At 72.9% G+C, this 51,858-nt stretch carries 50 protein-coding genes and 3 pseudogenes; 30 read left to right on the top strand and 23 right to left on the bottom strand.

Annotated features, from left to right (window positions below):
* Positions 1-624 precede the first annotated feature (624 nt).
* Together Ade02nite_RS07905 and Ade02nite_RS50700 are read right to left on the bottom strand one after the other, a co-directional pair.
* On the bottom strand, positions 625-1,212 hold the full coding sequence (locus tag Ade02nite_RS07905; RefSeq protein ID WP_203760876.1) for a nuclear transport factor 2 family protein: 588 nt from the start codon (positions 1,210-1,212) through the stop codon (positions 625-627).
* 490 nt (positions 1,213-1,702) lie between these two features.
* A pseudogene (locus Ade02nite_RS50700) lies at positions 1,703-2,161 on the bottom strand (alpha/beta fold hydrolase); the annotation flags it as partial.
* 156 nt (positions 2,162-2,317) lie between these two features.
* On the opposite strand from Ade02nite_RS50700, the gene Ade02nite_RS07890 reads away from it, so the two are divergent.
* The 3 genes from Ade02nite_RS07890 (at position 2,318) to Ade02nite_RS07880 (ending at position 4,641) form a co-directional block, all read left to right on the top strand.
* Positions 2,318-3,280: an endonuclease/exonuclease/phosphatase family protein gene (locus Ade02nite_RS07890; RefSeq protein ID WP_203760884.1), complete on the top strand. Its 963-nt coding sequence runs from the start codon at positions 2,318-2,320 to the stop codon at positions 3,278-3,280.
* A gap of 88 nt (positions 3,281-3,368) precedes the next feature.
* Positions 3,369-4,028 (top strand): lytic polysaccharide monooxygenase auxiliary activity family 9 protein, encoded by a 660-nt coding sequence (locus Ade02nite_RS07885; RefSeq protein ID WP_203760874.1) that lies wholly within the window; start codon positions 3,369-3,371, stop codon positions 4,026-4,028.
* Positions 4,029-4,095: 67 nt separating this feature from the next.
* The gene (locus Ade02nite_RS07880) at positions 4,096-4,641 is read left to right on the top strand and encodes a hypothetical protein (protein WP_203760873.1); all 546 of its coding nucleotides are present in this window, start codon (positions 4,096-4,098) and stop codon (positions 4,639-4,641) included.
* A gap of 333 nt (positions 4,642-4,974) precedes the next feature.
* Here the strand turns inward: Ade02nite_RS07880 and Ade02nite_RS49140 are convergent, their stop codons facing one another.
* The gene (locus Ade02nite_RS49140; RefSeq protein WP_239168610.1) at positions 4,975-5,823 is read right to left on the bottom strand and encodes a hypothetical protein; all 849 of its coding nucleotides are present in this window, start codon (positions 5,821-5,823) and stop codon (positions 4,975-4,977) included.
* 68 nt (positions 5,824-5,891) lie between these two features.
* On the bottom strand, positions 5,892-6,737 hold the full coding sequence (locus tag Ade02nite_RS07870; RefSeq protein WP_203760872.1) for a helix-turn-helix transcriptional regulator: 846 nt from the start codon (positions 6,735-6,737) through the stop codon (positions 5,892-5,894).
* Between the two features lie 95 nt (positions 6,738-6,832).
* Here Ade02nite_RS07870 and Ade02nite_RS07865 point away from each other — a divergent pair, with 95 nt between their 5' ends.
* Together Ade02nite_RS07865 and Ade02nite_RS07860 are read left to right on the top strand one after the other, a co-directional pair.
* Positions 6,833-7,867, top strand: coding sequence for an FAD-dependent oxidoreductase (locus tag Ade02nite_RS07865; RefSeq protein WP_203760871.1), 1,035 nt, complete (start codon positions 6,833-6,835; stop codon positions 7,865-7,867).
* Positions 7,860-8,285, top strand: a complete 426-nt coding sequence (locus Ade02nite_RS07860; RefSeq protein WP_203760870.1) for a PPOX class F420-dependent oxidoreductase — start codon at positions 7,860-7,862, stop codon at positions 8,283-8,285. Before Ade02nite_RS07865 ends, Ade02nite_RS07860 begins: the two co-directional genes overlap by 8 nt.
* Here Ade02nite_RS07860 and Ade02nite_RS07855 read toward each other — a convergent pair whose 3' ends face one another.
* Positions 8,286-8,489, bottom strand: a complete 204-nt coding sequence (locus tag Ade02nite_RS07855) for a L,D-transpeptidase (protein WP_438870974.1) — start codon at positions 8,487-8,489, stop codon at positions 8,286-8,288. It lies immediately after the preceding gene.
* Between the two features lie 184 nt (positions 8,490-8,673).
* Positions 8,674-9,840 (bottom strand): PucR family transcriptional regulator, encoded by a 1,167-nt coding sequence (locus Ade02nite_RS07850; protein WP_203760869.1) that lies wholly within the window; start codon positions 9,838-9,840, stop codon positions 8,674-8,676.
* Positions 9,841-9,957: 117 nt separating this feature from the next.
* Here Ade02nite_RS07850 and Ade02nite_RS07845 point away from each other — a divergent pair, with 117 nt between their 5' ends.
* Both Ade02nite_RS07845 and Ade02nite_RS07840 read left to right on the top strand, forming a co-directional pair.
* Positions 9,958-11,010 (top strand): ferredoxin reductase, encoded by a 1,053-nt coding sequence (locus Ade02nite_RS07845; protein ID WP_239168609.1) that lies wholly within the window; start codon positions 9,958-9,960, stop codon positions 11,008-11,010.
* 21 nt (positions 11,011-11,031) lie between these two features.
* On the top strand, positions 11,032-12,225 hold the full coding sequence (locus Ade02nite_RS07840; RefSeq protein ID WP_203760868.1) for a fatty acid desaturase family protein: 1,194 nt from the start codon (positions 11,032-11,034) through the stop codon (positions 12,223-12,225).
* On the opposite strand, the gene Ade02nite_RS07835 is transcribed toward Ade02nite_RS07840, so the two are convergent.
* Together Ade02nite_RS07835 and Ade02nite_RS07830 are read right to left on the bottom strand one after the other, a co-directional pair.
* The gene (locus tag Ade02nite_RS07835) at positions 12,212-12,943 is read right to left on the bottom strand and encodes an enoyl-CoA hydratase/isomerase family protein (protein ID WP_203760867.1); all 732 of its coding nucleotides are present in this window, start codon (positions 12,941-12,943) and stop codon (positions 12,212-12,214) included. The genes Ade02nite_RS07840 and Ade02nite_RS07835 overlap by 14 nt on opposite strands.
* A gap of 55 nt (positions 12,944-12,998) precedes the next feature.
* Complete coding sequence (locus Ade02nite_RS07830; RefSeq protein WP_203760866.1) at positions 12,999-13,292, bottom strand: DUF4287 domain-containing protein; 294 nt, start codon at positions 13,290-13,292, stop codon at positions 12,999-13,001.
* A 66-nt stretch (positions 13,293-13,358) separates the two neighbouring features.
* Here Ade02nite_RS07830 and Ade02nite_RS07825 point away from each other — a divergent pair, with 66 nt between their 5' ends.
* A complete protein-coding gene (locus tag Ade02nite_RS07825) occupies positions 13,359-13,871 on the top strand; it encodes an ArsR/SmtB family transcription factor (protein WP_203760865.1) in 513 nt (170 codons plus the stop codon).
* Positions 13,872-13,875: 4 nt separating this feature from the next.
* Here the strand turns inward: Ade02nite_RS07825 and Ade02nite_RS07820 are convergent, their stop codons facing one another.
* Both Ade02nite_RS07820 and Ade02nite_RS07815 read right to left on the bottom strand, forming a co-directional pair.
* Complete coding sequence (locus Ade02nite_RS07820) at positions 13,876-14,334, bottom strand: peptidoglycan-binding domain-containing protein (RefSeq protein ID WP_239168608.1); 459 nt, start codon at positions 14,332-14,334, stop codon at positions 13,876-13,878.
* Positions 14,335-14,409: 75 nt separating this feature from the next.
* Complete coding sequence (locus Ade02nite_RS07815) at positions 14,410-15,018, bottom strand: TetR/AcrR family transcriptional regulator (protein ID WP_203760864.1); 609 nt, start codon at positions 15,016-15,018, stop codon at positions 14,410-14,412.
* Between the two features lie 92 nt (positions 15,019-15,110).
* Here Ade02nite_RS07815 and Ade02nite_RS07810 point away from each other — a divergent pair, with 92 nt between their 5' ends.
* The 3 genes and pseudogenes from Ade02nite_RS07810 to Ade02nite_RS49135 form a co-directional block, all read left to right on the top strand.
* Entirely contained in the window at positions 15,111-16,181 is a 1,071-nt protein-coding gene (locus Ade02nite_RS07810; protein ID WP_203760863.1) for an alkene reductase, read from the top strand.
* A gap of 17 nt (positions 16,182-16,198) precedes the next feature.
* A complete protein-coding gene (locus Ade02nite_RS07805; protein WP_203760862.1) occupies positions 16,199-17,167 on the top strand; it encodes a quinone oxidoreductase family protein in 969 nt (322 codons plus the stop codon).
* A gap of 68 nt (positions 17,168-17,235) precedes the next feature.
* Positions 17,236-17,730: pseudogene (locus Ade02nite_RS49135) on the top strand (MEDS domain-containing protein); the annotation flags it as partial.
* A gap of 132 nt (positions 17,731-17,862) precedes the next feature.
* Here Ade02nite_RS49135 and Ade02nite_RS07800 read toward each other — a convergent pair.
* A complete protein-coding gene (locus tag Ade02nite_RS07800; protein ID WP_275409889.1) occupies positions 17,863-18,831 on the bottom strand; it encodes a LysR family transcriptional regulator in 969 nt (322 codons plus the stop codon).
* An 83-nt stretch (positions 18,832-18,914) separates the two neighbouring features.
* On the opposite strand from Ade02nite_RS07800, the gene Ade02nite_RS07795 reads away from it, so the two are divergent.
* Positions 18,915-19,616: an SDR family oxidoreductase gene (locus Ade02nite_RS07795; RefSeq protein WP_203760861.1), complete on the top strand. Its 702-nt coding sequence runs from the start codon at positions 18,915-18,917 to the stop codon at positions 19,614-19,616.
* 39 nt (positions 19,617-19,655) lie between these two features.
* On the opposite strand, the pseudogene Ade02nite_RS07790 reads toward Ade02nite_RS07795, so the two are convergent.
* Positions 19,656-20,444, bottom strand: a pseudogene (locus Ade02nite_RS07790) (helix-turn-helix domain-containing protein); the annotation flags it as partial.
* Positions 20,445-20,546: 102 nt separating this feature from the next.
* Between Ade02nite_RS07790 and Ade02nite_RS07785 the strand changes: the two are divergent.
* Positions 20,547-21,146, top strand: a complete 600-nt coding sequence (locus Ade02nite_RS07785; protein ID WP_203760860.1) for an NADPH-dependent FMN reductase — start codon at positions 20,547-20,549, stop codon at positions 21,144-21,146.
* A 96-nt stretch (positions 21,147-21,242) separates the two neighbouring features.
* On the opposite strand, the gene Ade02nite_RS07780 is transcribed toward Ade02nite_RS07785, so the two are convergent.
* Complete coding sequence (locus tag Ade02nite_RS07780) at positions 21,243-22,469, bottom strand: serine hydrolase domain-containing protein (protein WP_203760859.1); 1,227 nt, start codon at positions 22,467-22,469, stop codon at positions 21,243-21,245.
* Positions 22,470-22,551: 82 nt separating this feature from the next.
* Here Ade02nite_RS07780 and Ade02nite_RS07775 point away from each other — a divergent pair, with 82 nt between their 5' ends.
* A complete protein-coding gene (locus Ade02nite_RS07775) occupies positions 22,552-22,845 on the top strand; it encodes a DUF1330 domain-containing protein (RefSeq protein ID WP_239168606.1) in 294 nt (97 codons plus the stop codon).
* A gap of 9 nt (positions 22,846-22,854) precedes the next feature.
* On the opposite strand, the gene yjfF is transcribed toward Ade02nite_RS07775, so the two are convergent.
* The 4 genes from yjfF to Ade02nite_RS07755 all read right to left on the bottom strand — a co-directional run bounded on the left by yjfF (position 22,855) and on the right by Ade02nite_RS07755 (position 27,460).
* Entirely contained in the window at positions 22,855-23,871 is a 1,017-nt protein-coding gene (yjfF, locus tag Ade02nite_RS07770) for a galactofuranose ABC transporter, permease protein YjfF (protein ID WP_203760857.1), read from the bottom strand.
* The gene (locus Ade02nite_RS07765; protein ID WP_203760856.1) at positions 23,868-24,893 is read right to left on the bottom strand and encodes an ABC transporter permease; all 1,026 of its coding nucleotides are present in this window, start codon (positions 24,891-24,893) and stop codon (positions 23,868-23,870) included. Before Ade02nite_RS07765 ends, yjfF begins: the two co-directional genes overlap by 4 nt.
* Positions 24,890-26,416, bottom strand: a complete 1,527-nt coding sequence (locus Ade02nite_RS07760; protein WP_203760855.1) for a sugar ABC transporter ATP-binding protein — start codon at positions 26,414-26,416, stop codon at positions 24,890-24,892. The genes Ade02nite_RS07765 and Ade02nite_RS07760 overlap by 4 nt, the downstream gene beginning before the upstream one ends.
* Before the next feature lie 63 nt (positions 26,417-26,479).
* Positions 26,480-27,460: an ABC transporter substrate-binding protein gene (locus Ade02nite_RS07755; RefSeq protein WP_203760854.1), complete on the bottom strand. Its 981-nt coding sequence runs from the start codon at positions 27,458-27,460 to the stop codon at positions 26,480-26,482.
* A 328-nt stretch (positions 27,461-27,788) separates the two neighbouring features.
* Between Ade02nite_RS07755 and Ade02nite_RS07750 the strand changes: the two genes are divergently transcribed.
* The 9 genes from Ade02nite_RS07750 to Ade02nite_RS07710 all read left to right on the top strand — a co-directional run bounded on the left by Ade02nite_RS07750 (position 27,789) and on the right by Ade02nite_RS07710 (position 34,653).
* Positions 27,789-28,781 (top strand): LacI family DNA-binding transcriptional regulator, encoded by a 993-nt coding sequence (locus Ade02nite_RS07750; protein ID WP_203760853.1) that lies wholly within the window; start codon positions 27,789-27,791, stop codon positions 28,779-28,781.
* A gap of 139 nt (positions 28,782-28,920) precedes the next feature.
* Positions 28,921-29,253, top strand: a complete 333-nt coding sequence (locus tag Ade02nite_RS07745; protein WP_203760852.1) for an ArsR/SmtB family transcription factor — start codon at positions 28,921-28,923, stop codon at positions 29,251-29,253.
* Positions 29,250-29,711 carry an SRPBCC domain-containing protein gene (locus Ade02nite_RS07740; protein WP_203760851.1) on the top strand — a complete coding sequence of 154 codons (462 nt, stop codon included), beginning with the start codon at positions 29,250-29,252 and terminating at the stop codon, positions 29,709-29,711. Before Ade02nite_RS07745 ends, Ade02nite_RS07740 begins: the two co-directional genes overlap by 4 nt.
* Positions 29,708-30,346 (top strand): dihydrofolate reductase family protein, encoded by a 639-nt coding sequence (locus Ade02nite_RS07735; protein WP_203760850.1) that lies wholly within the window; start codon positions 29,708-29,710, stop codon positions 30,344-30,346. Before Ade02nite_RS07740 ends, Ade02nite_RS07735 begins: the two co-directional genes overlap by 4 nt.
* Positions 30,347-30,382: 36 nt before the next feature.
* A complete protein-coding gene (locus tag Ade02nite_RS07730; protein ID WP_239168605.1) occupies positions 30,383-31,609 on the top strand; it encodes an EAL domain-containing protein in 1,227 nt (408 codons plus the stop codon).
* A gap of 36 nt (positions 31,610-31,645) precedes the next feature.
* A complete protein-coding gene (locus tag Ade02nite_RS07725) occupies positions 31,646-32,443 on the top strand; it encodes a CPBP family intramembrane glutamic endopeptidase (protein ID WP_203760849.1) in 798 nt (265 codons plus the stop codon).
* Complete coding sequence (locus Ade02nite_RS07720; RefSeq protein WP_239168604.1) at positions 32,440-33,549, top strand: sensor histidine kinase; 1,110 nt, start codon at positions 32,440-32,442, stop codon at positions 33,547-33,549. Before Ade02nite_RS07725 ends, Ade02nite_RS07720 begins: the two co-directional genes overlap by 4 nt.
* Positions 33,546-34,205, top strand: a complete 660-nt coding sequence (locus Ade02nite_RS07715; protein ID WP_203760847.1) for a response regulator — start codon at positions 33,546-33,548, stop codon at positions 34,203-34,205. Before Ade02nite_RS07720 ends, Ade02nite_RS07715 begins: the two co-directional genes overlap by 4 nt.
* A gap of 49 nt (positions 34,206-34,254) precedes the next feature.
* Positions 34,255-34,653, top strand: a complete 399-nt coding sequence (locus Ade02nite_RS07710) for a hypothetical protein (RefSeq protein ID WP_203760846.1) — start codon at positions 34,255-34,257, stop codon at positions 34,651-34,653.
* 9 nt (positions 34,654-34,662) lie between these two features.
* Here the strand turns inward: Ade02nite_RS07710 and Ade02nite_RS07705 are convergent, their stop codons facing one another.
* Positions 34,663-35,394 carry an ElyC/SanA/YdcF family protein gene (locus Ade02nite_RS07705; protein WP_239168603.1) on the bottom strand — a complete coding sequence of 244 codons (732 nt, stop codon included), beginning with the start codon at positions 35,392-35,394 and terminating at the stop codon, positions 34,663-34,665.
* 57 nt (positions 35,395-35,451) lie between these two features.
* On the opposite strand from Ade02nite_RS07705, the gene Ade02nite_RS07700 reads away from it, so the two are divergent.
* Positions 35,452-36,834 carry an APC family permease gene (locus Ade02nite_RS07700; protein ID WP_203760845.1) on the top strand — a complete coding sequence of 461 codons (1,383 nt, stop codon included), beginning with the start codon at positions 35,452-35,454 and terminating at the stop codon, positions 36,832-36,834.
* Entirely contained in the window at positions 36,831-37,835 is a 1,005-nt protein-coding gene (locus Ade02nite_RS07695) for an acetamidase/formamidase family protein (RefSeq protein WP_203760844.1), read from the top strand. The genes Ade02nite_RS07700 and Ade02nite_RS07695 overlap by 4 nt, the downstream gene beginning before the upstream one ends.
* 10 nt (positions 37,836-37,845) lie before the next feature.
* On the opposite strand, the gene Ade02nite_RS07690 is transcribed toward Ade02nite_RS07695, so the two are convergent.
* Positions 37,846-38,436 carry an HdeD family acid-resistance protein gene (locus Ade02nite_RS07690; protein ID WP_203760843.1) on the bottom strand — a complete coding sequence of 197 codons (591 nt, stop codon included), beginning with the start codon at positions 38,434-38,436 and terminating at the stop codon, positions 37,846-37,848.
* 262 nt (positions 38,437-38,698) lie between these two features.
* Here Ade02nite_RS07690 and Ade02nite_RS07685 point away from each other — a divergent pair, with 262 nt between their 5' ends.
* Complete coding sequence (locus Ade02nite_RS07685) at positions 38,699-39,001, top strand: PadR family transcriptional regulator (protein ID WP_203760842.1); 303 nt, start codon at positions 38,699-38,701, stop codon at positions 38,999-39,001.
* On the top strand, positions 38,998-39,747 hold the full coding sequence (locus Ade02nite_RS07680; RefSeq protein ID WP_203760841.1) for a hypothetical protein: 750 nt from the start codon (positions 38,998-39,000) through the stop codon (positions 39,745-39,747). Before Ade02nite_RS07685 ends, Ade02nite_RS07680 begins: the two co-directional genes overlap by 4 nt.
* 1 nt (position 39,748) lies before the next feature.
* Here Ade02nite_RS07680 and Ade02nite_RS07675 read toward each other — a convergent pair whose 3' ends face one another.
* Positions 39,749-43,624: an NACHT and WD40 repeat domain-containing protein gene (locus Ade02nite_RS07675; protein ID WP_203760840.1), complete on the bottom strand. Its 3,876-nt coding sequence runs from the start codon at positions 43,622-43,624 to the stop codon at positions 39,749-39,751.
* A 93-nt stretch (positions 43,625-43,717) separates the two neighbouring features.
* Positions 43,718-45,121 (bottom strand): FAD-binding oxidoreductase, encoded by a 1,404-nt coding sequence (locus Ade02nite_RS07670; protein WP_203760839.1) that lies wholly within the window; start codon positions 45,119-45,121, stop codon positions 43,718-43,720.
* Positions 45,122-45,202: 81 nt separating this feature from the next.
* Here Ade02nite_RS07670 and Ade02nite_RS07665 point away from each other — a divergent pair, with 81 nt between their 5' ends.
* Entirely contained in the window at positions 45,203-46,138 is a 936-nt protein-coding gene (locus Ade02nite_RS07665) for a LysR family transcriptional regulator (protein ID WP_203760838.1), read from the top strand.
* Here the strand turns inward: Ade02nite_RS07665 and Ade02nite_RS07660 are convergent.
* Complete coding sequence (locus Ade02nite_RS07660; RefSeq protein WP_203760837.1) at positions 46,122-48,962, bottom strand: ATP-binding protein; 2,841 nt, start codon at positions 48,960-48,962, stop codon at positions 46,122-46,124. The two genes, Ade02nite_RS07665 and Ade02nite_RS07660, sit on opposite strands and share 17 nt — an antisense overlap.
* 124 nt (positions 48,963-49,086) lie before the next feature.
* On the opposite strand from Ade02nite_RS07660, the gene Ade02nite_RS07655 reads away from it, so the two are divergent.
* A complete protein-coding gene (locus Ade02nite_RS07655) occupies positions 49,087-49,677 on the top strand; it encodes a sigma-70 family RNA polymerase sigma factor (protein ID WP_203760836.1) in 591 nt (196 codons plus the stop codon).
* Positions 49,674-50,960 carry a maleylpyruvate isomerase family mycothiol-dependent enzyme gene (locus Ade02nite_RS07650; protein WP_203760877.1) on the top strand — a complete coding sequence of 429 codons (1,287 nt, stop codon included), beginning with the start codon at positions 49,674-49,676 and terminating at the stop codon, positions 50,958-50,960. The genes Ade02nite_RS07655 and Ade02nite_RS07650 overlap by 4 nt, the downstream gene beginning before the upstream one ends.
* 400 nt (positions 50,961-51,360) lie before the next feature.
* Here Ade02nite_RS07650 and Ade02nite_RS07645 read toward each other — a convergent pair whose 3' ends face one another.
* A complete protein-coding gene (locus Ade02nite_RS07645; RefSeq protein ID WP_203760835.1) occupies positions 51,361-51,720 on the bottom strand; it encodes an urease accessory protein UreH domain-containing protein in 360 nt (119 codons plus the stop codon).
* Between the last annotated feature and the right edge of the window lie 138 nt (positions 51,721-51,858).

The raw sequence follows: 51,858 nt of genomic DNA, 5'->3' as shown, positions 1-51,858 counted from the left end.
CGCGGCTTGGCGGTCGCACGGCCGGTGGCCCGCCTTGGCGGTCGCACGGCCGGTGGCGCGGCTTGGCGGTTGCGCGGCCGTGGTGCTCGGCCCGGAACGAGGCGCCGCCGCCCGATTGAGGGACGGGCGGCGGCGTCGGCCTGCCTGCGGCGTAGCGTCCCGGGCCGCCCGCGAGTCAGCGGCTGAGCAGGCGGCGCCACCAGCTGGCGCGGCGGTATCGGGGGCACTCGCAAAGTGCGCATTCGGTGCCGGAGCGGTGGTGCTCGTGGGCCTTGCGAGCGTGCCCGCACACGCAGAGTTCTTCGCCCGTGTTCACTGTGCGCTCATATGAGCGCCGACGGCCGCCACGGCCTCCATAGTAGGTCCCCCCGTTGATCAGATGCTGGGACAGAACATAGGAGCGACGCCGGGCGACCGTCAAGATCAACAATGCGGGGGGAAGTCGCTGACCGAAAGGCGGGCGCGCCCTGACCGTTCCGCGAGGCCGGGCCGGGCACGCGACCATCACGAGGCCGGGCCGGGCACGCGAGCGTCACGAGGCCGGGCCGGGCACGCGAGCATCACGAGGCCGGGCCGGGCACGCGAGCGTCACGAGGCCGGTGCCACGTGGCGGCGGACGGGCGGTCAGAAGAGGCCGTTGGCGTGCGGGAGCTCGGCGGGAATGGTGCGGAAGACCTGCCAATGGGCGACGACCTCGCCGCCGTCGACCTGGGAGAGGTCGTAGTAGGCGGTGCCGTCGTCCGCCGAGACGGTCAGGGCGAAGTCGCCCTCGGCCAGGACCTTGTGCACCGTGCCGTGGGCCCGCGAGGTGGCCAGCTTGCGGTTGGCCTCGGTGACGGCGGGGTCGGTGGCGGCGGGCTGGGTGGCGCCGGCGATCTGGCTGTCGGAGGTCTGCGGCATCAGGGCGTCCCAGTGCTCGACGAGCTTGCCGTCCGCGACGCGGAAGATGTCGAAGGCGACCAGCGGCACCGGGCCGAAGCCGTGGTAGGTGCCGTGCAGGGCGACCTCGTCGCCGTCGGTGAGGACGCGGTGCAGCTCGTACTTGAAGGTGGGCGGCAGCTGCTGGACGAGTCCGCGCAGGCCGGCGGGGCCGTCGGGGGCGAGGCTGCTGTGCTGCTTGTACGTGGGCGCGGCCCAGCGGTCGGCGGCCGACGGGTCCTTGTCCCCGAAGAGTTGGCCGACGGCGGCGAGAACGGTGTCCTTGGCATTCATGCCGCAGATCATTCGCGGATCGGGGCGCCGGCCGGACGTCCCCGCGGGAGCCGTTCCCCCAGGGGCACCGGGCGATGGCCGCAAGGGAACGCGAGGGCGCCGCGGAAGGTGGGGGCGCCGCGGAAGGTGGGGGCGCCGCGGAAGGTGGGGGCGCCGCGGAAGGTGGGGGCGCCGCGGAAGGTGGGGGCGCCGCGGAAGGTGGGGGCGCCGCGGAAGGCAGGGCCGCGCAAGACACCGCATAGGACAAGGCCAAGCCGCGGAGGGCAAGGCCGCGGAAGGGCAAAGCTAAGCCGCGAAACGCAAGGCGGCGGAGGGAGGCCCCGCCGCCGCGACAGACGAGGCGGGGGAAAGGCGGGGTCGCGGAAGACGGGGGTGGCAAAAACGCGGTGACCTCCGCCGCGAACGCGACCGGGGCCAGGCTGTGCACGCGGTGCCCCACCGGGATGGTGGCGAAGCGGGCGCCGGGGATCGCGGCGGCCACGGCGGCGAGGCGGCGTGGCGGGATCCAGCTGGACGGGCCGCCGGAGACCACCAGGGTCGGGTGGCGCACGTCGTGGAGTCGTTGCCACCAGCGCGGGTCGGCGCGCATCAGCTGGAGCACGATGGACGCCCGGACGCCCAGGCGCGGCACGTGCGGCAGCAGGGTCAGGCGGCGCGGCGGTGCGGCGAGGTCTTCCAGGATCAGGCGGGTGACGCGCTGCGGGGAGTGCAGGGCCGCGGCCAGGGACGCGTACGCCCCGACCGAGTGTCCGATGAGGACGGCTCCGCGCGGCGCCAGCGTGTCGAGCAGACCCAGCAGGTCGTCGCGCAGGGCCGTCAGCGAATAGTCGCCGGTGCGCGCGCTCGCCGCGTGGCCGCGCAGGTCGACGGCGATGGCGCGATGGCCGAGGGCGGTGAGCCGGGGCGCGAGACGCTCCCACGTGGTGGCGCTGCTTCCCGTGCCGTGCACCAGGATCGCGGGCGCGCCGTCCGGGTCGCCGGCCTCGCGGAAGCCCAGCCGGACACCGTTGACCTCGACGGTGCCGACCGTCGCCCACGTGAAAGTCACCCCTGATGTTTACCAGAAGGACACCTTGAGGCCCGGTTCTACGGTTCTCTCGTGAAGATCTTGGCGTGGGTGCTGGTCGTGCCGGGTGCCGCCTGGGCCGTGCTGCGGGTGAGTGGCTGGAGTCCGGGTGCCGTCGTGGTGGTGCTGCCCTTCACCCCGTACGCCATCGGGTGGTCCTTGATCTCGCTGGGGGTGGCGCTGAGCGTGCGGCGGTGGCGGGCGGCCGTGGTGGCGGGGGTGGGTGGCGCGCTGCTGGTGGCCTGCGTGGCGCCGCGGGTGCTGCCGGATCGTGACCGGGGGCCGGCCGACGGCGTCGCGGTGCGGCTGCTGAGCGCCAACATGCTGCGGGGCGGGGCGGACCCCGAGGCGATCGTCCGGCGGGTGCGGGACGGCAACGTCAGCGTGCTGACGGTGCAGGAGTTCACCGCGGGCGGTCAGGCGGCGCTCACGGCGGCCGGGCTCGATCACTTGCTGCCGTACGCGTCGACGGCGCCGCAGCGGGCCACCGACCCGTTCGGGACCACCGGGTCGGCCGTCTACTCGCGGTTCCCGTTGAGCGACAAGGGTTTCCGGCTCAACGAGGGTGGTTTCCAGCAGGCGTACGCGACGGTGCGCGCGCCGGGCGCGGTGCCGGTGGCCGTGGAGTCGGTGCACCCGGCCGCCCCGTACGCCCTCGACGTCCTCGACGACTGGCGCGAGGACCTCGCGGCCCAGCCGGCCCCGGACCCGGACGGCCCGCCCCGCGTGCTCGCCGGCGACTTCAACGCCACGCTGGACCATCCGCAGCTGCGCGCTCTCGTGGGCCGCGGCTACCGCGACGCCGCGGCCACCGCCGGCCGGGGCCTGGTGCCGAGCTGGGGACCGTACGGGTACCGCCCGATCCCGCCGATCACCATCGACCACGTGCTGGTGGACCGCCGCCTCGGCGTGCGCGGCTTCACCGCGTACGACCTGCCCCGCAGCGACCATCGCATGATCCTCGCCGCCCTGGTCGTGCCCGCGGACCCGTTCTCGATCTAATCGACAAGTATTGATATCTCGGACACATTGGCGTAATACTGCTGGGAGCGCTCCCACCCCCCGTAAGACGAGGAATGGAGGACGTATCGTGCGTCTGCACCAGTCCAGAAAAACCGGCCGGCATCCCGTACGGGTGCTCGTCGTGCTGTTCGCCCTGGTGGCCGCCGCGCTGCCCTGGGCCGGCAGCGCCCAGGCACACGGCACCATCGTCAACCCCGCGACCCGCGCCTACCAGTGCTGGAAGACCTGGGGAAGCCAGCACATGAACCCGGCCATGCAGCAGCAGGACCCGATGTGCTGGCAGGCCTTCCAGGCCAACCCCGACACCATGTGGAACTGGATGAGCGCGCTGCGCGACGGGCTCGGCGGCCAGTTCCAGGCGCGCACGCCCGACGGGCAGCTCTGCAGCAACGGCCTCACCCGCAACAACTCGCTGAACCAGCCGGGCGCCTGGAAGACCACCAGCGTCAGCCGGAACTTCACCGTCCAGCTCTACGACCAGGCGAGTCACGGCGCCGACTACTTCCGCGTCTACGTGAGCAAGCAGGGGTTCAACCCAGCCACCCAGAGCCTCGGCTGGGGCAACCTCGACTTCATCACCCAGACCGGCCGGTACGCGCCGGCGCAGAACATCTCGTTCAACGTCTCGACGTCCGGCTACACCGGGCACCACATCCTCTTCATCATCTGGCAGGCCTCCCACCTGGACCAGGCCTACATGTGGTGCAGTGACGTGACCTTCTCCTGATCGGCACGACCGTTCCGGCCCGGGGCGTCGCCTGGCGCCCCGGGCCTCCACGCGAGAGGGCGAAGACATGGGATCCCCGTGGTACCGAAGCCGCTACACGGGCGTGGCGGCCATCCTGCTGGCGGTGTCGGCCGGCGCCGTCGTCCTGGCCGACTCGGCCTCACCCGAGCCGCCGGACCTGGGCCGGCAGCTCATGACCCGCATGCGGACCACGCTCGAACAATCGGATCCGGGACAGCACAACCACGCGGGACATGGGGCCACCGCGGCCGAGGCCCCGGTGATCTGCGGAGTCCGCGTCTACGGCCACGAGCCGTCCACGGCGACCGCGCTCGCCGACGTGCGCACCGTCTACGGCTTCCACCTCTGCGGCGTCGCCGAGCCCGGCCGCCCCTGGGACGTGGCGGTCAAGCTGGCCGGCCCGGTCATCCTCGACATGGCCACCGACCCGCCGGGCATCCAGGTGGTCGAGGCGACCGAGGACACCAAGTACATCGACCGGCTGCGCCAGATGTTCCCGCCGAAGTACGCCGAGGTGGCACAGCGCGAGGCCCTGTCCGACACCGAGATGACGGACCTGCGCCGCCGCTACGACGACGCGTCCGGCCTCTGACCCACGCCGTCCGCGGCAACCTGACCGTCGCCTTCGCGGAGCTGAACGACGCGCTGCCGGAGGAGCAGCAGAAGGCCGGCTACCAGGCCGCGACGGAACGGTTCCTGGACGAGCTCGTCTTCCCCCGGCCTGCGCGGACACGGCATGGAGGCCGGCTGGAACCGGAACCCGGCCAGCCGGGTCCGGGTGACCGGCGGGAGTCACGCCGCCGCTTCCGCTGCGCCGGCCGGGCCGGCGCGTTCGCGGGCAGCCTGTCGAAGGACGGCCCGCGCGGCGTCGTCAGCCGCAAGCTCTTCATCGGCCGGACGCTAGGCGCCCATCGACAGACGACGATCAGAGCGAGGTACGAGAAACGTCAAGCCGACCGGCGGGAAGGCCGGCGGCGCGGGCCACCGCGAGCCGGCCGGTGCGGCTGCGGCCGTAGGCGACCAGGGCGGCGGCCTCGGCGAGGGCCTGCCGCGTGCGCTCGTCGTGGCGGGGACCGTCGGCCTCGGCCATCCACCGGTCGAGGCGCAGCGAGCGGGTCAGCTTCACCTGATGGTCCCCGAAGTACGACCAGACGCGCCGCTCCAGCGACACGTTGACGGTCGCCACCGCGGGCAGGGTCCGCGTCCAGGCGGCATGCTGCTGCCACCGAAAGGTCTTCGGGCTGGTGGCGCGCCGGATGGTGACCCCGAGGAAGCGGATCTTGCGGCGGATGACCGGCCACGGCTCCCGCTCCTGCTCGACCCAGTCGCGGATCAGCGTGAACAACTCGGTGAACGTCGCGCCGCCGTCGACCACGTCGACCAGAACCGCCGGCCGGTCCCGGCGAGCCAGCGCGTGCGGAGTCAACCCGGCCAGCTCGAGGAACTCGCGCCCCCGGGCGATCTCCGCGGCGGTCAGCGCGCGTGACCGCGTCCGCCGGCCGGTTCCCACCGGCGGACGCTGGAACGACAACGGCAGCCGGTGCAGACGGCGCACGCCGGCCTGCCTGGCGAGCACACCACTGAGCAGGTCGAACATGGAGTCCAGCGACCTGCCGACAAAGAAGAGGTCGCCGTCGCCGCTGCGGGCCAGCACCTTGCCGGAGCAGGCGACGAGGTCCGGCAGGAACCACAGGTCGGGGGGCACGGCATCGTCGAGCAACGATCCCAGCTGATCGGGAGTGACCAGATCCCAGCGGAAGGGCACCGACGCCATCGCACCATGATGCCGGGCCGCCGGGAGCGCGACATCCCAATTACGCCGGCACGATCGGGGCCCGCGCGTCAGCTGACCAGGGTTTGGGTGCCCAGGGCGATCGCGAGCGCCAGCTTCTCCGCGTCCTCGGTGCCGGGCTCGGCCGTGTAGACGGTGATGCGCAGGTCGTCGCCCGCGACCACGAGGGTGTCGCAGTCGAGGGTGATGCGGCCGACCGCCGGGTGGTCGACGGTCTTGGTGCGGGAGGTGTCCGCGTTCGAGACCGGTGCCGGTGACTGCCACAGCTCGGCGAAGCGGGGGCTCTGCGCCGTCAGGTCGGCGATCAGGCGTTTGAGGTCGCGGTCGGCGGGATAGCGGGCCGCCGTCATGCGCAGGTCCGCGACGAGCAGGGCCTGGAAGCGGGCCTTCTCCTCGGGCGTGTGCACGGCACGGCCGGGCGGACCGACCAGGTTGCGCCAGACGCCGTTGCGCTGGGGGCCGCGCCAGGCCGTGGTGTCGCCCATCAGGGCGTCGTAGGGGCGGTTGGCCAGGACCAGGTTGTACGCGGCGTCCTGCACCACGACGGGGGTGTGCGCGAGGCGGTCGAGCATGCGGTGCACGCTCGGGGCGACGTGGCTGGGCACCACGTCGCGGCCGGGCGGTTGCAGGCCGGCGAGGCGGAACAGCAGCTCGCGTTCCGTGCCGGAGAGCCGCAGCGCGCGGGCCAGCGCCTCCACCACCTGCGGCGACGGCGAGGTGGAGCGGCCCTGCTCGAGGCGGGTCAGGTAGTCGACCGAGATGCCGGTCAGGGCGGCCAGTTCCTCGCGGCGCAGGCCGGACGCGCGGCGGCGGCCGCCGGCGGGCACGCCGACCGACTCGGGGACCAGGCGGTCGCGCCAGCGGCGTACGGCCTGTCCGAACTCCCACGGTTCCACCAGCCCAGTCTGGCTCAGGGCCGCGCCGATTGTGGTGGCCCTGTCAGTCCTACCGAACGGGGAATAGGCGCGCGGCGCAGCGGGTTGGCCCGGTCGTGCGCGAGGCAGCGGTCGTGGTCATCGGTGGCGGTCAGGCGGGGCTGTCCGCCGCGTACCACCTGAAGCGCCACGGCGTCGATTTCGTCGTGCTGGACGCCGCGCCGGCGCCGGGCGGGGCGTGGCTCGACCGGTGGGAGTCGCTGCGCATCGCGACCGTCAACGGCATCTTCGACCTGCCGGGCTTCCCCAAGCCGCCGCTCGACCCGGCCGAGCCGAGCCGGGTCGCTGTGCCCCGCTACTTCGCCGACTTCGAGCGGGCCGCCGGGCTGCCGATCCTGCGCCCGGTGCGGGTCACCGCCGTGCGGCCGGCGCCGGACGGGACGCTGGTCGTCGAGTCCGGCCACGGAGCGTGGTCCACCCGGGCGATCATCAACGCGACCGGCACGTGGACCAATCCGGTGCGGCCGCGCTATCCGGGGCAGGAGACGTTCGCCGGGCTTCAGCTGCACACCCACGACTACGTGTCGGCCGAGCAGTTCGCCGGGCTGCGGGTCGCGGTCGTCGGCGGCGGCATCTCGGCGATCCAGCAGCTGGAGGAGATCTCGCGGGTCGCCACCACGTCCTGGTACACGCGGCGCGAGCCGGTCTTCCGGGACGGGGTGTTCGACGGCACCGGGATCATCGCGAAGGTCATCGCGGACGTGGAGGCGGGGCGGCCCACGGGCAGCGTCGTCTCGTACACCGATCTGGCCTGGACCCCGTACGCCCTGGCCGCGAAGGAACGCGGCGCGCTGGAGCGCCGCCCGATGTTCACCGCGATCGAGCCGCACGGCGTGCGCGAGGCCGACGGGTCCTTCACCGCCGTCGACGCGATCCTCTGGGCCACCGGCTTCAAGGCGGCCCTCGCCCACCTCGGCCCGCTGCACCTGCGCAACGAGCACGGGGGCATCCGCATGATCGGTACGAGGGTGGCCGCCGACCCGCGCGTCCACCTGATCGGCTTCGGCCCGTCGCAGTCCACGGTCGGCGCCAACCGCGCCGGCCGCCAGGCGGTCACCACGCTTCTCCGGGAGGTCCTGACCCATGTCTGACTTCGATCCGCGCGCGCTGCTCGCCGAGAGCCGTCTCGGCGTGCTGGCCACCATCAAGGCGAACGGGATGCCGCAGCTCTCCCCGGTCACGCCGTTCTACGACCGCGACGCCGAGCGCGTCTACGTGTCGATCACCGACAGCCGCGCGAAGACCGCGAACCTGCGCCGCGACCCCCGCGCCGCCCTGGAGGTCACCAGCCCCGACGGCCGTTCGTGGGCGACCGCCGAGGGTGGCGTCGAGCTGATCGGCCCCGGCACGGATCCGCGGGGCCCCGAGGTGGCGGCGCTGGTCGACTACTACCGCCGGGCCGCCGGCGAGCACCCCGACTGGGACGAGTACCGCGCGGTGATGGTCTCGGACCGCCGGGTGCTGATGGTGCTCAAGGTCGAGCACGTGTACGGCCAGAGCCTGGGCTGATCAGGCGCCGTACCGCTCGTACGGGACGGTCCAGTCGCCGAGCCCGTCCCAGGCCGGCAGCTCCTTGGGGCTGTGGGTGACCTCGACGACGTCGCCGACGAGGAAGTTGTCGTAGACCCACTTCGCGTCGGCGGTGCTCAGGTTGACGCAGCCGTGCGACAGGTTGGCCGAGCCGAGCGACCCGTTCCACGGCGCCGCGTGCAGGAACTCGCCGGAGTAGGAGATGCGGGTGCAGTGGCGGCCCGTTCTGCGTCCAGAAGTGGATCTGCTCGCCGGTGCCGATCGTGGTGACGTCGGCGGTGCCGGGGGTCACGGTCAGGCGTACGGGAGCGACCTTACGTCGTTGAACCACGCCCCCAAGACGTCTGTCCCGCCCCTGATGTTGAGTTCAGAAGCCCGGTGTGGTGAGCGCGATGACCAAGGACGAGGTCCAGTCCGGGTCGCGCAGGCGGTCGCCGTAGACCTCGCGGAGCTGGGTCATGCGGTAGCGCACCGTCTGGGGGTGGATGAACAGCTCGGCCGCCACCTCGTCGCGGCGGCCCTGGTGGCGCAGCCAGCTGCGCAGGGTCTCGGCCAGCTTGGCGGCGGCGGCCGTGGGGGCGGCGGACAGCGGCGCCAGCACCTTGGCGCGCAGGTCGGCCAGCGCCTGCGGGTCGGCGGTCAGCACCAGCTCGGCGAGGTGGTCCTCGGTGTCGACGACGCCGGGGGTGGCGGGCAGGGTGGGCAGCTGCGAGGTGCGCAGCGCGCGATCGTACGACTCCTTGACGCGCAACCACGGCCGTGCGGGACCGGCCACCGCGCTCTGGCCGCGGAGCAGGCCCAGCAGCGCGGCGCGGGAGCTGCCGTCCACGTCGGGCACGAGCAGCACCTCGCCGAGCTGAAGCGTGCGGCGGTCGAGCAGGTCGACGACCGTGCGGGCCGCGTGCTCGGGCACGAGGACGGCGGTCAGCGTGCGCGGCGGCGACCAGTCGGCCTGCTGGGCGGCCGCGGCCACGACGTGCTCGGGCTCGCCGGCGAGCAGCGCCTGGGTGAGCTGTTCCAGGTGGCGGATGCGGGCGCGGCCGGAGGAGGCCAGCTCGTCGGCGTGGCCGGCCACGCTGGCGGCGGACAGCTCGTCGATGTAGGCGAAGACGAGCTCGGCGAAGTGGGCGACGGTGGCGGCCGGCTGGCCGGCCTCGACGCTGATGGCGGCCAGCTCGTGCCAGGCCACGCGGGCGCCGACCCGGTAGGCGGCGAGCAGCGATTCGAGGCTGCGGCCGTTGCGGGCCTCGCCGCGGCCCAGCGCGTACGCCCCCTCGAGCGCCGGCGCCAGCGGTGACTGCGGCTCGGGCGCGTAGGCGCGCGAGACCAGCTCGAGGAAGGTGCCGAGCGCGGCCCGGACGGCCCGCTCGATCTTGGGACCGAGGTCACCGGCGAACGGCTCGGCGTACGCCGGAACGTCGGTCATGATCGCATCGATGGTCTGCGTGGCGACGTGGGGCAGGCGCTGCTTCAGCGGCGCGACCACCTCGGGCGTCAGCCGGAAAGCTCTGACATCTGGAAGAGCGTCACTCATCGTTTAATCGCCTCGTCTTGTCTTCCGCGAACAAAAAACACGGCCGAGTTCACTTCTTGCGGTCAGGAATCTACCTCCGGGACGCAGCAAGCTTGTTACGTGGCTGTAATGCACAACATGCGAACCGGCGCCTGGCGCGTCGTGGAGCTGATCACGACGCCGGTGGTGCCGGCCGACTACCTCGACGTGATCGCCCCGCTGCGCAATCCCCGCGTCCTGCGCGCCAAGATCGACGCCGTCCGTCCCGAGACGGCCAACAGTGTCTCCCTGCTCCTGCGGCCCGGCCGCGGCTGGGCGTGGCACGAGCCCGGGCAGTACGTCCGGGTCGGCGTGGACGTCGACGGCGTCCGGCTCTGGCGGTCGTACTCGATCACCAGCTCGCCCCGGCGCCGCGACGGCCGCATCTCGATCACCGTGAACGCCGTGCCGGACGGCGTCGTCAGCACCCACCTCGTGCGCCACGCCAAGCGCGGGATGATCCTGCACCTCGACCCGCCCACCGGCGAGTTCACGCTCGGCGATCCCCGCCCGGCGAAGGCCCTGTTCGTCACCGCGGGCAGCGGCATCACCCCGGTGATGGGCATGCTCCGCAGCGCGCTGCACGAGCTGCCCGACGTCGTCGTCGTCCACTCGGCGGGCACCCGCGAGGCGGTCGTCTTCGGCGCCGAGCTGCGCGCCCTGGCCGAGCGCGGCCGGATCCGGCTGATCGAGCGGCACACCCGCGCCGACGGGCGGATCAAGCCGGCCGACCTGGACGAGCTGGTGCCCGATCTCTTCGAGCGCCAGGCCTGGGCCTGCGGGCCCAACGACATGCTCGACGACCTGGAGACCCACTGGGCCGACGCCGGCCACGAGCAGCTGCTGCGCACCGAGCGCTTCCGGCCCACGCTGATCAGCGGCTCCGGCGGCGGCACCGTCACCTTCGCCCAGTCCGGCACGGTCGTCGAGACCGACGGCTCCGAGCCGCTGCTCGACTCCGGCGAGGCGGCCGGCGTGCTCATGCCCTCCGGCTGCCGGATGGGCATCTGCTTCAGCTGCGTCGTCCCGCTGCGTGAGGGCGCCGTGCGCGACCTGCGCGACGGTCAGCTCACCGTCGCCGAGCCCGGCGACAGCATCCCCGTACAGACCTGTGTCTCGGCCGCCGCCGGCCCCTGCACCATCGAACTCTGAAGCACCCGGAAGAGGACCTGCATGACCACGATCCAGCGCAAGGAATCCAACCCGATCGCCCACCTCACCCCCGAGGACATCGAGCGGATCGGCATCGAGCTCGACGCCATCCGCGACGAGGTCATGGGCAGCCGGGGCGAGCGCGACGCCGCGTACATCCGCCGGGTGATCGCCTGGCAGCGCGGGCTGGAGCTCGGCAGCCGCGGGATCCTGCTGTTCTCCCTCTTCCCGCCGGCGTGGCTGGTCGGCACCGCCGCGCTGTCGGTCGCCAAGATCCTCGAGAACATGGAGATCGGGCACAACATCCTGCACGGCCAGTGGGACTGGATGCGCGACCCTAAGATCCACTCGACGAAGTGGGAGTGGGACCACGCCTCCCCCGCCGAGCAGTGGAAGCACTCGCACAACGAGCTGCACCACACGTACACGAACGTGGTCGGCAAGGACAACGACCTCGGGTACGGCATCATGCGCGTCGACGAGCAGCAGCCCTGGCACCCGATGCACCTGGGCCAGCCGCTCTGGAACTTCATCAACGCGTGCTTCTTCGAGTACGGCATCGCCGCGTACGACCTCGAGCTCGGCAAGAACATGGCCACCAAGGAGCGCCGCCGCGACCCGAAGTTCCGCGCCGCGCTCAAGGCGGTCCGCAAGAAGATCGGCAAGCAGGTGCTGAAGGACTACGTCGTGCACCCGGCGCTGTCCGGCCCGTCGTTCCTGCACACGATCGCGGCCAACGCCACGGCCAACCTGGTCCGCAACCTGTGGAGCCACTCGGTCATCATGTGCGGCCACTTCCCCAGCGGCGTCGAGACCTTCGAGAAGACGTCCATCGACGGCGAGACGCGCGGCGAGTGGTACCTGCGCCAGATGCTCGGCTCGGCCAACATCAGCGGCAGCAAGGCCATGCACATCATGACCGGCAACCTGTCGCACCAGATCGAGCACCACCTGTTCCCGGACATGCCCAGCAACCGCTACGCCGAGATCGCCCCCAAGATCAAGGACCTGTTCCAGCGGTACGGGCTGAGCTACACCAGCGGTCCGCTGCCCAAGCAGGTCGCGTCCGCGTGGTGGAAGGTGATCCGGCTCTCGCTGCCCAACAAGCCCGTGCCCGCGGCCGCCGAGCCCGCCGAGGCCCCGGCGGCGGCTCCCACGGCCAAGGTCCCCGCGACCCGCTGGCGCCGGGCCCAGGCCCCGGTCACGTCCGCCTGACCGCCCGGCTCATGTGACGCTCGATCCGGCCGTCCTCGACGGCCCGGATCCAGATCTCGGTCACCCGAGGGTCCGGCGCGCCGCGCACGGAGCTCCGCAGCTGCGCCTTGGTCAGCCGGTAGGTGTCGGGCGGGATCTCGGCCAGCGTCGCGGCCCGGGCCAGGGCGGCGTCCAGCGAGCCGATCTCGTCGATGTGGCCGGCGGCCAGCGCCTCCTCGGGCGTGAGCGCCGCGCCGGTGAGCACCGCCCGGCGCGCGGCCCGGCCGCCCAGGGCGTGGCCGAGGATCTCCAGCGCGCTGGGCGGGAACGGCACGCCGACCAGCAGCTCGGTCACGCCGATCGTGCCGGCGGCCATGACCCGCTGGTCGCAGGCCGCCGCCAGGATCGCGCCGCCGGCGAGGGCGTGCCCGTTGACGGCGGCCACGGCCGGCTTGCCGAGCGTGAACACGGCGAGGAACGCGGCGTCGAGCGCCGGCAGGAACTCGCGGACGTAAGCGGCGCCGCCGTCGAGGATCCGCCACAGGTCGACGCCGGCCGAGAACGCCCGGCCGGCGCCGGTCAGCACGACGGCGCGCGCGTCACCGCGGTCGAGGCCGGCGAAGACCTCGGCGATGCCGTGCAGCAGGTCGAGGTCGAGCGCGTTGACCTTGCCGCGTTCGAGCCGCACGACCGCGATGCCGTCGCGGTCGCCGACCCGGATCCCCTCGGTTCTCGGCATCAGCGGATCGTCGCAGCCGGCGGCTCGCCGATCAGTCGGATCGAGGACGGCCCGGTCAGCCCTGCGGATTGCTGCCCTTGCCGTCGAGCCAGAGCGTGTCGGACGCGTCGCGGTGGCTGCCGGTGGCGCCGACGTGCTTGGCGTCGATCTTCGGCCCGTTCTTGATGACGTGCACGAGCGCCATCGCGTGCCCGCGGCCCAGCCCGTAGTCGTCCTTGAGCCAGGCGATGATCTCGCCCGCCTTCACGCCGGGCTGGTCGAGGCCGCGCTCGCCGGCCCGGTCGACGAGCTGCCGGGGCGTCAGGCCGGTCTTGGTCTCGATGGTGTCGAGGTACGCCTGGAAAGACATCGTGATCTCCTCCGTCGTGGTGCCCCTACGATGCTCGGCGCGGCGACCACGGCCTGGCCTTTCGACGTGGATCGAAAGGTGGTGCGCTTCCGGCTGGGCACGGCGGACCTGTCCCAGATCACCTTCGCGGTCTCGCCCGGCCACGTCACCTGGGCCGGCGACGAGGTGCACGTGCGCGTGCTGCACTACGGCGCCGTCATCGACTGCGAGGGCAGCGGCCTCACCCTCGTCCCGTCGGTCATGTCCACCCCGCGATGCGCCGTCATCACCGAGCGCGGCGCCCAGCCGACGCTGTTCTATCCGGCGCACGGCGTCACCGAGACCTGGACCGGCGACGGCACGACGGCCGCCGCGGCCCTGACCGCCCTGCTGGGCGAGGGCCGGGCGCGGGTCCTGCTGTGCCTGGACGGGCCGCGCTCCACCTCGGAGACCGCCGCCCTGTGCGGCCTGGCCGTCTCGACCGCCTCGCACCACCTCGCCGTCCTGCGCGGCGCCGGCCTGGTCGACAGCACCCGGGCCGGCGCCGCGGTCCGGCACTCCCGCAGCGTGCTGGGCGAGGCGCTGACCTCGCGGCAGTGACCGCTCAGCCCGCGTACATGCCGCTGATCAGCGACTGCCAGGTCATCGGGCCCACGATGCCGTCGACGGCCATGGCGGGCTCGTCGTTGTCGTGGAGGAACTGCTGCCAGTCGAGCACGGCGGTCTCGGTGATCGGGCCGAAGATGCCGTCGACGGCCGGGGCGTTGCCCGGGTCGCCGGACTGGTTGCGGTACTGGAACTCGTCCTGCACGGCGCGCACGGCGTCGCCGCGGTCGCCGAGGCGGACCGTGACCACGAGGGCCTTCCAGGTCAGCGGGCCGACGATGCCGTCGACGGCGAGCTTCTTGGACTTCTGGAACGCCCGTACGGCCGCGTCGGTCTTGGGGCCGAAGTCAGCGTCCACGGTGACGGTGTGCCCGCGCGCCCGCAGGTGATATTGCAGGCTCGGCACCGGGTGCCCCTTGTCGCCCTGCCGAACCAGCGGCCACGGCTGAAGCGCCATCTCGATCATCTCCTCGGCCGGCGGCCACCCCCGGGCCGCCCGGCACCGCCATCGTGACGCCGCGTGGCGATCGACTCACGTCTCGGTCGCGGTCCCGACAGCGGCGAGCGCGTTCATGGCACGGTCGAGCAGTTCCTCGCGGGCGACGGTGCCGTCGCACGCCTCCCAGGCCTCGAAGGAGGCGTTCAGGCAGGCGATCGCGGACGCGACGAGGGCACGCGGCACGGGATCGCCTGCGCCGCGTGGCTGTTTCCAGGCCGCGACCAGCAGGTCCTCCCATTTCTGCTGCTTGTCGCGGTAGCGGGCCATCATCGTCGGGTTGCCCTTGAGCATGCGCTGGAAGGTCAGGGCGCGCTCGGGCGCGTCCGCGTTGATCTCGAGGAGCACGTCGAAGGCGCGGCGCAGCGACACCCACGCGTGCTCTCCGGCGGGGCGGGCGGCGAAGGCGGCGGCGAGGCCGGGGCCGAGGTCCTCGAGCCAGGTGAGGACCACGTCCTCCTTGGTGCCGAAGTAGCGGAAGAACGTGGTGCGGGACAGGCCGGCCTCGGCGGCGATCTGCTCGACGGTGGTGTTGTCGCAGCCCTGCTCGGCGAAGAGCCGCGTCGCGACGGCGCTGACCTCGTCGCGCATGGCGCGGCGGGTGCGGTCGCGCAGGGTGCCGCGCTGCCTCGGTGTGTCACTCACGACAGCAGTTTAGCTCCGTCTCAAAGTGGTACTCAGTACCAAAGTGGGTTACGGTCCGTTAAGTCCCCGCCATCGAGCAACGAGGAACCACCGTGAAGCTGTTCACCCCTCTCGACCTGGGCGCCATCCGCCTGCGCAACCGGCTCGTGATGGCGCCGCTGACCCGGATCAGGGCGGGTGAGGAGGACGGCGTCCCCGGCGACCTGCTCGTCGAGCACTACCGGCAGCGCGCCTCGCTGGGCCTGATCGTGACCGAGGGCACCTGGCCGGTGCGCGAGGGGCGCACCTGGATCGGCCAGCCCGGCATCGAGACCGCCGAGCAGGTCGCCGGCTGGCGCCGGGTCACCGACGCCGTGCACGCGGCCGGCGGCGCGATCGTCATGCAGGTCATGCACGGCGGCCGCATCTCGCACCCGGCGGTCGGCGGCACCACGCACGCCGTGGCGCCCAGCGCGATCGCCGCGCCCGGCGAGATCCGGGTGCCGGGCGGCAAGGCCGAGCTTCCGGTGCCGCACGCGCTGACCCGCGACGAGATCGCCGCCGTGGTGGCGAAGTTCGCCGCCGGCGCCCGCAACGCCATCGCGGCGGGCATGGACGGCGTCGAGATCCACGGCGCGAACGGCTACCTGATCCACCAGTTCCTCTCCCCCGCCGCGAACACCCGCACCGACGAGTACGGCGGCTCGCCGGCCCACCGCGCCCGGCTCGCCGTCGAGGTCGTCACCGCGGTCGCCGAGGCGATCGGCGCCGACCGCACCGGCATCCGGCTCTCGCCCGAGCACAACATCCAGGGCGCGCTGGAGACCGACCCGGCCGATGTCGCGGCGACGTACACGGCCCTGGCCGAGCAGATCGCGCCGCTCGGGCTCGCCTTCGTCGACATCCTGCACGCCGACCCGGCGGGCGAGCTGGTGCAGAAGCTGCGGCACGCGGCAGCGGCGCCGGCGATCGTCAACACCGGCTTCGGCGTGACCACCACCCGCGAGGAGGCGATCCGGCTGGCCGAACAGAACGTCGGCGACGCGGTCGCGGTCGGCCGCGCCGTCATCGCCAACCCCGACCTCGCCACCCGGTGGCAGCGGGACGCGGAGGAGAACACCCCCGACCCGAGCACCTTCTACGTCGGCGGCGCCCGCGGCTACACCGACTACCCGACCCTCTGAGCCTTCTGGGAGCACCGATGAAAGCGGCTGTCTACTACGAGAACGGCGGACCGGAGGTCCTGCGCTACGAGGAGGTGCCGGACCCGGTGCCCCAGGCCGGCCAGGTGCTGCTGCGCGTCGAGGCGGTCAGCGTGCAGGGCGGCGACCTGCTGCACCGGCAGGCCACCCCGATCCCGTCCGCGCCGCACATCGGCGGCTACCAGGCCGCGGGCACGGTCGCCGCGGTCGGCGAGGGCGTCACCTCGGTGCGCGCGGGGCAGCGCGCGGTCGCGTTCATGATGGCCGGATCGCACGCGGAGCTCGCCGCGGTGCCGGAGCACAACGTGTACGTGGTTCCGGACGACATGGACGCGCGGGTCGCGGCCGGCATCCCGGTCGAGTTCGGCACCGCCGACGACTGCCTGTTCGAGTTCGGCCGGCTGCGCTCCGGCGAGACGGCGCTGATCCAGGCCGCGGCCGGCGGGGTCGGCCTCGCCGCCGTCCAGCTGGCCAAGGCCGCCGGCGCCACCGTGATCGGCACGGCCTCCAGCGACGACAAGCTCGCCCGGCTCGCCGAGTACGGCCTCGACCACGCGATCAACTACAGGAACGAGGACGTCGTCGAGCGCGTCCGGCAGATCACCGGCGGCCGCGGCGTCGACCTGGTCGTCGACTCGGTCGGCGGGCGCACGCTGGAGGGCAGCATCAACGCGCTCGCCTACCGCGGCCGGATCAGCTGGGTCGGGATGGCCAGCCGCGACCCGTACGCGCCGCGGCTCGGGCCGCTGATGGGCAAGAGCGCGTCGCTCAACGGCGTCTACTTCGGCGGCGAGATGGGGCACGACCCGGCCCGTACCCGTGCCCTGATCGAGAGGCTGATCGGCCGGGTCGCCGCCGGCGAGCTGCGGGTCGTGATCGACCGGGAGTTCCCGCTCGCCGAGGCCGCCGAGGCGCACCGCTACATCGAGAGCCGCGCCGCGTTCGGGCGGGTGCTGCTCATTCCCTGATCGGGTGAGCGGGATTGCGGGGGCTCCGGCGCATCCGGCAGCGTGGCGGGGTGCCTTCGGGGCGAGCCATGCTTCGCGTCCAGCCCGGTGACCACATCAGTGCTGCCTTCGCGTCGACCTCCGCGTTCACCGGGACCACCCTGGCCTTCGCCGAGCAGGCGGTCGCCGCGCGCGCCCGCCTGCTGATCTTCCCGGGCGGCGATCTCCGGGACGACCTGGAGGCGTACCGGAACGTCGTCGGATGCCGCAGCCGGGCGCTGCTCGCGGCCGTGCACCGGGGCCAGGTGCTGGTCGGCGACAGCCGGGAGGTCCAGTGGGGGCCCGGCCGGCTCGACCCCGCCTACCTGTACGAGGTGTACGCGGCGGCGACCCGCCAGGCCGTCGCCGCGGGCTTCTCCGGCCTGTGGGTCAGCGTCGACATGACCTGGGCGGCCGCCGCCGACCCCGAGGCCCTGGTCGCCTTCGAGGCGGGCGCGTCGGCGCTGTTCACCGACCGGGAGCTGACCGCGGTCTGCCAGTACGACACCCGCGTCTTCGACCGCCGCTGGGTCGCCGCCGCCTGCCAGGCCCATCCCGCCGGCCCGGCGAGCCCGTCGCCGCTGCGCCACCGGCTCCAGGACGACGGCCGGACGCTCGCCTTCTCGGGCGAGGCCGACCTGGCCAACGCGGGCGCCTTCGCGGCGATGCTGCGCCGGCTACGCCCGGGTGGCACCCTCGACATCACCGGGATGACGTTCCTCGACGCGCGCGCCCTCGCCGAGATCGCCCGCACCGCCCGCGAGAACGCCGGCCTGCGGATCCGGGCCGGCCGCACCCACCTGCACCTGCTCGACCTCATCCGGGACGCCGGGGTCCGCCACGAGTGAGGCGAAGTCGGCGAGCAGCGCGTCGCGGCGGTCCGCGAGCCACGCCAGCACGACCCGGTTGGGCGGGATGTCCCCGACGCGGGCATAGGTGACGTCCGGCCGCGTGTAGAACGTCGCCGTCGACAGCGGCAGCACCGCGACGCCGCGGCCGGCGGCCACATGCTCCAGCTTCTCCTCGACGGCGAGCGCCGGCACCGGCTCGGCCGCGACGGTGGCGACGTCACGCCACTCCGGCACCGCCTCGGGGTCCTGCAACAGCCGCTCGGCGGCCAGGTCGCGGACGGACACGGACTCCTTGCCGGCCAGCCGGTGCCCCGCGGGCAGCACCACCACACGCGGCTCGGCGAGGACCGGCCGCACGGTCAGGCCGCGCCGGTCGGCGGGCAGCCGCAGGTAGCTCACGTCGGCGCGGCCGTCGCGCAGCACCTCGACCTGGTCGTGCCAGCTGGTCCGCAGCACCTCGACGGCCAGCCCCGGATGTCGTTCCCGCAGCCGCCGCACCGCATCGGTGACGATCAGGCCCGGCATGAAGGCGACGACGAACCGGCCGGCCTGCGTCACCCGGCGGCGTAGGGCCTCGGCGGCGGCCAGCAGCGGTTCGGCGTCCGCGAGCAGCTGCCGGCCCGCGGCGGTCAGCTCGGTGGCCCGCCGGTCGCGCCGGAACAGCTGCGCGTGCAGCTCGGCCTCGAGGGCGCGGATCTGCCGGGACAGCGCGGGCTGCGCGATGTGCAGCTCGGCGGCGGCCCGCCCGAAGTGGAGATGCCGGGCCACGGCCACGAAGTAGCGGAGTTTGCGCAGGTCGACGTCGATGCCTCCAGGGTATTACAGACGCCCGGACGGGTCTTGGACGCCGGCCGTCCGCCGGGCGCAGCGTGGGGGGCATGAACATTGCGAAACAGCGGGTGGCCGTCCTCGGCGGCACGTCGGGCATCGGGTACGCGACCGCGGCGGCGGCCGCCGAGCAGGGCGCCGAGGTGGTGGTCGTCTCCCGCGACCCGGAACGCGTCCGGCAGGCCGCCAGCCGCCTCGGCGCGACCGGCCTCGCGGCCGACCTGAGCGACCCGCCCGCCACCCTCTTCGACGAGATCGGCCCCTTCGACCACCTGGTCTACACGGCCGGCGAGGCGCTCACGCTCATGCCGGTGGCCTCGATCGACCCCGCCCGGGCCCGGGAGTTCTTCGGCGTCCGCTACTTCGGCGCGCTGGCCGCGGTCCGCGCCGCCCTGCCCCACCTGCGGCCCGGCGGCTCCATCACGCTGACCACCGGCACCGCGGGCGACCGTCCCTCGCCGGGCTGGTCGGTGGCGTCGAGCATCTGCGGCGCCATGGACTCGCTGACCCGGGCGCTGGCCGTCGAGCTCGCCCCGATCCGCGTCAACGCGGTCAAGCCGGGGGTGACCCGCTCACCCCTGTGGGGCGACGGCGAGGACGTCGAGACCTTGTACGCCACCACGGCCGCGACCGTCCCGCTCGGGCGCGTCGGCGAGGTGAGCGACGTGGCCGGCGCCTACCTGTACCTGATGGGCCAGCCCTTCACGACCGGCACGATCCTCACCGTGGACGGCGGCGCGCTGCTGGCCTGAGCGGACCACCCGGCCCGGGCGGCCCCGCAGGGCCTCGACGGCCTCGGCGGTCGCCCGGTCGGCGGGCAGCAGCACGACCAGCTGCTGGGCGTCCGGGGCGGGCAGCTCCAGCGTCTCCCTCTCCCAGCGCAGCCGGCCGGCGCGCGGATGGTCGAGCCGCAGCGGCACCCGGGGCGGCGGGACGTGCTGGTGCAGCCGCCGGGTGAACTCGGCGCCCGCGACCTCGGCGAACGAGTCGGTGAACCACTCGAAGGTGCCGGTCGAGGGGCCGAGCCACAGGTGGAAGACCTGCTCGTCGGCGACCTGGTCCCAGTCGGGGAAGGTGGCGCGGGCCCGGGCGTCGGTGAAGACGTACCGCGTGAGATTGGGCTCCTCGGCGTCGAGCAGGCCGATGTCGCGCACGACGGCGGCGAACCCGCTGGTGTGCGCGAGCACGTCGCCCATGCGGTTGGTGACGAACGCGACGCCGGGCTCGAGAAGCTCGACGACCCGGCGCACGGCCGGCCGCACGACCCGCTCCGGCGGCGCCGGCCGCGCAGGACCCGTGCACGCGCCGCCGGTGATCTTGGTGAGGTACGCCAGATGCATGCGCTCGGCGTCGTCGAGCCGGAGCGCGTCGGCGACGGCGTTGACGATCGACCGCGACGGGTTGCGGTCGCGGCCCTGCTCGATGCGGGTGAGGTATTCGACGCTGATGCCGGCCAGCGCGGCCACTTCGGACCGCCGCAGTCCCGGCGCGCGCCGCCGCCCGTGGTCGGGCAGCCCCAGATCGGCCGGGCGCGTGGCGTCACGTTTGGCGCGGATGAAGTCCCCCAGCGGCGTCCCCATGCCCCGAGCCTACGGCGGCGGGCCGGGCAACAGCGTGGCCCTGCGGGGGCCAGCCTGCGCCCGGCCTGGCCGCCGCCGCCCGCCCGGCGGATCGTCGTCGGCATGACTGAGCAGAGCAAACTCGTCGTCATCGTGGGCAGCGTCCGCGAGGGCCGCTTCGGCCCCGTCATCGCCGACTGGGTGGCCGACCACGCACGGGCACACGGCGCCTTCGACGTCGACGTCGTCGACCTGGCGGACGCCGACCTGCCGCTGACGTTGCCCGCCATGCCCCCGAAGCTCGCCGGCGACGACTATCCGCGCCCCGACGGCATGCGCGACCTCACCCGCCGGCTGGACGAGGCCGACGCGTTCATCATCGTCACGCCCGAGTACAACCACAGCTATCCCGCGTCCCTCAAGGCCCTGATCGACTGGCACTTCACCCAGTGGACGGCCAAGCCGGTGGCCTTCGTCAGCTACGGCGGCGCCGCCGGCGGCCGCCACGCGGTCCTCCACCTGGAGAACGTCCTGACCGAGCTGCACGCGGTCACCATCCGCGACGGCCTGGCCTTCCCCAGCTACTTCACCACGTGGCAGAACGGCGAGCCCCTCGACGACGCCTCGGCCGGCTACGCCAAGACCCTGCTGGAACAGCTCGCCTGGTGGTCCGAGGCCCTCCGCAAGGCGCGCGCCGCCACCCCCTACCCCGGCGGCGCGTAGCCACCCGGCCAGTTGCTCGCAGCGGCTCCACGCCATCGGGAAGACCCAGCGACACGCACCGCGATCCCACGTATCCGCGAGGCGGCTGGCTGCGCGTCAGCCGCCGCCGCTCGGTGGGATGAACGGGGCGCCCGTGATGGCTGACTCCTGGCGGGCGAGGATGTCCGGCAGCGGTGTGGTGTCGTCGTTGGTGAGGGCGACGCTGACCCAGCCGGTGTCCGGGTAGATGCTCCAGTTGGCGCCGATGCCCGGGGCCGCGCCGCCACGGCTGACCACCCACTGGCCGTTGGACAGGCTGATCGGCATCGTGTAGCCGTGGAACGACGTCGGCTCGGAGCCGGGGAGCTTGGCGCCGGCGAACAGGTCGGCGTAGGGGCGGCTCAGGAGCGTGCCGTCGCGCAGCGCCTCGGCGAAGCGGACCAGGTCGGGTGCGGTGGCGAAGCCGTCGCCCGAGGGGTTGCCGATGAAGGCGCGCCCCGGATTGCGGCCTTCGATGGGCTTGAGCACGCTGCCCTTGTCGAGGTTGCGGACGGCGTCCACCAGGCTGCCGTCGGCCTGGAGCATGTACGGGTGGGCGATGTGCGCGTCAGTGAGCCACTGGCCTCGGGTGTAGTAGGCCGAGCCGGTCATGCCGGCGGGCCGGAAGACTCGCTCGTGCACGTAGTCCCAGAAGGTCAGGCCGGACAGCGCCTCGACGATCTGCGCGGCGATGGCCAGGCCGACGCCGCCGCCGGGGCTGTGGCCGTTCGACTGGGCACCGGGAACGCCCACGAGGGTCGCCTGATGGGCCCACTGCCGCTGGTACGCGTGCACCTCCTCGCGGCTGTGGAAGACGCGGGACCAGTCCGGCATCGGGGCGTCGAGTCCGGAGGTGCCGGTGAGCAGGTGATGGATCTGCACCTGGCGGGCGATGTTCTCGGGAAAGCCGGTCAGGTGGTCGCCCACCGTGTCGGACAGCGCCAGCCTTCCCCGCTGGAGCAGCTGGAGGACGGCCACCGCCAGGAAGGGCTGGCTCGCCGAGGACAGGTTGAACGCCGTGCCCTCGCCGTTGCGGATCCCCTTCTCGCGGTCGGCCAGGCCGTAACTGCGGGACAGCACCGTGCGGCCCCGGTGCGCCAGCAGCATCACCCCGGAGAACTTGCCCTCGGCGGCCAGCTTCCGCACGTACCGGTCCAGGGCCCCGCCGGGCCGGGTCTCGGGTGGGATCCCCGAGTCGGCGCGGGCGGGAGTCGCGTGGCCGATGCCGGCCGCCGCCACGCCGGCCAGCCCGCCCCATCTGAGCAGCGCCCGCCGGTCCATTCCTGATGTCACGTCGGAGTTCATGGGTCCACTCAAGACGGACGGCGGTAGCGGCGGCGTCAGGGAGTAACTTATGCCGCCTTGACGAGCGGGCATCATGGGAGGCGTGAGCGCTTATTGGATCAACACTTTCACCGCCATCCACGACGAGGCCCGGCTCGCGCGGTACGTCGAGCTGGCCGGCCCCGCCATGCGTGCCGCGGGCGGGGTGTTCCTCGCCCGCGGCAATCCCGCGCAGGTGCTGGAGGGCTCCTCGGCTCTGCGCACCACGGTCATCCGCTTCGAGAGCGTCGACGCCGCGGTCGCCGCCTATCACAGCCCGGCCTACCAGGAGGCGCTCGCGGTGCTGGGCGACGGCGCCGAGCGGGAGATCCGCGTTCTGGAGGGGGTGGACTCCTGAGGCGCGTTCCTACTTCGCTCTTCGGGTGACCAGGCGCTGAAGGACGATGAAGGCGAACAGCAGCACGCCGATCGCCATCCGGGCCCACCACGAGTTCAGGCTCTGGAAGTTGACGATGGTGTTGATCATGCCGAGGACGAGGACGCCGAGGACCGTGCCGAGCACGTAGCCGGAGCCGCCGGTCAGCAGGACGCCGCCGATGACGACAGCGGCGATGGCGTCCAGCTCGGTGCCGGTGCCGTGGCCGGCGTACCCGGACGTGGTGGTGATGCTGTAGATCAGGCCGCCGAGGGCCGCGCAGAAGCCGCTCAGCGTGTAGACGCCGATCCTCGTGCGGCCCACCGGCAGGCCCATGAGCAGGGCCGAGTCCGCGTTGCCGCCGATGGCGTAGACGTTGCGGCCGAAGCGGCTCCAGGCCAGCACCACCGCCGCGACCGCGACCACCGCCAGCGCGACCAGGGCCATCGCGGAGATGTAGACGCCGGGCTCGAAGACGATGCGGGCCTCGGCGAGGCCGGTCCAGAAGCCGTTCGTGATCGGGATCGAGTTCTGGTCGATGAGCAGGGCCACGCCGCGGGCCAGGAACATGCCGGCGAGGGTGGCGATGAACGGCTCCACCTTGAAGAAGTGGATGACCGCGCCCATGCCGAGGCCCAGCACGCCGCCGACGAGCAGCACCGTGGGGATGACCACGCCCGCCGGCCACCCCGCCTGGAGCAGGGTCGCGGCGACCGTCGAGGTCAGCGCGATCACCGCGCCCACCGACAGGTCGATGCCGCCGGTGAGGATCACGAAGGTCATGCCGACCGCGACGACCATCAGGAACGCGTTGTCGGTGAACAGGTTGAGGATCACCGACGGGTGCGTGAAGTTCTCGTAGTTCACCGCGCCCAGGGTGTACATGACGATCAGCAGCGTGAGCGTCGCGAGCACCGGGATGTACTGGGCGTTGGGCCGGTAGGTGCGCCGGCGGCCGGCCGCCGGGCCGCTCTTGTTGGTGGCGGGCGTGGTGCTGACGTCGATCATGCCGGGACCTCCGCCCGTGCGGCCGGTCGCGCGGCGGGCCGGCGGAACAATCTGGCGCGGAAGGCGGGCGACTGCGCGAGGCAGAGCACGACGACCACGACGGCCTTGAAGACGAGGGTGGTCTCGGGCGGGATGCCCACCGCCTGGGCGGTCGTGTCGAGCGTGGCGATGAGGATCGCGCCCAGGGCGGTGCCGGCGAGCGAGAACCGGCCACCGGTCAGCGCGGTGCCGCCGATCACCACGGCGAGGATGGCGTCCAGCTCGATCAGGTTGCCGGCGTTGTTGCCGTCGGCGCTGGACACGTTCGAGCTGTAGATCAGGCCCGCGATGCCGGCGCAGGCGGCCGACACCACGTACACCATGATGGTCAGGCGCCTGGCCTGGATGCCGGCGAGCCGGCTGGCGACCGGGCTGCCGCCCACGGACTCCAGCAACAGGCCCAGGGCCGTACGCCGGGTCAGCAGCGCCGCGATCACCAGGACCGCCACGGCGATGAGCACCGAGACCGGAAGGCCCAGCACGAAGCCGGTGCCGATCACCTTGTACGGGCTGGACTGCACGTTGATGATCTGACCCGAGGTGATCAGCTGGGCCAGCCCGCGGCCGGCCACCATGAGGATCAGCGTGGCGATGATCGGCTGGATGCCGAGCACCGCGACGAGGAAGCCGTTCCAGAGGCCGAGCACCAGCGAGAGGGCGATCGCCGCGACGACCGCGAGGGTGACGCCGCCGACGCTGTTCTGGTTCGCGAGGTCCCCGATGATCAGGCAGGCCATGGCGCCCGAGACGGCCATCACCGAGCCGACCGACAGGTCGATGCCGCCGGTCGAGATGACCAGCGTCATGCCGACCGCGACCAGTACCAGGGGCGCGCTGGCCCGCAGGATGTTGATCGGCGTGCCGAACAGGTGGCCGTCCTGGATCCGGATGTCGAAGAACCCGTCCGAGAAGATCAGCGCGCAGAGCAGCAGCAGCGCGAGCATGGCGACCGGCCACACCAGCCGGTTCTTGAGAAAGGTCATGAGGTGGCTCCGCTGGCGATGATGTGCATGACGCGGTCGGCGTCGACGTCCCCGGTGTTCTCGAGCTCCTCGACGAGGCGCCGGTCGCGCAGCACCTCGATCTTGTGGCTGAGCCGGAGCACCTCCTCGAGCTCGGCGCTGACGAACAGCACGGCCATCCCGCCGGTCGACAGCTCGGCGACCAGGCGCTGGATCTCGGCCTTGGCGCCGACGTCGATGCCCCGCGTCGGCTCGTCGATGATGAGCAGCTTCGGCTCGGTGATGAGCCAGCGGGCCAGCAGCACCTTCTGCTGGTTGCCGCCGCTGAGATTCCGTACCGGGATCTCGGGATTGTCGGGGCGGATCTGCAGCGCCTTGATGTATTTGGCGACGAGATCGTCCTGCCGGCGCCGGGCGATCGGCCGGGTCCAGCCGCGGGCGGCCTGCAGCGCGAGGATGATGTTCTCGCGGACGCTCAGCTCGCCGATCAGGCCCTCGGTGCGGCGGTTCTCGGACGAGAAGGCGATGCCGTGCGCCATCGCGGCCCGCGGCGAGCGCATCGCGACCGGCTTGCCGCCCATCTCGATGTGGCCGCTGTCCGCCTTGTCGGCGCCGAAGAGCAGGCGGGCCAGCTCGGTGCGGCCGGAGCCGAGCAGGCCGGCCAGGCCGACCACCTCGCCGGCGTGGATGGCCAGGGTGAACGGCGCGATGGCGCCCTCGCGGCCCAGCCCCTCGGCGCGCAGCAGGGGCTCGCCGCGCTCGAGCTGCTCGGTGGAGTCGCGGGGGCGGCTCTCCAGCTGTTCGAGCGTCGCGAGCTCCTTGCCGATCATCTTGCCGACCAGCTCGACCTGGGGCAGCTCGCTGGTGCGGTACTCGCCGATCAGGGCGCCGTTGCGCAGCACCGTGATGCGGTCGGCCACCTCGTAGATCTGGTCGAGGAAGTGCGAGACGAACAGGATCGCCACGCCGGCGTCGCGCAGCCGCCGCATGATCGCGAAGAGCTGCGCCACTTCGGACGCGTCCAGGCTGGACGTGGGCTCGTCGAGGATGAGCACCTTGGCGTCGATGTCGATCGCGCGCGCGATGGCGACCATCTGCTGGACCGCCAGGGAGTACGTGTTGAGCGGCGCCGTGACGTCGACGTCCAGGTCGAGCCGGGCGAGCAGGTCGGCCGAGCGCCGGCGCATCTCGGCCCACCGGATGCGGCCGAAGCGGCGGGGCTGGCGCCCGATGAAGATGTTCTCCGCGACCGAGAGGTTGGCGCAGAGGTTGACCTCCTGGTAGACGGTGCTGACGCCGGCCTGCTGGGCCTGGAGCGGCCCGGTGAACCGCACGTCGCGCCCGCTCAGCCGGATCTCGCCGCCGTCGATGCCGTACACGCCGGTCAACACCTTGATCAGGGTCGACTTGCCGGCGCCGTTCTCGCCCATGAGGGCGTGGATCTCGCCGGGCAGCAGGCGGAAGTCGACGCCGTCGAGCGCGACGACGCCGGGGAAGATCTTGCGGATTCCGGTCATCTCGAGGACCGCGGGCGGCTCGCCCATCATCGGCTCCGTTTCGCTGGCGACGGGTCACCCCGGCACGTGCGCCGGGGTGACCCGCGGTCGTCAGTACTTGCGGTTCGGCAGGGCTTCCTTCGCCTGCTCCGGCGTGAAGGTGGTCTCCTCGGTGAGGATCCGGGTGGGGACCTCTTCCTTGTTATTAACCTTCTTGACCAGGTCCATCAGCTGTGGGCCGAGCAGCGGGGAGCACTCCACGATGTAGTTGATCTTGCCTTCGGAGAGCGCCGTCATGCCGTCCTTGACCGCGTCCACCGTGATGATCTTGATGTCCTGGCCGGGCTTCTTGCCGGCCGCCTCGATCGCCTCGATGGCGCCCAGGCCCATGTCGTCGTTGTGCGCGTAGAGCACGTCGATGTCCTTGACGGACTGAAGCATCGTCTCCATCGTCTGCTTGCCGCCGGTGCGCTCGAACTTGCCGGTCTGCGACGCGACGATCTTGAACTTCGGGTCGGCCTTGATGACCTCCTCGAAGCCCTCCTTGCGGTCGATCGCGGGCGCGGCGCCGGGCGTGCCCTGCAGCTCGACGATGTTGACCGGGTCGCTCTTGCCCTCGTACTCCTTGACCAGCCACTCGCCGGCCTTCTTGCCCTCCTCGACGAAGTCGGAGCCGAGGAAGGTCTTGTAGAGCGACGTGTCCTTGGAGTCGACCGCGCGGTCGGTGAGGATCACCGGGATGCCGGCGTCCTTGGCCTCCTTGAGCACCGGGTCCCAGCCCGACTCGACGACCGGCGAGAAGGCGATGACGTCGACCCGCTGGGTGATGAACGAGCGGATCGCCTTGATCTGGTTCTCCTGCTTGCCCTGGCCGTCGTTGAACTTGAGCTCGATGCCCTCCGCGGCCGCGGACTCCTGGATGGACTTGGTGTTCGCCGTGCGCCAGCCGCTCTCGGCGCCGACCTGGGCGAAGCCCAGCGTGATCTTGTCGTCGCCGGACGAGCCGGAGCCGCCGCCGTCGTCGCCGCAACCGGCCAGAGTGGAGGCGAGCAGGAGACCGCCGGCCAGGGCCGCGGAAATCTTCTTGAGCACTGGAGTCCTCCTTCGCGCCGGGCCCCTACGGGCACGACGAAATTGTTAACGTTCACGCACCAAAAGAAGGTCGTCACGCGACCGAGAACCGCGACGGAACATCGAGAGGAGAATGACGCCCCCGCCGGGCATCACGTTTCAGCAGTGTTACCGTTCTCATACGCCGCGTCAAGGCCTCGCCACCGGTTTGTTACCGGATGACTCCGCTCTGGACTTCCCATTGATGGCTATGAGATGTTCACGCTCACAAACGCGGACCCGGAGGTAGTACTTGCCATCCACCCAGCCCGCATCACACGGCGACGGGGGCCGGCCCCGGCTCACCGTCATGCGCGACGTCGCCAAGCTCGCCGGCGTCTCGCATCAGACGGTGTCGCGGGTCCTGAACAACCACCCCAACGTGCGGCAGGAGACCCGGCTGCGGGTGCTCGACGCGATGGAGTCGCTGAACTACCGGCGCAACCTCGCCGCGCGCACGCTCGTCACCCGCCAGTCGCACACGCTGGGCATCATCGGCTTCGAGACCACATTGTTCGGTCCCGCCTCCCTGCTGTACGCCATCGAGAGCGCGGCCCGCGACGCGGGCTACATGGTCAGCATCGCCTCGGTGCGCGACCTCGAACGCCGGCACGTCGTGGAGGCCGTGGACCGGCTCACCCAGCACGCGGTCGACGGCGTCATCGCCATCGCGCCGAAGCTGGCGGTCACCAACGCGCTGGCTCAGGTGCCGCCCGGGCTGCGCCGGGTGGCCGTGGGCGGCGCCGGCGAGTCGGACGCGGCCCCGGCGGTCGGCATCGACAACGCCGCCGGCGCCCGGCTCGCCACCCAGCACCTGCTCGACCTCGGCCACGCCACGGTCCATCACGCGGCCGGGCCGGCCGACTGGCCCGAGGCCCACGAGCGGATCGAGGGCTGGCGCAGCACCCTCTACGCGGCGGGCGCCGTCGTGCCGCCCGTGGAGCCGGGGTGGTGGGACGCCGAGTCCGGGTACGAGCGCGGCCGGCAGCTCGCCGCCGATCCACGCGTGACGGCGATCTTCTGCGCCAACGACCGGATCGCGCTGGGCGTGCTGCGCGCCCTGCACGAGGCGGGGCGGCGCGTGCCCGAGGACGTGAGCATCGTGGGCTTCGACGACATGCCGGACGCCGGCTACTTCCTGCCGCCGCTCACCACCGTGCGGCAGGACTTCGGCGAGCTGGGGCGGCGGGCCCTGGCGCTGCTGCTCGAGCACATGGCCGGCGACTCCGCGGCCCAGCCGCCCCACCGGATCCTGGTGATGCCGCATCTGGTGGCCCGCGCCAGCAGCGCTCCACCTCCCTAGTATCGACCGACGTACTGTGTTAGCGTTCACACCAACAGGCGGAGTCGTAGGGGAGTACGGCTCCGCCTGACCCATGTGATCGTTCCCAGTCAAAACTTAGCCCTTGCGCTAACTATCGCGGGCGCCAATACTTAGCCGCGTGGCTCAGTATTCGGCTCGGCTCGACGACGTCTTCATCGCCCTCGCGGACCCGACCCGGCGCGGTGTCATCCGCCGGCTCGGCGAGGGCCCGGCGAGCGTGGGCGACCTGGCCGCCACCTTCCCGATGACGCTGCCCTCGTTCCTCAAGCACGTGCGCACCCTCGAGGCCGCCGGCCTGATCCGCACCGCGAAGGCGGGCCGGGTGCGCACCTGCGAGCTCAACCGCGAGCGTCTCGCCGTCGTCGACGACTGGCTCGCCGAGCAGCGCCGCGTCTGGGAGGAGCGCACCGACCGTCTCGAACGCCTCGTCACAGAGGAGAACCCGCCGTGAACCCGGACCTCGACCTGACCCTGCACCGTGTCCTGCGCGCCCCGCGCGCCGCCGTCTGGACGGCGTGGACCGACCCGGCCCGCTTCGCCCGCTGGTGGATCCCGGCCCCGGCCACCTGCCGCGTCGACCGCCTCGACGTGCGCCCCGGCGGCGGCCTGGTGACGCTCATGAGCGACGACGGGGTGGCCTTCGTCCCGCACGTCGACGCGACCTTCCTGGTCGTCGACGACCGGACGCGCCTGGTCTTCACCAACGCGGTCGACAGCACCTGGCGCCCCGCCAGCCCGGCGCCGGTCGCCATGACCGCCGAGATCACCCTCGCCGACCACCCGGACGGCACCGACTACCGCGTGCTGGTGCGGCACGGCGACCCGGCCGCCCGCGCCCACCACGAGAAGCTCGGCTTCCTCGACGGCTGGGGCACGGTCACCGCCCAACTGGAGGAGGTGGCCCGATGAGGATCGTGCTCACCCAGTTCGTCACGCTCGACGGCGTCAGCCAGGGCCCCGGCTCCCCCGAGGAGGACACGACCGGCGGCTTCACCCGCGGCGGCTGGCTGGTCCCGCACATCGACGAGCACTTCGTGCGCCGGACCTCCGCCTGGCTCGACCTCGCCGACGGGCTGCTGCTGGGCCGGCGCACCTACGAGGCCTTCGCCCGCGACTGGCCGCGCATCACGGACCCGCGCGACCCTTTCACCGTACGGATGAACGCCCTGCCCAAATATGTCGTCAGCGGCACCCTGACGGAAGCCGCGTGGCAGCCGGCAACGATCCTCCGCCTGGCGGACGTGGCCGAGCTCCGGAAGCGGCCGGGCCGCGAGCTCCAGATCCACGGCAGCGCCAGCCTCGGCGCGGCGTTGCTGTCGTCCGGCCTGGTCGACTCGCTGCGGCTCGTCGTGGCCCCGGCCGTCCTCGGCTCCGGGCGGCGCCTGCTCACCCACCCGGCCACCGCCACGGGCCTGCGGCTCACCGGCCACGAGGTGACACCACGGGGCCTGCTCATGCTGACGTACGAGACCGCGGGCGACGCGCCGCGCGCCGGCTACCAGGGCGTCGCCGAGTTCTCAGCTCCCCCGGCGGGAGACCGATAGATCTGGCCATGAGGCAGACGGGCAGGACGGTGCAGGGTGGCGCGGCGTAGCCCGGCCGGGGAACAGGTGGCCGAGCTGCTGCGCACCGCCCGGCGGTCGCTCGGGCTCAGCTTCGCCTTCCTCAGCCGCATGGACGGCACCACGCAACACCTCGAGGTGGTGGAGTCCCCCCTGCCGTGGGCCCTCGGCGACGGCATCAAGCGCGCCCAGGAGACCTCGTTCTGTCAGGCGATCATGGACGGGCGGCTGCCCTCGATCATGCCCGACGTCAAGGACTTCCCGGAGGCCATGAAGCTGCCGGCCGCCCGGATGCCGCGCATCCGCAGCTTCGTCTCGGTGCCCGTGGTGCTCAGCGACGGCACGGTCTACGGCACCTTCTGCGCCGGCGGCTTCACGGCCGACAAGCGGCTCGGCGAGCGTGACAAGCCGCTGCTGGAGGTGCTCGCCCAGGCCGCCGCCGTGATCATCGAGCCGGATGTGCACCGGCGCCGCCGCAACGCCGAGCTTGAGGAGCGCTACCGGCCCCTGATCGACGCCGGTGGCCCGGCGGTGCTGCTCCAGCCGATCGTCGACCTCGCGACCGGCGCCCGGGTGGGCGCCGAGGCGCTGAGCCGCTTCCCCGCCGCCTGGAACCAGCCGCCCGACGCGTGCTTCGCCGACGCCGGCCTGATCGGCGAGCGCGACCGGCTCGAGATCCTCGCGCTGCGGTCCGCGGCGGCGCACCTGGAGCGGGTCCCCGGCTACATCGCGATGAACGTCTCCCCCGCGACGCTGCTGACCCGGGACTGCCAGGACGTGCTCGCGTCGATGCCGCTCGGCCGCGTGGTGCTGGAGCTCTCGGAGCACGACCCGGTCGAGGACTACGACGCGCTGCACGCGGTGCTGCGGCCGCTGCGCGAGCGCGGGATGCGGTTCGCGGTCGACGACGTCGGCGCGGGCTTCTCCTCGCTGCGGCACATCGTGGCCACCTCCCCGGACGTCATCAAGCTCGACCGCAGCATCGTCACCGGGATGGGCGGCGACCCGGTCCTGCCGGTGGTCGCGCGCTCGCTCGCCGACCTCGCCAAGGCGGTCGGCGCGGTCGTCGTCGCCGAGGGCGTGGAGTCGGCCGCGGACGCCGCCACGCTCGCCGGCCTCGGGATCGACCTGGGCCAGGGCTGGCTCTTCGACCGGGCGACGGCGCCCGAGGAGCTGCGCGACGCGTACCCGGTCGCCGAGGAGGTCCCCCGCGAGAGCTACCCACGATTGATCACCTCGCGGTGACGATCGACGGGGGTCGGCCTCCCTAGCGTCGTCCCCATGAGATTCCTCATCCTGATCGTCACGTTCCTCGTGGCCGACCTGCTGCTCGCGCCCCTGCTGTCCGCCGCGGCCGGAAACTGGTTCACCGGCCTGATCACCGGCTTCGCGGTCGCCGCCGCGGTGCTGCTCGCCTACCGCTACCTGGTGCGGCGGCTGGAGCACGAAGAACCGCCGCTCGCCCGCGCACGGCCGCTCGCGATGCGCGGCTTCGTCCTCGGCGTGCTGACCTTCTCCCTGGTCATCGGCGTGATCGCGGCCTTCGGCGGCTACCGGATCGCCGGGTGGGGCTCGGTCGGCGACATGCTCGGCACGTTCGGGATGATGACCGGCGTCGCGGTGCTCGAAGAAGTGCTCTTCCGCGGGGTGCTGTTCCGGCTGCTGGAACGATGGGCCGGCACGGCGGTGGCCCTCGGCGGCTCGGGCGTGCTCTTCGGCGGACTGCACCTGCTCAACCCGCACGCCACCGTCTGGGGCGCGCTCGCCATCGCCGCCGAGGCCGGGCTCATGCTCGGCGCCGCCTACGTCGCCACCCGGTCCCTCTGGCTGCCGATCGGCCTGCACCTGGGCTGGAACTTCGCCGAGTCGGGCCTGTTCGGCGCGACCGTCTCGGGCTCCGACGGCACGGTCGGCGGCCTGGTGCGCGGCGTCGCGCACGGCCCGGCCGCGATCAGCGGCGGCGAGTTCGGCCCCGAGGCGAGCGTCTTCGCGATCCTGGCCGGCCTCGTCCTGACCGTCGTCTTCCTCCGCTCCGTCGCGGCCAGGGCCACATGGTCGCCCGCTACGCTTCGCCGGTGAGGTGGTGGCGGTCGCGTCCGGCGACGGTGCGGGACGCGCTCGGCGCGCTGCTGCTGCTCGCCTTGGCGTTCGTGCCCCCGCTGACCGCCGCCGGCACCCGCCTCGGCGAGCTGCCGCACCGCCCGGCCGACCTGCCGGCGGTGCTCGCCGCCGCCGCGATGACCCTGCCGCTGACCGCCCGCCGCCGATGGCCCGCCCTGGTCATGGCGATCGTCGGCGCCGGGTTCGCGCTCCAGGAGCTGCGCGGCTACCGCAGCTTCGCGGGCGCCGGGCTGATCGTCGCCCTCTACAGCGTGGGCCTCTACCAGGAGCGGTGGCGCCGCCCGCTCGCCGCCGGCGCGCTCGTCTCGTACGTGGGACTCTGCGTGGCCCTGCACGCGGCCGGCGCCACCGCGCGGCTCCAGGACTACGTGCTCTTCCTCCTGCTGATCGCGCTGGCCGCCGTGGGCGGCGCGGTGGTGCGCAAGCGGCGGGCCGACGACCGCGAGCAGGTGCTGACCGCCGAGCGGGCCCGCATCGCCCGGGAACTGCACGACGTCGTCACCCACCACGTCACCGCGATGGTGGTGCAGGCCCACGCGACCCGGTTCGTCGCCGGCCCCGGCCCGGCCGCGGACAGCCTCGCGTCGATCGGCGACACCGGCAAGCGGGCCCTCGCCGAGCTGCGCGACCTGCTCGGCGTGCTCGACCCGGCCCGGCCCGCGCCACGCGACCGGCTTCCCGGCCTGGGCCAGGTCGGCGAGCTGGTGGAGACGACCCGGCGGGCGGGCCAGCCGGTCACCCTGTCCGAGGAGGGCACCCCGCCCGAGATGGGCGCCGGGCGCGAGCTGGCCGCCTACCGCGTGGTGCAGGAGGCGCTGACGAACGCGCTGAAGCACGCCGCCGGCCAGCCCACCGCCGTGGAGCTGGCCTATCAGCCGGACGGCGTGACGATCGCCGTCACCACCGCCCGCGCCACCGGCTCCGGCCCGGTCACCGGCTCCGGCCGCGGGCTGGCGGGCCTGCGCGAACGCGTCGAGCTCTTCGGCGGCGAGCTGACCGCCGGGCCCCGCGCGGACGGCGGCTTCGCCGTGCGCGCCCGCGTACCCCTTCCAGGAGCGACATGACGATCCAGGTGCTGGTCTGCGACGACCAGGCGGTCATCCGTACCGGCTTCGCCACCATCTTCGACTCCCAGCCCGACCTGACCGTGGTCGGCGAGGCGTCCGACGGCCGCGCGGCGGTCGACCTGGCCCGCCGGCTGCGCCCCACCGTGGTGGTGATGGACGTGCGCATGCCCGGCATGGACGGCATCGCCGCCACCGAGCTGCTGGCCGGCCCCGGCGTCCCCGAGCCGGTCAAGGTGCTGGTGGTGACGACGTTCGGCATCGACGAGTACGTCTACGAGGCCCTGCGCGCCGGGGCGAGCGGCTTCCTGCTCAAGGACGCCTCCCCCGAGCAGCTGATCGACGGCGTCCGCACGGTGGCCCGCGGCGAGGCGCTGATCGCCCCCGAGGTGACCCGCGCGCTGATCGGCCGCTACGGCGCGCGCCTGCGCCCCTCGGACCCGGCCGTCACCGCCGCGGCCCAGCTCACCCCGCGCGAGCGCGAGGTCCTGACGCTGATCGCCGAGGGCCTGTCCAACAGCGAGATCGCGGCCCGCCTGGTGATCGGGCCGGAGACCGTCAAGACGTACGTCTCGCGCATCCTCGCCAAGCTGGGCCTGCGCGACCGCGTGCAGGCGGTGGTGTACGCCTACCGCACCGGCCTGGCGCGTGCCTGAGCGGCCTATATTGACATCACCACCGGCGTACGGGGAGAGGCGGCACCACATGCTCGCGAAGCGGATCGTCACCGTGGTCGCCACGCTGCTCGCCATCCCCGGCCTGGGCGCCCGCGGAGCCGCGGCCACCGAGACCCGCCGCGACGAACCGGCCGCGATCGCCCCCGCGCCGGCCCGCAACCTGCCGCCGGCGTTCCCCTTCCCGGCGGGCAGCCAGGTGACCCGCCTGTCCGACGGGGTGTCCGGCGCCTCGTTCACGCTGACCGAGCCCGACCCGCAGACGGTGCTCTCCTTCTACCGCCGCGAGCTGACCCGAGCCCCGTTCACGATCGTCGCCGACCGCACCGAGCACGGCACGACCAGCCTCGCCTTCCGCGACACCACCGGCTGGGCCGGCTCGATCCACGCCACCACCCACCGCGTCACGGTGGCCGTCGCCCGGGCCTGACCGCCCCGATCAGCTCGCCCAGCGCGGGTCGGCGGACCGGGTGGTGAAGGTGCCGCTGTCGCGCAGCAGGCAGTAGGCGCGGCGGACGTCGGCGGGCACGTCGACGTGGGCGATGAAGCCACGGCCGGCGGGGCCGTAGCCGGCGGGGTCGTCGGTGAGACGCGGGATCTCGCCCATCAGCAGGGTGACGTAGTGCTCCAGCGGCCACATGCCGGCCGGCGGGTCCACGTAGGACAGCGAGTCGCCCGCCGCGGTCACGGTCGTCCGGTGGGTGGCGTAGTTGATCAGGTGGGTGGCAGGCGCGTGCAGGCGGAAGCCGGCGTCCATGCGCTGCTGCATCGTCGCGTCCTGCATCAGGAGCAGACGGTCGTGCCGTACGCCGGAGGCGCGCAGCAGGCTCAGCGCGTTCGTCACGTTGTTGCCGCAGTTGGTGGACTCCTGCTCGAGGAGGTCGGCCGCCACGCCGTACCGCTGTCGCAGGTAGTGATCGAGAAGCGCCGCCTCGGTGCCGGACGAAGCGCCGAGGGCGCGGCGCAGGGCCTCGGTGGTGTGGCCGCGGCCGCCGACGATCATGTAGTGGCCGGCGGCGCCCGCGCGCATCGCGGCGGCGAACACGTCGGCGCCGGCCAGGATGGTGCCGCCGAAGAGGATGGCCACGTCGGCGGTGCCGGAGACCGGCTCGGGCACGTCGCGGCGGGCGCAGAAGCGGACGAGCGTGTTGACGGCGGCGGCGAGATCCACCCGCTCAGCATAGGAACCGATGGCGTGATCGACATCTTTCGATTAGCGTGCGGTCTCATGGCCCAGGACGACCTCGAGCGGTTCGGGTACAGGCAGGAGCTGAGCCGGTCGCTGGGCTTCACCGACCTGCTGATCTATGGGCTCATCTTCATGGTGCCGATCGCGCCGTTCGGGATCTTCGGGAGCGTCTACTCCGGTTCCGGCGGGATGGTGGCCCTCGCGTATGTCATCGGCATGGTGGCGATGATGTTCACGGCGCTGTCGTACGCGCAGATGGTGCGGGCCTTCCCGATGGCCGGGTCGGTCTACAGCTACGCGGGGCGCGGCATCGCCCCGCCCGCCGGGTTCCTCGCCGGCTGGGTGATCCTGCTCGACTACGTCCTCGTACCCGGGCTGTTGTATCTCGTGGCGAGCGTCGCCATGCACTCGCTGGTGCCGGGAGTGCCGGTCTGGGTGTGGCTGGTCGTCTTCGTGGTGCTCAACACCGTCGTCAACTATCTCGGCATCAAGATGACGGCTCGCGTCAACCGGCTGATGCTCGCCGCCGAGCTGGTCGTCCTGGCCGTCTTCCTCGTGGTCGGCGTGGTGGCGCTGGCGAACGGCAAGGGCAACGGCTTCTCGTGGGCGCCGCTGTTCGACGCCGACACGTTCTCGTGGTCGGTCGTCTTCGGGGCCGTGTCCATCGCGGTGCTGTCGTTCCTCGGCTTCGACGGCATCTCCATGCTGGCCGAGGAGAGCCGCGAGGAGGCACGCCAGATCGGCCGCGCCATGGTGGGCGCGCTGCTGCTGGCCGGCACGCTCTTCGTCGTGCAGACCTGGGTGGCCGCGCTGCTCGTGCCGGACGCGCCCGGCCTGCTGGCCGACGGCGACCCCGAGGGCACCGCCTTCTACGACGCCGCACGGGTGGCCGGCGGCGGATGGCTCGCGAACCTCACGGCCCTGGCCACGGCGATCGCCTGGGGTTTCGCCAACTCCCTCGTGGCGCAGGCGGCGACGAGCAGGCTGCTGTACGCGATGGCGCGCGACCGCCAGATGCCGCGTTTCCTGAGCCGGGTCAACGAGCGGCACCGGGTCCCGGCGAACGCCACCCTGCTCGTCGCGGCGGTGTCGCTGGCCCTCGGCCTCTTCATGTCGAGCCGCGACGACGGCATCTCGCTGCTGTCCACGCTCGTCAACTTCGGCGCGATGACCGCGTTCCTGGCGCTGCACGTCGCCGTGGTGGTGCACTACGTGGTGCGCCGGCGCAGCCGCGACTGGTGGCGGCATCTGGTCGTGCCGGCGGCGGGCTTCCTCATCCTGCTGTATGTGGTGATCAACGCGGACATCGCCGCGCAGCGTCTCGGCTTCGCGTGGCTCGGTGTGGGCGTGATCGTGCTTATCGTCTTCTACGCGACCGGCAGGCGACCCGAGCTCGCCGGCATGTCGGAGGGAGACACGTGACTGTCAGCTATCGCCCCGGCCCGGAGGAGCTCTCGTACACGTTCGGCGGCCGGGAGCCGGTGCTGAGCGTCGCGCCGGGCACCGTCGTGGAGCTGTACACCGAGGACTGCTTCGGCGGGCGCGTCCGGAGCGTCGGCGACCTGCCGTCGGTGGTGTGCGAGTTCCCGTACCTCAACCCGGTCACCGGCCCGATCCACGTGGAGGGCGCGGAACCCGGCGACACCCTCGCGGTGCACTTCGTGCGGATCGTGCCGGCGCGCGACTGGGCGGTCTCGTCGACGTTCCCGCACTTCGGGGCGCTCACCGGCACGCACACCACAGCGACGCTGCACCCGCCGCTGGACGAGGTGGTGTGGCGCTACGACGTGGACGTCGCGGCGGGCACGGTGCGCTACCAGGCCCGGCGCAGCGACTTCAGCGTGGAGCTGCCGCTCGACCCGATGCACGGCACGGCGGGTGTGGCCCCGGCCGCGTTCGAGAGCCGCATGACGATCGTGCCGGACGCGCACGGCGGCAACCTGGACACGCCGGAGCTGCGGGCGGGCGTCACCGCGTATTTCGGGGTGAACGTGCCCGGCGCGCTCTTCGCGCTCGGCGACGGGCACTGCCGCCAGGGCGACGGCGAGGTCTGCGGCACGGGCGTCGAGGCCGCCATGAACACGGTGGTGATCCTGGACCTCATCAAGGGCGCCGCCACACCCACGCCGCGCTTCGAGACCGACGCGGCGCTCATGTCGGCGGGCTCGGCGCGGCCGCTCGAGGACGCGTACCGGATGAGCCAGCACGACCTGGTCACCTGGACCGCCGGCCTGACCGGGCTGGACGTGCTCGACGCGTACCAGCTGGTCAGCCAGGCCGGCGAGGCACCGGTCGGCAACGTCTGCGACCCGAACTACACGATGCTGGCCAAGCTGGGCAAGCGCTACCTGGGTGGCGCCGCCGCGTACGACGGCATCCATGCCCGCCTGCGCGAGACGGCGCGCGACTACCTGGCTCAGTGACCGCGCCGGCTCAGTGACCGTAGGCCGCCGCGCCGAGGCCGGTGGTGAAGCGGCGCACGGTGAAGGCCATGACCAGGGTCATGAACCCGGCGATCAGGATGTGGCAGGCCAGGATGATCGCGAGAGCGGCCAGCGAGATCGCCGGGTTCCCGAACAGGAAGATCAGCCCGGCGACGACCGACAGCAGGCCGAACGCGAAGCTCCAGCCCCATCCGCGCGCCGTCGACCGCACCTGCCACGCGGTGACCGCCTGCGCGATGCCGGCGACGAGCAGGGCCACGCCCACGGTGATGACGAGCACGAGCAGCGTGACGCCGGGCCAGACGACACCGACGACGGCACCGAGCAGATAGAGCGCGCCGATGACGACCCCCACCCAGGTGCGGCGCCGCAGCGACGCGGTCGCGAAGGCCTGCGCCGACGCGAGCACCAGGTCGACGACGATCAGCCAGCGCAGCGTGCCGATCCCGGCGCGCAGATTGAACAGCAGGATCAGCCCGACGGCGAGCAGCAGAACCCCGAGCACCAGCGGCGCGATCCAGCTCCGCCGCACCCAGCCGGGCAGGTCCTCGACTCCGCGGGCGTACCCGGCACCGGTCACGGCAACCTCCATCGAGCGTCACGAGAGCCCATTAGCCCACGTGACCGGGGGCCGCTCCCTCACCTCACGGGGATGATTTCGCGGCGCCCAGCGGATGCCGAGACCCGGATGCGCGGGACCGCCGAGCCCGGCCGAGATGCGGTCGACCACCCGCCGGCTGGCCGCGCCGTCGGAGCCGTAGACGTCCGGCTCCTCCACGTACAGCTGGCCGTCGCGCGAGTCCGGCGTTTACATATGTAAGTTGGCGGCATATGGTGTCGCGATGAGGGAGCCGACGTACTTCATCCTGGCGGCGCTGCAGGACGAGCCGCGCCACGGCTACGCGATCCTGACCCGGGTGGCGGAGCTGTCGCAGGGCCGGGTCACGCTCGCGACCGGCACGCTCTATCAGGCGCTCGACCGGCTCGCCCGGGAAGGGCTGATCGAGGTGGTGCGCGACGAGGTGGTCAACGGGCGGGCCCGCCGGCACTACGCGCTCACCGGGGACGGCCGCGCGGCGCTGCGGGCGGAGGCGGTCCGGATGGCGGAGGCCGCCCAGGTGGTGCTGCGGGTGAGGCCGGCGTGAGGGCGTACGAGATGATGGTCCGCCTCTATCCCCCGGACCACCCGCGCGACGAGATGCTCGGCGTGCTCGAGGAGCGTCACCGGCCGTGGCACCGCGAGGTGCCGGCGCTGCTGCTCGGCGCGCTGCGGGCCCGCACCGGCGGCGGGCACCCGGCAACCCTGCGATGGCTGTACGCCGCCCGCGCCGCCGCCCTGATGCTGCTGGTGGCCGGTGCGGTCGCCCCGGTGCAGGACCTGCGCTACGGGGTGGTGCTGCGCTCCGGCCTGATGGACGCCACCTGGGTCTGCGCCGGGCTGGCCGCCCTGGCCGTGGTCGCCGGCTTCCGCCTCGTGGCGTTCGCGTTCGCGGCGTCCGCCCTGGTGCTCGCCGGGACCGACCTGACCAGCATCCCGGCGATCGCCTGCTACACGGTGGCGGCCGTGCTGCTGCTCCTGCCGGGGCCCCGGCTGCCGGTGCGCAACCCGCTGCCGGTGCTGCTCGCCCTCGCCTGGTCGGCCGGCTATCCCCTGCCCGAAGGGGTGCAGCTGGCGCTGATCGTGGCGCTGGCCCTGTGGACGGTCGTCGACGAGCGCGTCCTGCTCGCCGCGGGGCTGGCCCTCGCCGCCGGGCTGATCACCGCGGCGCTCGAGGTCGCCGAGGTGAGCGACACCCGGGGACTGCTGATCCTGGCGGCCTGGCACGTGGGCCTGCCGGCCGTCCTGGTCGCCGTGGCGGGCACGCTGACCCGCCGCCGAGCCCAGGTTTAGATCAGTCGCATCGTTCCGGGCCTCGCGGCGGCGGCAGATGCCAGAGCCGCACCGTCCCGTCGTAGCCGCTGGAGGCGAGATACGCGGGATCCGGGCTGTAGGTGAGCGATGCGATCCGCCCGGAATGCCCGAACAGGCGCACTCGGCACGTGCCGTCCCGGTCGTGCACCTCCACGGCGCCGGAGGTGAGCGCGACCGCGAAGCTGGTCTCCGTGGCCTGGGGATCCGCGGAGAAGTCCAGGTCATGGATGGTGTCCGAGGTGATGCCGCCCGGTTCGGCCCGGCGGATCGTCACGGAGTCTCCGGCGGAGTGGACGGCGACCCAGCCGTCCAGCAGGACGTCGGTGACGGTGTCATAGATCGACGCGGGCAGCACGAAAGGATCATGGCGCGCGCCGTCGAGAACGAGGGCGCGCGTCGTGCCGTCGGCGCCGCCGATCCGCATCATGGTGCCGCCCCGTGACAGGGAGACGCCGGCACCGCGCAGGCCACGGTCGCCGATCAGCGACATCGGCCGGGCGGCCACCTGCCAGGCGTACACAAGGTCGCCCTTGCCCTCAGCCACCAGCACGGTGCCCTTGCTGTCGATGGAATAGTTCACGATCTTGTCCGCCACGGGCGAGATCTCAGCGATCCGCGTGTTCGGCCGCGACGCGTCCCACACTCGCACCGCGCCGTCCTCACCGAGGACGAACACACGCCGGCCGTCGTCCGAGAACCGGACGGCCGAACCCTCCGCCGGCCGACCCAGGTCGGTGGGCGGAGTGCCCGGAGTCAGGGTCCACATCTGCGCCACATCCTGCGAGGAGTACGTCACCACAGCCGTGTTCGCCGCATTGAACACGCTGCCCGCTTCCAGATCACCACGCAGGCCCTGAAGGCTGCGAATCGGCTTCCCGGTCACCACCGACCGCAGTTCGTATCCGCCGGCCGCGGAGCGGTTGATCACCAGGTCGGTCGCTCCGATCAGGGCATCGGGCGCCGCCGGTGGCAACTCGACGCCCGCGGACGGGAAGCTCGGCCTCGCGGCTCCGTCCGCGGCGGACCAGAGGTCCACCGTGGAGAACGCGCCGGACGGGCGTTCGATGCCGAATGTCTCGCCGTTCTCGCTGAAGAACACCCGTCTCCTGCGATCGATGACACCGAGGGAGACCTGGGGTCCCACAGCGACGCGCTCCTCATCGCGGATGATCTTCCAGAAGCCGGCGTTGACGCCTTCCGACTCGGAACGGTCGTCGCGCTTCTCGGTCACGGCGTACAGCCACTGCCCGCCCGGCCCGAAGCCGGCATAGAGGACACCATCAGCGCTGGGGCCGGTGACGATCGAGGTGGTCGCACCCGTCGGCGAGAAGATCCGCACCACGGGATCGTTCGGGCTGAAGAGCGCCATCAACCCGGCGCCGGCGTCGTGCGTGTCGTTGGCCGCGGCGCCGGCGAAGGAGACCTCGTAGGGTCCCGACGTCCATCGGCGGAGGAGGGGCGCGCCCGCCGTGCCGTCGAGGACGAGCAGGTCGTAGCTGCCGTGCCGGGTCGAGTCGGGCTGGTCGACCGGCAGCGTGGCCGCCAGGACCGCGGTGAGCCCGAGGGCCAGCGCGGCGGCGATGAGGCCCCGGACGGGAACGGTCCTCGCCCGCTCCTGCGAGGAGGCCGCCGCGGGCCGCTTGCCCTGGTCATGAGCGTCGATGGAGGAGGTGGCCAGCTGCTCCTGGAGGCGTACGTGGCGGAACTGGTACGTCCCCGTCGACCTCCTGAGCAGCCCCAGCGTGTGCGCCTCCGTGAGGAACCTGGAGATCCGCACCGGCAGGTCGCGGCGGGCCGCCAGGGTCCAGCTCGCCAGGACGTACCGCGGCCACGGCCGGGCCAGCAGGATGAGGACGAACGCGGTGACGCCGGGCAGGACCAGGAACATGGGAACGAGGGCGCCGGCCGCCGGCAGAATCTTCGTCCGGAAATCGACGTCGCGGGCGTGCCACATCGCCGTGAGGTCCGGGCCGCCCGGCCAGCCGGACCAGTGGCTCAGCACGTCCTCGGCGAGGCCACCGGCCCACGCGCCGAGGATGAGCGCCGGATAGAGGAGGGCAGCGACCATGCCACCCCCCACCAACGCCGCCACGAGGGACAGCAGCCGGTCCGACCGCAGAGTCTGGAGCGGGTCGACGGGCGCCGCCGGGCCGTCGGTGTCCTGGAGCCAGCGCTGGACCGCCACCACGACCCCCAGCAGGGCGCTCAGCGCGACCGCGACGCCGGTGGCCTGGGCGAAGAGCTCCCCGCTGCGCACGGACCAGGTGTCCGTGAGACTGATCGTCAGCGCGTACCCCGCCAGGACCGGAACCGCGAGAACGGCCACCGCACCGGAGCCGAAGCGGAAGCCCGCGGCGAGCCGCCGCGCCGAGCCCCGGATCCGGAACGACAGCCGCCCCGGCAACTGGCGCGCACCGGTCAGCCACAGGACGGCCACCAGTCCCGCGAACACCGCGCCGACTGTGGAGCCGAACAACACGGTCTGCTCCGCGGCGACCTGCTCGTCGAGATCGGACAACGACACCCAGACCGCTACGGCGATCATCACCAGCAGGCCGAGAACCAGCCCAAGGGCGGGGCCCGTCCAAACCGACAGCTGCCGCTCAGCGAGCCGCCACCAGGCGAAGTCACGTTCCCGGCCGCCGTGCAGGTATCTGGCGAGGAAGGCCAAATAGCGCTCGGCGCGGCTCACGGGAAAGGTCACGGACTCGGACGCGTACGCCGCGCGCACCGTGCGGGCGGTCAGCGAGTCCTCGACGGCGTGCCGACTGTGGAAACGCTCCTCGACGAGCAGTTCGTCGGGAAACTCGGGCAGCCGCCGGTAGACGAGGCGGGCCAGGGAGACGGTCAGCGGCGTCGAGAAGGCGAGCGCGAGCGGGCCCTGCGGCCGCTGGCGGATCCGGGTCAGCACGGCGGTCCAGGAGGTGCCGGGCCGCCAGCGCTGGTGGGGTAGGTAGGCCTCGAGGTCGTCCGCGGTGATCGGCGACAGCTCTATGACCGGCGCACGGCTGAGGACCGGCGAGCCGTCCATGATGGTGTCCTCGTACTCGTTCGACCGGCACGTCACCACGATGGGACGGTCACGCCGCAACGAACGGTGGATGTACTCGATGGCTTTTCGGCGTGCGGACTCCGGTATCTCGTCGAGCCCGTCGAGCACGGGCAGCACCCAGCCGCCGCGGAGCAGCTCACGGGGCACGTCCCGCTGGCCGTTGTAATAGGCGACCGCGATGGTTTCCACCAGCCAGTCGTCCAGCTCCCGGAGAACGGGATCCCAGTTCGCGACGCTGAGCAGGACCGGCACCTTGCCGTCCTCCGGGCGCCGGCGGATCAGGCCGAGCGTCAACAGCAACGCGAGCACCGTCTTGCCGGCTCCCGGCTCGCCCAGGATCACCAGCCGGCCGCTGGGGATCCGGGCGTACTCGCCGGCCAGATCGGCGATCGCGTCCTCGAACTCGTCGCGCATGCCGCCGTCGAGGTTGACGCGGATCGGCCGCCCTCCGGTGTCGCCGGTGAGGCTCGCGAGGTCGCTGACGTCCCGGTCCGTGGCCGTCCACCGCAGTGGCAGGACGGCGGCGTCACGCAGGCCGCGCGAGGTGGCCTCCTTGGACCACTGCTCCTCGACCGCCTCGGCGAGCTCCCGTGCGACGGCCGGGAGCTTGGCGGCGGGCACCTCGGAGCGGAAGTAGTCGAACAGGTCGATGAGGATGTTGCCGGCCGCGACGAGCAAGGCCGCCGCACCGCCGACCGCGGCCGCCCACCCGGCGTCGGACGCCGCGATGCCGACCACACCTCCCGCCGTGATCGCTACGATCGCCGTGATCAGAAGGCGACGAGTGTCACGAATCCGTTTCATACCGCGAAATTCGCCCATCACGGCCCTCACCTTGCCACCGGCGCCGCCCGTCGTCGTCCCCCGAACACCCGATCGAGTCCAGCACCGCACCGCTCAGGGACCGGCGCTCACCACCGGCGGGATGTTGTGGTTCACGCGGAACATGTTGCGCGGGTCGTAGGCCCTCTTGACCGCCGCCAGCCGTTGGTACGTGGCCGGCGGGTAGGCCCGCGCGACCGCCTCGGGCGTCACGTCGTACCCGGTCAGGAAGTTGATCTGTTGATGGCCGGTTGCCCAGGGCTCGAAGGCGCCCGCCAGCTCGCGCAGCGCGGGCCGGAACGCGTCGTGCGTGCCCGGCGCGCCGACCGCACCGGCGAAGAGCTGGAACGGCGCACCGCGATGGCCGACCGCGTTGGGGATCTCGGGGTCGCGGGCGAGCGCGCCACCGAGCTGCCGGATCTCCACCATGAGCGCCGGGGTGTCCACGCCGGGGCCCGCGGCGGCCAGCAGGGCCTCGCCCGGAAAATCGGAGAGCAGGGCCGAGGTCTCGTACGCCGGCAGCGGGTCCACCGGATCCGCGTGGATCGCGGCCACCCGCGTGAACGGCATCTCCTCCACCGCGTCGATCAGTGCCGGCCCGGCCGCGCGCACGCCCGCGATCAAGCGGGCGCCCTCCTCGGCCGTTCCGTGGTAGGCGATCCGCACGTGCACGGTGAAGCGGCCGCGCAACGGCTCGGGGACGAACGGCAACGGCGGGAGGCGCAGGAACGCGATCGACGCGGTGAGCTCCTCCGGCGCGGTGGCGGTCAGTTCGCGGTACGCGTTCAGGACCTCGCGGGTGTGCTCGCCGCCGAAGAACAGGCCGCCGGCGTACAAGTGCGTGACCGGGAAGAGGCCGACGGTCAGGGAGGTGACGACGCCGAAGTTCCCCTTGCCGCCGCGCAGCGCCCAGAACAGCTCCGGCTCGTGGTGCGCGTCGACGCGGCGCAGCTCGCCGTCCGGGGTGACGATCTCGGCGGCGAGGACGTGGTCCGCCGCGTACCCGTGGACGCGGCCCAGCATCGGGCTCAGGCCCCCGCCCAGCGTGAAGCCGACGACGCCGACGTTCGGTGACGATCCGGCCAGCGGCGCGAGGCCGTGCTCGGCCGCCGCGTCGATCAGGCACTGCGTCTCGACAGCGGCGTCCACAGTGGCCGTGCGGCGTCGCGCGTCGACGGTGACGCCGTCCATCCGGCATACGTTGATCAGGACGGCGCCGTCGGCCGGGACGAACGCGCCGTGCCCGGTGGCCACCACCGCCACGGGCAGGTCGCGCACCCGGGCGAAACGGACCGCGGCCCGCACGTCGGCGACGCAGGTGGCGCCGACCGCGACGGCCGGGCGATGGGCCAGCGCCTGGTTCCAGGTGGCGGTCTCCTCGGCGTAGCGCTCGTCGCCGGGCACCAGCACGGGGCCGGCGACCTCGGCGGTGAGCCGGGCCAGGTCGGCGGGCTCGATGGTGATCGTGGTTGTGGTCATGACCTGAAGCCTGGCGGAGCGCGGGCCCGCCGCCGTCCTGTTCTCGCGCTGGCCGCCATCGCGATCGGCGATAGTGGACCGATGGAACTCCGCCAGCTCGAGTACTTCGTCGCGGTCACCGAGGAAGGCAGCTTCACCAAGGGCGCGCGGCGGGTGCGGGTCGCCCAGTCGGCCGTGTCGGCCACCATCCAGAAGCTCGAACGGGAGCTGGGCCTGCCGCTGTTCACGCGCGACTCCGCGGGCATCGCGCTGACCGACGCCGGAGCGGCGCTGCTGCCCGAGGCCCGGGCTCTGCTGAGCGCCGAGCGGCGGGCCCGGGAGACGGTCGACCAGGTGCGGGGAGGACTGCGCGGGACCGTACGGGTGGGCACGCTCGTGTCGATCGGCGCCCGGCCGGCGTCGCAGGGCCCGATCGTCGTCGACCTGCCCGCGGTGCTCGGCCGGTTCCACGTCACGCATCCGCTGGTCACGTTCCGGCTCCGCACCGCGCCGACCGGCTCGGCGGGGCACCTGGCCGCGGTGGCCGCCGACGAGCTCGACCTGGCGCTGGTGTGCACGCGTGAGCAGCCCGGCGGCGTACGGCTGCACCACCTGGGCTCGGTGCGGCTGTGCTTCGTCTGCTCCCGGCGGCACCCGCTCGCCGAGGCGTCGTCGGTACGCCTGGAGGAGCTCGCCGGCGAGACGTTCATCGACTTCCCGATCGGCTGGGGCAACCGCACCCTGACCGACCGGGCCTTCGCCGGCGCGGGCATCGCGCGCAACGTGCCGTTCGAGGCGGCCGACCAGGACACCGCCCTCGGCCTGGTGCGCAACGGCCTCGGCGTCGCCCTGCTGCCCCGATCGGGCAGCGAGGAGGAGGGCCTGTCCGTCGTGGACATCGAGGACGCGGACCTCGACCTGCCGGTCGCCGTCGCCATGCCGGGCGACCGCCGGCCGTCGGCCGCCACCGCCGCCCTGCTCACCAGCATCCTGCGCGCGGCGGGCCGGCGGCCGGCCGCGCTCAGCCGTCGGCGGTGATCTCGCGCGGCAGCGCCGCGCGCAGCTGGCGGCGGGAGGTCACGCCGAGCTTGGCGAAGACCTTGCGCAGGTGCCACTCGACCGTGCGGGGGCTCAGGAACAGCCGCTCCCCCACCTCGGGATTGGAGAAGCCGTCGCGGACGAGCTCGGCGATCTGCCGTTCCTGCGCGGTCAGCTCGTCGCGGGTGAGCGCCTCGGCCGTACGCTTGCGCACCGTCTCGCCGGTGGCCAGCAGCTCGCGCCGTGCCCGTTCGGCGAACGCCTCCATGCCCATGCCGGCGAACATCTCGTGCGCCGTGCGCAGCTCGTCGCGGGCCTCGCCCCGCTGCCGGTCCCGCCGCAGCCACTCGCCGTGCAGCAGGTGGGCGCGGGCCAGCTCGGGTCGCAGGGCGGTGCGGCCGAGGCGCTCGATCGCCGTACGGAACGACGCCTGCGCCTGCGCCCCCTCGCTCACCAGCGCCCGGCAGCGAGCCAGCGTGCCCTGCGCCCAGTCGGTGTCGCACGGGCCGGCCGACGCGGTGAGCCGGTCGAGCGCCTCCCGGGCCACGCCCATCTCACCGGACCGGGCCGCCGCCTCGACCAGCTCGGGCAGCGCCCAGTCGGCAACCCACAGCACGGGCAGCGCGGCGCACCGGCGGGCCGCCTCCATCGCCTGCCCGAAGCGTGCCAGCCCGTTGTTCAGCACGGCGCCCGACCAGTGCGAGATGGTCACCCCGAGCGTCTCGCCCGCGGCCTCCGCCGGCCCGATCGTGCGCGCGATCAGCTCCGACGCCTCCGGATCCCGGCCGCGCAGCGCGGTCAGGCGCAACCGGACGTACGGCGAGATCGGCATGCCCAGCGCGGTCGCCACGGTCTCGGCCTCGGCGGCGATCGCGGCCACCCGGTTCAGTTCGCCGGTGAACGAGGTCGACATGCCCAGGGCGGTGAGGTCGAGCGGCAGGTGGGCCAGCGCGCCGGCGGACCGCACGACCTCGACCTGACGGTCCACCAGGGCGCGCAGGACGGCGTCGTCCCAGATCGACGGCGGTACGCCGTTCGCCACCCAGCCCCACACGAGGGCGTCGCCGACGGGCAGGTCGGCCATCAGGTCCGCGGCCTGGCGCAGCAGCCGTACGGCCTCCGCCCGGCTGCCGATGAGCATCTCGCCGTAGCCGTCGAGCACGAGATCGAGCGCACGCGGAGCACCGTCGCGGGGAGGAAGCGCGGCGGTGGACCGGGCGGTGGCCTCCATGAGCCCGCGGTTGCCGGCCATCAGGGCCGCACCCCACGCGAGCAGGTAGGTCTCGCGGGCGAGGTCGAGATCGAACGGCTCCAGCCGCTGGGCGGCGGCGAGCAGAGCGGCGGGCGCCTCGCCGGTGCGCCCGGCCGCGAACGCGATGTGCCCGTGCAGCAGCTCGGCCCGGGCGCGCGCGAACTCACCGTCGGCGTCACGCCGGGCCAGGTCGACGAACCGGCGCGCGGCCTCGATGTCCCCGGCAAGCAGGGTGGCCTCGGCGGCGGCAAGGGCCCGTCCGGTACGCCGGGGAGCGTCGGCGGTGAGCTGCACGGCGCGCTGGAGGAAGGCAGCGGCGGCGGCCCGGCCACCGCGGGCCTGCGCGCGCAGGGCGGACCGTTCGAGCTCGGCCGCCACGTCCTCGTCGGGCCCGGACGAGGCGGCGGCCCGATGCCAGGCGCGGCGATCGGGGTCGGTGGTCTCGTCGGTGACCTCGGCGAGCGCGAGGTGCACGGCACGGCGGTCCCGGGGCGAGCCGGCCTGGTAGATGGCCGACCGGACGAGCGGATGCCGGAAGGTGACCCGTTCCCGCACGGCGAGCAGCCCGTCGGTGCCGTCGGCGAGGGCGGCCCCGGGATCGATGCCGAGCCGTTCGGCGGCGGCCCACACGAGAGCCGGATCGCCGAGCGGCTCGGCGGCGGCGACGAGAAGCATCATCCGGGTCTCGCCGGGCAGCCCGGCGATCCGGTCGAGGAAGCTCCGCTCGATGCGCCCGGGCAACGAGTCACCGGCGCGCAGCAGCCCGAGCCCGCCGGCGATCTGGGTGGGCGACAGCCCGCGAGGCAACTCGACGAGCGCGAGGGGGTTGCCCCGGGTCTCGGCCACGATCCGGTCCCGGATGGACCGGTCGAGCTCGGCGTGGGTCAGCGAGCTCAGCAGCGCGTGCGCGTCGGCGTCACGCAGCCCGGTGACCTCCAGCTCGGGCAGCCCGTGCAGGAACTTCCCCGCCTCACGCGCCGGCCCTCCATCGCGGGTGGGCTCGCTGTCGCGGGTGGGCTCGCTGTCGCGGGTGGGCTCGCTGTCGCGGAGGGCGAAGAGCAGCGCGACGGACTCGGCCAGCAGGCGCCGGGCGACGAAGCTGAGCGTCTGGGCGGACGCCCGGTCCATCCATTGCACGTCGTCGACGACGCAGAGCAGCGGCGCCCGTTCGGACGCCTCGGAGAGCAGGCCGAGGATGGCGAGCCCGACGAGGAACCGGTCGGGCGGGCTGCCGGCGCGCAACCCGAGGACGGTCTCCAGCGCCGCCCGCTGCGCCTCGGGCAGGCGCGGCAGAAGATCAAGCAGGGGTACGCAGAGCTGGTGCAACGCGGCGAACGCGAGCTCCATCTCCGACTCGACACCGGACGCCCGCAGCACCCGCAGGCCGTCGGCGCTGTCCCGGGCGTAGTCGAGCAGCGCGGTCTTGCCGACACCGGGCGCGCCGTGCACCACGAGGACACGGCTCTCCCCCGCCCGAACCGCCGCGATCATCTGATCGATCGTTTCGCATTCCCGGTGCCGTCCGAGCAGCTGCACCCCGTCATCGTGGTCCACTGCTGCCCCGTCGGCCATCGTGCGTGCGGACGATCACACCCCCTCACTCGCAGCACCTTCGCCAGGTGCAGATATGCGTCAGTGCCGATGACATGTCCGGTCCGACGTGCCTAAAGTGGCGCCCGAGGTGGAGGTGAACGTCTTGTTCCCCCAAAGCGCCACCGATGCGGAAGACGACGACGCCAGGCTGCGGGACCGGCTCGTGTTCGGCGACGAGACCGCGCTCGCCGACCTGCACGAGCGCTTCAGCTCCCTGGTCTACACGATCGCGGCCCGGGTCACCCGGGACGGCGCGGCTGCCGAGGACGTCACCCAGGAGGTGTTCCTGGCCGTCTGGCAGCACCCGCTCGCCTTCGAGCCGGCGAAGGGCAGCCTGCGCGGCTGGCTGGCCATGATGGCCCATCGCCGCGCGGTCGACCTCGTGCGCAAGGAGGAGGCCCACCGCCGGAGGTCGCTGGAGGGCCGGCTGTTCGCCGAGGCGATCAGCCGCGGCGACCCGGTCGGCGACCAGGTCTCCGACGCCGACGCGGCCCGCCGCCTGAACGCCGCCCTCAAGGAGCTGCCGGAACGGCTCAGCCGCGCCATCACCCTGGCGTACCTGGAAGGTCACACCTATCGTGAGGTGGCGACCGTCCTGGGCGTGCCCGAGGGCACCGCGAAGTCCCAGCTCCGCGAGGGCTTGCGCCGGTTGGCCGCGGCACTGCACGACGCTCGCGACGGGGAGCGCAAATGATCAGCCACGACACGCTCACCGAGCTCATCGCCGCGTGGGCGCTGGACGCCTGCCCGCCCGAGGAGACCGAGCTGGTCGAGGCCCACCTCGACACCTGCGACACGTGCGCCCACGAGGCCCGGGAACTACGCGAAGCCGCAGCCGACCTGGGCGGCGCCCACCTGAGCCCACCGCCCGGCTCCCTGGACCGCCTCCTCACGGCGGCCCCCGCAAGGCGGCGCCCAGCCACTCCCGCTCCCGCATACGCGACCTCCTACGCGGCCCAGATAGCCGCCCTCGACCTGCTGCTGACAGACCTGCCCGCCGCCGACTGGCACCGAACGGCCGCCCACGGCGCCACAGCCCACCGACACGCAGCACCGACCCACAACACCGCCAACCAGCACCACCCCACGCCCGGCAGCCCCGGCGAAGCCGCGCCCCGAACCCCAGACCAGCACCACACCGCGCCCGGCACCCCCAGCCGAGCCGCGCCCCGAACCCCAGACCAGCACCACACCGCGCCCGGCAGCCCCAGCCAGCACCGCACCGCGCCCGGGAGCCGCGATCAGCGCGCGGCCGGTGCGAACGGTGCCGGGGACCGGCGTGGTGCCGACGCGCACGACGAACTGACCGTGCACGACCTGCTCGCCCATCTGATCGCCATCGACGGGCTCCTCGCCGACGCGCTCGGCCTGCCCGTCGAGCCGCCCGTCGAGCCCGGCCAGCGTCTGACGGCGCGCACGACCGCCGTGGTCGACTTCGAACGGCAGCGACCCCCCGAACAGACCCGACAAGCCTGGCGCGCCCAGGCCGACGCGATCTGCCGCGCCCTGCACGAGCAGCCCAACGACGTCACCGTGCGCCTGGGCCGGCCCTTCTCGCTGGTCGACGCGTTGACCGCCCGCGCCTACGAGACCTGGATCCACACCGAGGACATCGCCGCCACGACCGGCCGCCCGGCCGTGCCGCCGCTGCCCGAACATGTGCACCCGATGGCCGCCTTCGCCATGCGCGTGCTCCCCCGCGTCGTCTTCCGCCGTATCGAACCACCCCACAATCGCTACGTCCGCCTGCACCTCACCGGCCCCGGCGGCGGAACATGGACCGTGCCGCTCGACCCCGCCACCGTCGTCCCGGCGGTGACAAAACCATCCGCCTCGATCACCGTCGACGTCATCGAGTTCTGCCGCCTGGCCGGCGACCGCCGCGACCCGGCCCACATCGCCGCCGCCATCGAGGGCGACGCCAAGCTGGCCCGGGACTTCCTCGCAGCCGTGCCCGCCATGGCTCCCGTGCCGTAGCCGTAGCCCCGCGCCATAGCTGACAGCCCCCGTGCCAGAGCCGGTGACTCCCGAGCCATGGCCCACACCCCGCACCACGACCGACACCCCGCACCACAACCGACAGCCCGTGCCAGCACCGACGGCTCCCGAGCCACGACCGACACCCCCGCACCACAACCGACAGCCCGTGCCAGCACCGACGGCTCCCGAGCCATGGCCGACACCCCCGCACCACGACCGACAGGCTTGCGCGAGCCCCGATGGCTTCCGCGCCACAGCGACAATTGGTCCTGGGTAGCTCCGGGCCTCATTCTCGCGGAAATCAGCGAGTCCCGCGGAAGCCCTGTGGATAACCGGCGACTGTGGACATTGGCGAAATCGGGCCTGTGGATAAGTCCGAGGGCGGGTTGGGAACGGCCTAGGCTAGGGCGGACAGGGCACGACCGGCCAGGCCGAGCCCGACCACGATGATCAGCGTGGCGGTGGCCGGTTGAGCGACCGCGCGCCAGCGGGCAAAGAGCTTCGAGCGGCGTTCGAGGCGGTCGCGCAGACGCAGCAAGAGGATGCCCGCGGCGGTCAGCGTGGCCGCCATCCCCAAGCCGTAGGCGATGACAAGGAGGACACCGAAGACGGTACGGCCGAGCGCGGCCGCACCGAGCAGGACGATCAGCGCGGAGGGGCTGGGCACGAGCCCACCCGCGATGCCGAGGCCCGCGATACCCCACTTACCCGGGCCGTGGTGGTGCCGGTGCCCGTGCGTGTGGTTGTGGACTGCCACATGGCTGCGCTCTCGCGCATTGTCGTGGGCGTGCTCGTGGCGATGGCCATGCTCGTGCGACTGATCGTGGTCGTGAGGGGGCGCGTGATCGTGACCGGGCGCGTGATCGTGACTGCGCGCGTGATCGTGACCGGGCCC

It is taken from the genome of Paractinoplanes deccanensis, assembly GCF_016862115.1.
In the GTDB taxonomy this organism is placed as follows: domain Bacteria; phylum Actinomycetota; class Actinomycetes; order Mycobacteriales; family Micromonosporaceae; genus Actinoplanes; species Actinoplanes deccanensis.
This window is presented reverse-complemented; position numbering and strand designations above follow the sequence as displayed.

Excerpts from the sequence above, each read along its gene's own strand:
- Ade02nite_RS07905 (WP_203760876.1), bottom strand. The coding sequence starts at position 1,212 with ATGAATGCCAAGGACACCGTTCTCGCCGCCGTCGGCCAACTCTTCGGG.
- Ade02nite_RS07880 (WP_203760873.1), top strand. The coding sequence starts at position 4,096 with ATGGGATCCCCGTGGTACCGAAGCCGCTACACGGGCGTGGCGGCCATC.
- Ade02nite_RS49140 (WP_239168610.1), bottom strand. The coding sequence starts at position 5,823 with ATGGCGTCGGTGCCCTTCCGCTGGGATCTGGTCACTCCCGATCAGCTG.
- Ade02nite_RS07860 (WP_203760870.1), top strand. The coding sequence starts at position 7,860 with ATGTCTGACTTCGATCCGCGCGCGCTGCTCGCCGAGAGCCGTCTCGGC.
- Ade02nite_RS07850 (WP_203760869.1), bottom strand. The coding sequence starts at position 9,840 with ATGAGTGACGCTCTTCCAGATGTCAGAGCTTTCCGGCTGACGCCCGAG.
- Ade02nite_RS07845 (WP_239168609.1), top strand. The coding sequence starts at position 9,958 with ATGCGAACCGGCGCCTGGCGCGTCGTGGAGCTGATCACGACGCCGGTG.
- Ade02nite_RS07840 (WP_203760868.1), top strand. The coding sequence starts at position 11,032 with ATGACCACGATCCAGCGCAAGGAATCCAACCCGATCGCCCACCTCACC.
- Ade02nite_RS07835 (WP_203760867.1), bottom strand. The coding sequence starts at position 12,943 with ATGCCGAGAACCGAGGGGATCCGGGTCGGCGACCGCGACGGCATCGCG.
- Ade02nite_RS07830 (WP_203760866.1), bottom strand. The coding sequence starts at position 13,292 with ATGTCTTTCCAGGCGTACCTCGACACCATCGAGACCAAGACCGGCCTG.
- Ade02nite_RS07820 (WP_239168608.1), bottom strand. The coding sequence starts at position 14,334 with ATGGCGCTTCAGCCGTGGCCGCTGGTTCGGCAGGGCGACAAGGGGCAC.
- Ade02nite_RS07805 (WP_203760862.1), top strand. The coding sequence starts at position 16,199 with ATGAAAGCGGCTGTCTACTACGAGAACGGCGGACCGGAGGTCCTGCGC.
- Ade02nite_RS07795 (WP_203760861.1), top strand. The coding sequence starts at position 18,915 with ATGAACATTGCGAAACAGCGGGTGGCCGTCCTCGGCGGCACGTCGGGC.
- Ade02nite_RS07785 (WP_203760860.1), top strand. The coding sequence starts at position 20,547 with ATGACTGAGCAGAGCAAACTCGTCGTCATCGTGGGCAGCGTCCGCGAG.
- Ade02nite_RS07780 (WP_203760859.1), bottom strand. The coding sequence starts at position 22,469 with ATGAACTCCGACGTGACATCAGGAATGGACCGGCGGGCGCTGCTCAGA.
- yjfF (WP_203760857.1), bottom strand. The coding sequence starts at position 23,871 with ATGATCGACGTCAGCACCACGCCCGCCACCAACAAGAGCGGCCCGGCG.
- Ade02nite_RS07765 (WP_203760856.1), bottom strand. The coding sequence starts at position 24,893 with ATGACCTTTCTCAAGAACCGGCTGGTGTGGCCGGTCGCCATGCTCGCG.
- Ade02nite_RS07760 (WP_203760855.1), bottom strand. The coding sequence starts at position 26,416 with ATGGGCGAGCCGCCCGCGGTCCTCGAGATGACCGGAATCCGCAAGATC.
- Ade02nite_RS07750 (WP_203760853.1), top strand. The coding sequence starts at position 27,789 with ATGCGCGACGTCGCCAAGCTCGCCGGCGTCTCGCATCAGACGGTGTCG.
- Ade02nite_RS07735 (WP_203760850.1), top strand. The coding sequence starts at position 29,708 with ATGAGGATCGTGCTCACCCAGTTCGTCACGCTCGACGGCGTCAGCCAG.
- Ade02nite_RS07725 (WP_203760849.1), top strand. The coding sequence starts at position 31,646 with ATGAGATTCCTCATCCTGATCGTCACGTTCCTCGTGGCCGACCTGCTG.
- Ade02nite_RS07715 (WP_203760847.1), top strand. The coding sequence starts at position 33,546 with ATGACGATCCAGGTGCTGGTCTGCGACGACCAGGCGGTCATCCGTACC.
- Ade02nite_RS07710 (WP_203760846.1), top strand. The coding sequence starts at position 34,255 with ATGCTCGCGAAGCGGATCGTCACCGTGGTCGCCACGCTGCTCGCCATC.
- Ade02nite_RS07700 (WP_203760845.1), top strand. The coding sequence starts at position 35,452 with ATGGCCCAGGACGACCTCGAGCGGTTCGGGTACAGGCAGGAGCTGAGC.
- Ade02nite_RS07685 (WP_203760842.1), top strand. The coding sequence starts at position 38,699 with ATGAGGGAGCCGACGTACTTCATCCTGGCGGCGCTGCAGGACGAGCCG.
- Ade02nite_RS07675 (WP_203760840.1), bottom strand. The coding sequence starts at position 43,624 with ATGAAACGGATTCGTGACACTCGTCGCCTTCTGATCACGGCGATCGTA.
- Ade02nite_RS07670 (WP_203760839.1), bottom strand. The coding sequence starts at position 45,121 with ATGACCACAACCACGATCACCATCGAGCCCGCCGACCTGGCCCGGCTC.
- Ade02nite_RS07665 (WP_203760838.1), top strand. The coding sequence starts at position 45,203 with ATGGAACTCCGCCAGCTCGAGTACTTCGTCGCGGTCACCGAGGAAGGC.
- Ade02nite_RS07660 (WP_203760837.1), bottom strand. The coding sequence starts at position 48,962 with ATGGCCGACGGGGCAGCAGTGGACCACGATGACGGGGTGCAGCTGCTC.
- Ade02nite_RS07650 (WP_203760877.1), top strand. The coding sequence starts at position 49,674 with ATGATCAGCCACGACACGCTCACCGAGCTCATCGCCGCGTGGGCGCTG.